The following is a 55509-nucleotide window of genomic DNA, read 5'->3' as shown; positions in this document are numbered from 1 at the left end:
GCCGGTCTGCCAGAAGACCTTCCTGAAGCTGGTCCATCCCGATGACATAGCGCTGTCGGACGCCGCACTGGACGAGCATTTCGAGGGGCGCACCGACAACTACGCGTGCCTGCTGCGGATGCGCCACAAGAATGGCCAGTGGATATGGATCCAGGACCGTGGCCGCGTCTTCGAATGGGACGGGCAGGGCAAACCATTGTGGATGGCCGGCGCGCATGCCGACGTGACCGAGCTGCAGCAGGCCCGACAGGATGCGGCCGAAACACGGCAACGCCTGCAGGCCGTGGTCGATGCCTCCGACGAGGTGGCGGTGATCGCCACCGATATCGATGGCACCATCACCCTGTTCAACACGGGCGCGCAACGCCTGCTGGGCTACAGCGCGGCGGATGTGGTCGGCCAGCGCCGGCTGGATGCCTTCCACGATCCGCAGGAACTGAATGCCTGGCTGCGACCGCTGGCCGATGCCGATGGCCAACTGCCAGATGTGTTCGAGGCAATCAGTGCGCGTGCCGATGGCCAGACCTATTCGCGGCAATGGACGCTGCTGCGCAAGGACGGCCAGCCACGCCAGGTACGCCTCTCGATCAGCCGCATGGACGGTGCCGACGGTGTACGCATCGGCTATGTCGGGATGGCCATCGACATCACCGAGATCCTGCAGGCGAGGGCCGAAGCGCGCTTGTCCGCGGAGAAGTTCGCCGGTGCGTTCACCTCGGCTGCGCTGGGCATGGCGCTGGTGTCACTGGAAGGGCGATGGCTGGACGTCAACGATGCGCTGTGCCGGATCCTCGGCTATCCGCGGGAAGAGCTGCTGCAGGTGGATTTCCAGCGTCTCACCCATCCTGATGACCTGCAGACCGACCTGGCCCTGGTGCAGGACCTGCTGGCCGGTCGTCGCAGCCACTACCACCTGGAAAAGCGCTATCTCGATCGCGATGGCAAGGTCATCTGGGCCCGATTGTCGGTCTCGCTGGTGCGCAACGAGCATGGCGAGCCGTTGCATTTCGTGTCGCAGATCCAGGACATCACCGCCCAGCGCAGCAGCGAGCAGCGGCTGTTCGAGAGCGAACAGCGCAGCCGCATCACCCTGGATGCCGTGGCCGACCTGGTGCTGAGCGTCAGCCTCGATGGCCGTATCGATTACGCCAATGCCGCTGCAGTACGCATGTTGGCCGGCGATGGCGCGTTGTCGCTGGCCGGACACAAGGTGCAGGATGTGCTGGCGCTGACCACCGAATACGCGCCGGGTTCGGTGCTGGACGTGTCGGTACTGCTGGATCCGGACAGCAATGCGGTCGACCTGCATGCCGACCTGCTGCTGCGTCTGGGTGCCGCCACGGTGCCGGTGGACCTGACCCGCGCCTGGTTGCGCGATGACGAGGGCCACGTGCGAGGCGCGGTCTGGGTGCTGCGCGACGATACCCAGCAGCGTGCCCGCCAGCGCGAGGCGCGTCATCTGGCCGAGATCGATCCGCTGACCGAACTGAGCAACCGCCGTGGCTTCGAGGTGCATCTGCAGCAGGCGATCACCCGTGTCGAACGTACCGGCCAGGCCGCGTCGCTGATGTACATCGATCTGGATCGGTTCAAGCCGATCAACGATACCTGGGGCCATCTGGCTGGCGATGCGGTGCTCTGGGCGGTGGCCAGCGTTCTGCGTCACGGGGTGCGCGATTCGGATGTGGTGGCGCGGCTGGGCGGCGATGAGTTCGCGGTGATCCTGTCCGGTTGCACGCCGCGTCGTGCAGCGCGCATTGGCGGCGAGCTGCTGCACACCCTGGCGTCGCTGTCGATTCCGTGGGACCAGGACCGGTTGCGGGTAGGGGCCAGCATCGGCATCGCGCCGCTGGCCGGGGGGATGAGCGTGGACCAGGCGGTGGCCGCGGCCGATGCCCAGTGTTACCGGGCCAAGGCGATGGGCCGCAACAACGTGCAGGTGCAGGGCGAGGCCAGTGAGCTGCCGGGCGATGATTCCGAGGTCGTCGAGGGCTGATCTCAGCCTGTGAGAGGGCGGGCGCAAATACTCCGCGCACCTCCTCTCTTACAGGTGATCCCATGAATGTCTGCAACCCGATGGCGGTGCGTGCCTTCGCCCCGGCCCTGGTCGGCTGGTGCCTGGCCCTGGCGGCCGGGCTCCGGCTGGAGGAGGTGCGTGAGGACCGTCTCGCCCAGGCAATGTTGCCGGTGCTGCAGGCGAGCGTGGTGGCGCTGCTGGCCCTCACCCTGGCGTGCACGGTGGCGGCCAGCCTGGTGCTGTGGCGGCACAGGCGCCGGGATCACCGTCGCGTTGATGCCGGCACTACAGAGGCGCAGCATCCATCAGCAGGAACCGGCATGGCGCGCGCTGGAAGGCACTGATCTGCGGCACCAGCCGCTGGAAATGTTCGCTGGCGCAGTGGATGTCCAGGGCGGCGCGGTCAGGCCATTGCTCGATGAAGATGAAGTGCCCGGGATCCTTCTGGTCCACGAACAGTTCATAGCCGAGGCAGAGCGGCTCGCGCTGCGTGCACGCGACCAGTTCCCGGTACAGCGGAAGCACGGTGTCCACGGCATCGGGATGGATGAAGTCTTCGGCCATGACCTTGAGCATGCAGGCACCTCTGGATGGGGCCCTGCAGGATAGTGCCGGCGGGTGGCCGGCACCCATCCCGTCAACGCAATACTGCGTCCGCACTGACCAGCTGCACATCGTGCATCTGGTTGAGGTAGGCCTCGTAGTAGCCTTTGTGCGAGGCACCGACGATGGTCAGCATGCGGGTGCCCGGGTGCTGGCCGAGCACGTCGCGCATGTTGGCGACCATGCGCAGGTTGCGGGTTTCCCAGTAGCCCACGTAGTTGCGGCCGAAGCCTTCCGGCGAGGGTTCGACGAGCGTCGCGCCGAAATCGCTGTTGAAGGCTAGCATCGCGGCCTCGGGTGCGTTGTAGGCGCGATACATCGCGAGCAATCCATCCGGTTGAGCAAGATTGGCTTCCAGTCGTTCATCGGCCGCCCTGCGCGCTTTGGCGAAGGAATTGTCCCAGGCACCGCGTATGGCGGCAGCGTAGGCCTTCTGCTGCGATTCCGGTGTAGGCGAATCCGCAGTGTGGTCGTCGACCGCCCACAGCCGCTCCAGCCCCAGGCGCGCGGCGAGGACGCCGGCCACCAGGCCGGCCTCGTTGCGGCGTGCCATGCGCGTGTCGAGGAACTGCACCAGCTCCGGTGTCAGGCTGTCCGAGGCACGTCGCTCTTCGCTGGGCAGCCGCAGCCATTGGACGACTGCCGAGCTGCTCTCGCCCGCAGCCAGGAACACTGCGGCCAATCGGCGTCGCTGGGCAGCGGTTGGCGCCTTCGGCCAATCCGCAAGCAGGCGTTCCATCTCCACGTTGGCGCTGGGCACGTCCAGGCCGGTGGCGGCCTGCGCCGGTGCCGGATCGACGCAGTAGTCCGCTACGCTGTCGGCGTATCGGGCCGGATTGCGGCGCATGAAGTCACACTGCAGGCCGGACAGGTTCTCCACTGCGATCGCGGTGGGCCGCCAGGCTTCCAGACGCTGCAGCAGAGGTTCCAGCATCGCCGGCGTGAAGGTCTCCGGCAGGCTGGACAGGTGCGGGCTGCCCAGCACCAGCACTTCGTTCGGGCGCCCTGCGGGCGGTCCCTTCAGCTGGTCCGGGTGGAAGGCCGGTCGATAGGCGGTGTCGTTGGCCAGCGCGCTGCTGCTGCACACGGCCAGGAAGAGAAGGCTGGCAAAGCGAGGGAACATGCGATCTCCATGTCGATGAGCATCCTGCGGGACCTTCATGCTGGTCATATTCTCCTGCCGCGGAATCCCGCATTGGTCATGTAAACCTTTTTGCCTTGAGCTGCATCCTTCTGCTGAGCGATGCTGTACCCAGCGCTCAGGCAATGCAGAACATGACGTCCGACGACTGGACCATCGACAGTCCGCGGCTGCACCTCCGGCCATTCATGCCCGGTGACGCCGACGAGGCATTTGCGGGAATCACCCCCGGGCTGACCCGCTACATGTCCTTCGAGCCGCCGCCGTCGAAGGAGGCGTTTGCTGCTGTCTGGCGAACGTGGCTGCCCACCATCGCCGACGGGACCGACATCACGTTCGTGATCCGCAGGCGCGAGGATGGTGTATTCCTTGGCCTGGCAGGCCTGCATCGAGCCCGTGACGCAGAACCCGAACTGGGCATCTGGATCGCAGAAATGATGCATGGGCACGGCTATGGTCGCGAAGCCGTGGCGGCGGTGTGGTCGGCCGCCTCAGGGCGCCTGCGCTGTGCTGCGTTCCGCTATCCGGTGGCCGAGCAGAACCGGTCCAGCCGTTCCCTCGCTGAGTCCCTCGGGGGACTGCCTGTAGCACGTGAGCAGGGCGTGAAGTACACGGCAATCGTCTACCGCATTCCGGCTGCAATGCACGGAGTTGCGACGGACGTCGCGGAATCCCGCTAAAGCGGCTGACGGCATCGCCGATACTCCCTCTGGATCCCGCTCCAGTCACCCGCCGCAGGACCCCAGGCTGCCCCCGATGGGCGGTCCGCGCAGTGTGTTCCGCCGCTCCCAGATGCCGATCGCACCCGCAGCAGACGTTCTTGGCAGTCGCTCGAGAGGTGCCGTTGGCACCTGTAGTCCCTGGCAACTGATGTTGCCGCCGGGCATCCCGCCCGTCGGGTCACAACCGCTTACCGGACACCGAGGATCAGACAATGCTCATTCCAGGCTTCACGGCAGGCGCGCAGGCGCCGGCCGAGCTGCACACCCGTTGGTCGCCGTGGCGTGCGCTGCTTGGCGCACTGGCGCCGCAGCAACGCACCGGCACAGAGAAGGCGATGACCGACCGCACCGAGCTGGAAGCGCAGGTGGCCGCGCTGCATCGCGTGCAGGCCGTCATCGAGTTCGCGCTCGACGGCACCATCCTGCAGGCCAATGACAATTTCCTGCAGGCGATGGGCTACCGGCTGGAGGAGATCCAGGGCAAGCATCATTCCCTGTTCGTCGACCCCGAGCTGGCGCGCAGCGCCGAATACCGCGACTTCTGGGCGCGCTTGGGGCGCGGCGAATACGACGCCGGACAGTACCGCCGCTTCGGCAAGGGCCAGCGCGAGATCTGGATCCAGGCCTCGTACAACCCGGTACTGGACCGCCTGGGGCGGCCGTACAAGGTGGTCAAGTTCGCGACCGACATCACCGCGCAGAAGCTGCAGGCGGCCGACTCGGCGGGGCAACTGGCCGCGATCACCAAGTCGCAGGCGGTGATCGAGTTCAGCATGGATGGCCGCATCCTGTCGGCCAATGACAATTTCCTGGCCGCCACCGGCTACAGCCTGGACGAAGTGCGCGGGCAGCACCATTCGTTGTTTGTCGAGCCCGAGCATCGCAGCAGCATCGAATATCGCCAGTTCTGGGAGAAACTGGGGCGCGGCGAATATGACGCCGGCCAGTATCGGCGTCTTGGCAAAGGCGGGCGTGAGGTCTGGATCCAGGCGTCCTACAACCCGATCCTGGACCTCAATGGCAAGCCGTTCAAGGTCGTCAAGTACGCCACCGACATCACCGCGCAGGTGCATGAAAACCAGGCCATGCAGCGCGCGGTGGCGCAGACCCGCGAGGTGGTGGCCGCGGCCAAGCAGGGCGATCTGACCCAGCGCGTGGCCACCGCCGACAAGAATGGCTTGATCGCCGAACTGTGCGAAGGCGTGAATTCGCTGGTGGAGGCGATGGCCGCGATCATCGGCCAGATCAAGTTCGCCGCGGACACCATCGCAGTCGGCGCGACTGAAATCGCACAGGGCAACAGCGACCTCTCGCAGCGCACCGAGCAGCAGGCGGCTTCGCTCGAGGAAACTGCGGTGTCGATGAAGGGCCTGGCCGAGACCGTGCAGCGCACCGCCACCAGCGCGCGCCAGGCGAGCCAGCTGGCCGGTGGAGCCGCCGATGTCGCTGCGCGCGGCGGCCGTGTGGTGCATGAGGTGGTCGAAACGATGGCGGTGATCAATGCCTCGTCGCGGCGCATCGTCGACATCATCGGGGTGATCGACGGCATCGCCTTCCAGACCAACATTCTCGCGCTGAACGCAGCGGTGGAGGCGGCGCGTGCCGGTGAACACGGCCGTGGATTTGCCGTGGTTGCCACCGAGATCCGCGAGCTGTCGCAGCGTTCGGCCAGCGCAGCGAAGGAGATCAAGCACCTGATCGATGAGTCGGTTGCCAATGTGGGTGCCGGTACGGCGCAGGTTGAGAGCGCGGGCCGCACCATGGACGAGATCGTGACCAACGTGCGCCGGGTGAGCGACCTGATGACCGAAATCAGCACTGCCTCGCAGCAGCAGAGCGACGACATCCAGCAGATGAACCATGCCGTCGATCTGATCGACCAGGGCACCCAGCAGAACGCGGCCCTGGTCGAGGAGGCGTCGGCGGCGGCGCGCAGCATGGAAGAGCAGTCGGCGCAGCTGCTGCAGACGGTGGCCAGCTTCCGCTTGCAGGGCGGCGCCGGGCATCGGCACGGAGCGGCGGCGCTGCATGCGGTCTAGGCGCGGCGACCGGACTGTTCTTCCTTGGTTTCGGTGTCGCCGCGTACGCAGTTGCGACCGGCATGCTTGGCGCGATACAGGGCCTGGTCGGCGCGTTCGACCAGGCCGCGCGGATCGCCGTCTTCGCCGGGTGCCTGCCAGGCCGCGCCGATGCTGATGGTGACGCTGGAAACGGGGGCGGGCAGGGCTGCGGCTTCGACCGAAGCGCGCAGCCGTTCGCCCAGGCCCAGGGCGTGGGTGGCATCGGGCGAGGGCAGGGCGGCGATGAACTCTTCGCCGCCATAGCGGGCCAGCAGATCGTCGCCCCGTTGCAGGCAGCCATCGAGGATGCCGGCGACGGCACGCAGGCGCCGATCACCTTCCGGATGGCCGTAGGTGTCGTTCAGCCGTTTGAAGTGGTCGATGTCGATCATCAGTACCGCCAGGCCCTGGCCCTGGCGGCGCGCGCGGCGGTGGGCCCGATCCAGCGACTCATCGAAGCTGCGCCGGTTGCCCAGTCCGGTCAGCGGATCGCGCCGCGCCAGCGTTTCCAGTTCATCGCGCTGGCGCTGGATCTCGATCTGGCTCAGCACGCTGCGCAGCGCATAGCCGAGCAGGGAGCCGATGAAGCCGACCGTGGCCAGGGTCGGCTGCAGGCGCGCGACCAGAAGCGCCACCAGCATCAGCAGCAAGGGCAGCATCAGTGGTACGCCGGCATCGACGATGCGCCGCAGGCTGCGGGATACCTCCACTGCCGGGCAGCGACGATGGCTGCCCGCCAGGGTGGCCAGCAGCACGAACAGTCCACTGATCAGCAGGTCGCCCCAATTGCCGTCGGGCACCTGCGGCTGATAGGTATTGATGTAGAAGGCCAGCAGGAAGTAGCCCAGCGCGTAGATCGTCAGCGTCCGGAAAAAATCGCGGCGGTCCGGATCGTCCTCGGCCAGGAAACGGATCAGTGCGAAGCAGAACACCAGGCTGTTCTGCACGCCGCTCATGGTGTTCAGGCACTGCGTCCACAAGGCGGTGTTCAGCGGCGCCATCGCCCGCGCATGCAGGTAGTACAGCAGCCAAAGCAGGGCAATGATCCCGAGGTCCACCGCACGGATGTAGCGGTTCCCGCCGCCGGGGCTTGCAGCGACGTAGGTCAGGGGGATCCGGTAGAACACGTACAGGATCAGTGTTGAGGCGGTCATCTGCGCAGGGGCGAGGCCGGCCACATTGCGGTACAGCAGGGCCAGCAGCGCGAGAGAGAACAGGCCGACGGCCGCGCCGAGCAGTCGCCACTGGCAGGCCGCCTGGCTGACACGTGCACGCCGTACGCAGGCCAGTGCAGCCAGCAGCGGGGCGGTGATCAGCATCAGGTAGGAGCCGACCGGGTCCTGCGGGCCGACAAAGGCAATGACGAGCGCGTGCGTGACGAGAAAAAACAGTGCAGCACGCAACGTCATGCAGTCCCCCACCCCCGGATCCGGCGGGATCACGATAGGCAGATGTACGTGAGGCTGGCAAGAAAAGTGTGCACTACGTCTAGCGGCAACCCTGTCAGCGGTCGCAATTTTGCGTCAGCACAGTGACACCGGAGCGGCTACATGGGCCTGCATCGCCTGAAAAGCAAAAGGCCAGGTCATGGACCTGGCCTTTGATGCTGTGGTGCCGGTGAAAGGACTCGAACCTTCATGGGGTCACCCCCGGCTGATTTTGAGTCAGCTGCGTATACCATTCCGCCACACCGGCAGGCAGCGTGTGAGTGTAACCGAGGAGGGCAGGGCTTTCATAGGGGCAAGGCAGATCGAGGCGTTTCCTGTCGGCATCGGCTCTGCGATGGCTATACTGCGCCGGCTTGAATGCCTCCAGGAGCCATAGCCGATGACAGTGTTGCAGGACCTGAGGGTGCTGGTGGTCGAGAACGACGAGATGAGCGCGGCCTTGCTGCAGATGCAGCTGGTGCATGCCGGCGCGACCGTGGTCGGGTTGGCGGCGAGCGTGGCTGAAGCATTGTGCGTGCTGGAAGACTCGGTCCCCGATGTGGCCCTGCTGGACTATCGCCTGGCCCGCAACGAGACCAGCGAGCCGGTGGCGGCAGCATTGTCGGCGCGAGGCGTACCGTTCGTGCTTGCCACCGGAATGCTGGCTGAGCAGCTGCCCGAGTCTATGCTGTCCGGAGTACTGCTGGTCAAGCCGTATCTGTCGGCGGACCTGACCCGGGCGCTGAGCCGTGCGGTGGGCCGTTCCAGCGCAACGGCGTGAGAACGGCGCTTCAGCCGGCCTCCTCGTACAGGTAACGGATGTCCTCGCGGTCGTCGAGGATGCTGTACTGCCCGGCCAGGTTGTCCGGATCGGGGTTGAGCCACGCATCGAGATGCTCCCTGCGGATCGGTATCACGCCGCGATCGTGACCTGCCGCGGCGACATCGCGTGGCGGGGTGTCGGTGATCGTGGCGAATGAGAGCAGGCGTCCTTCCGGCCCCTCCCATTCCGCCCAAAGGCAGGCCAGAAGCAGGTCGCGGGGCGGGTCGGGGCGAAACTCCAGCACCACATCCTGTTCCTTTTCACTGGCGCCAAGCGCGCGCCCTGCGATCGCGTGGCGTGGTACGTGCTCATAGAACGCCTGCACCACGACAACGCCGTGGCGAAGGCCGAACGCGCCGCGCCAATAGCCTTCCAGGCTGTCGCGTCGTGCGTTGTAGGTGCCGGGGTAGAGCACGTCGTTGCGTGCCGGCTTGTCCGGCAGCCGGCATTGGTAGCGCATCGGCTTGATCACCCGTCGGCCGCTCTCGCTGACCATCACCGGCGCGTAGGTGCCGGGAAAAATGCGGTTGTCGCGCGGCAGTAGTTGTACCCGGTGCAGGTCCTCAAGCCGGGCCTGGGCGCGCTCGATGCGGTTGCCGGCCACGCGCAGGTCGTTGCGTGCCTTCTGGGTGGGGCGGGTGGCGAGCGTCGCGTGGGCGATATCGCGGCGCTCGCGTTGGCGGGCCAGCTCCGCCTCCAGAGCCTGGCGTTCCTGCGCATGCCACTGCTGGATCTTCGCGACGATGTCGCGACCCTGTTCGGTGCGCGCGCCGGCAAAGCCGTCGTCCATGGTCTTGGGGGTTTTCGGCCGCTTCTTGCCGGGATCGTGCGCGTACAGTTCGGCGAACTCCTCCAGCGACAGGATGGCACCGAACTCGCGGACCAGCTTGGCGTAGTCAGCGCGGATCAGGGCGGAATAGCACATGGGAACTCTGCAGGCCTGGGTCGCAGTCGTTGCGACGTGGATGCGGCAGGATAGCCCGACCTACAGGGAGATACCGCATGAATGATTCCGTCAGCTGCCAGTTCCGCGAGGCTGTCCCCACGGTCGAAGACTATTGCCAGCTGCGTGTGCTGGCGGGCCTCAGTGCCAAGAGCCAGGAGGCGGCGGCACGCGCGCTGCCCAATACCCTGTATGGCGTGTGCGCCTACCAGGGCAATGAGCTGGTAGCGATGGGCCGCATCGTCGGCGATGGTGGGTGCCACCTGCAGGTCTGTGATATCGCCGTGCTGCCGCGCCTGCAGGGGCAGGGCCTGGGCAAGGAAGTGATGCGTCGCCTGGATGGCTGGATGCAGGCGAACCTGCCGCCGTCTGCATACGTCAGCCTTCTGGCCGATGGTGAAGCGCACCGGTTGTATGCGCAGTTTGGTTTCGCACCCACCGCACCTGCATCGATCGGGATGTATCGCCGGTTCTGAGGTGTGTTCAGGCTGAGGCCATCCATGCGTGGCATGGATCTACTGGGCCAACCGGCCGCCGGATCCATCCCGGCTCTGCAGTAGATCCACGCCATGCGTGGACAGGGCTTTCCCGGGAATCTCAGGCAAAGAAAAACCCCGGCCGAAGCCAGGGTTTTCAAGAATTGGCGTCCCCACGGGGATTCGAACCCCGGTCGCCACCGTGAAAGGGTGATGTCCTAGGCCTCTAGACGATGGGGACGCACGAAAACTTCAAGTTGTAGATCCTTCGACGGCCTAATGTCGAAGTGGTGGAGCCAAGCGGGATCGAACCGCTGACCTCCTGCATGCCATGCAGGCGCTCTCCCAGCTGAGCTATGGCCCCATGAAACTCCGGATGATCTGCCGGGAGCAGAGTCCGTTTTGAAACTGGCGTCCCCACGGGGATTCGAACCCCGGTCGCCACCGTGAAAGGGTGATGTCCTAGGCCTCTAGACGATGGGGACGCACGAAAAACTTCAAGTTGTAGAACCTTCGACGGCCTAATGTCGAAAGTGGTGGAGCCAAGCGGGATCGAACCGCTGACCTCCTGCATGCCATGCAGGCGCTCTCCCAGCTGAGCTATGGCCCCGTGTTACCGAGCCGCCTATCATACCTGCGTGTTCACGTTTGTGGAAGTCTTTTTTGAACTTTTTTCGTTCCGGTTCAACCGCAGCCACGAGGGCAGGGGAACCGCAACGCCACACCCTGAATGCCGGTAGGCGGTGAACAAAAAACACCCGGTTATCGGCCGGGTCCTCGTTGTTCGTGATGAGTGGCGTCCCCACGGGGATTCGAACCCCGGTCGCCACCGTGAAAGGGTGATGTCCTAGGCCTCTAGACGATGGGGACGCAATTCTCATCAATGTTCTTTAGCGACCTTTCGACGGCCTAATGCCGAAAGATTGGTGGAGCCAAGCGGGATCGAACCGCTGACCTCCTGCATGCCATGCAGGCGCTCTCCCAGCTGAGCTATGGCCCCACGTCGCTGAGGAGCGAAATAATAGCCTTGCCCCAGGGGGTTGGCAAGCATTTGTTGCACTTTTCTTCACGCGTGTTGCGAAGCCGATGTCAGTCGCTTGCGGCGGTGGTGTCGTCGGTCAGAGCGGCCAGGATCGGGCACTGGTCCAGCGCGCCATGGCCGGGGCAGGCGTCGACCAGCTGCGACAGCGCGATGTGCATGCGCTGCAGTTCCGCCATCCGTTGTGCGATGTCCTGCAGGCGGGCCTGCGCGGTGTCACGCACGCTGCCCATGTCCTGCTGGTGGTGATCACTGAGCGCGAGCAGTTCTCCGATTTCCTCCAGGCTGAAGCCCAGTGCCTTGGCGCGGCGGATGAAGCGCAGCCGGCGCAGATCCGGCTCGCCGAAGATGCGGTAACCCCCGGCCGAGCGCGCCGCCGTCGGCAGCAGCTGCTGCCGTTCGTAATAGCGGACCGTATCGATCGGCACGCCCGCCTGACGGGCCAGTTGACCAATGTTCATGGCAGCTTTCCTGCGGATCCTGCCGGCCATTGTGAAGCCTGGAGTCTGGTCGAGAGTCAAGGCTTCAGCTCGGTGCGCGCATTCAGCCCACTTTGCAACTTTCTTCATAGCCCCGCAGATGGGCCTGTTCCTACCCTTCGCCTGAACCGGCCGTTCGATGGCCTGCAACGAACCGAGGAGGTGGTCTGTGGAGGGAGTCAGGAACGAAGCATTCGTAGAGGTTGCGGTGGTCGAATATCCGGGAGGGGATCCCTCCGCCGCCTCTGTGCTGGCCGAAATGGCCCACGTCGCCAACCGCCTGGCGCAACAGCAGCGCCGACCCTTCAAGCGTGTGCTTGTCACCCGCTGGATCGTTCCCGCCAGCCAGACCGGTGTACACCGCATAGCGGGTGCTGAAATGCTCGACGCCGCCATTCCCGCGGTGATCGCGGTTCCCGGCCAGATCAGCCCCGGAGCCTGTCTGCGCGCCGAAGAGGTCCTGCTGGACTGGTTGCGGGCCCATTATGATGGGGGCAGCCTGCTGGCTGCTGCCAGCGACGGGGTCGGTGTACTGGCCCGTGCGGGACTGCTGGCCGGAAGAACGGTCAGCGGCCCCGATCTGGGGCGACATCCAGGGTTGCAGGCGCAGGCGGTGAGCTGGGTGCCCAGTGAGCGGGCGCTGGTCGACGATGGCGATCTGCTGACGGTTGGCGGATCGCAGGCCTGGCGTTTCCTCGGGCTGCGTTTGCTGTACCGGCTGCACGGGCAGGGCGTGGCGAGCGCGGTCGCGCAACAACTCGGGATCGTCGTGCCCGCAGGAATCCAGCAGGATCTTGAGCGTTTCAGTGCCAACTTCGCCCACGGTGACCGCGATGTACTGAAGGCCCAGCGCTGGCTGCATACCACTGCGGCACGAGGAGCCACTCTGGCCGCAATCTGCGAGGTTTCCGGATTGGAACCGCGCACCCTGCAGCGGCGCTTCCTCCGGGCGACCGGTCTGCGGCCGATCGAATACTGCCAACGGCTGCGCATTGCCAAGGCGCAGACCCTGCTGCAGCAGGGCGCAGGCATCGAGGAGGTGGCCTGGGGGGTGGGCTACGCTGATCAGAGCGCGTTCCGGCGTCTGTTCCTCCGCATCGTGGGCATGACACCGGCCAACTATCGCCGCCACGTCAACTGCAAGCGGCGGGAGCGACCGTTGATGCCGTCGGTGGCCGGAAGTCTGCGCGGCCTGCAGGCGTCCCCCGGAATGCAGTTGGGGCGGAGTGCGGCCTGACAATGGGTGGCGGGCGAGCGCTTGCAACCTGGGCGTGACGCTTTGACCATGCAGGCAGTGGAACTTGAACAGGTGGGCTGATGTCGAGTGTTGGACCGGTACCGATGCCGGTGGTGTTGATCCTGATGTGCACGTTGCTGGCCATGATCGTTGCCCGTCTTTGGCCGCGCAGGGCAGTGGGAATGCCGCTGCCGTCGGCAGCAGGCATGGTGCTGGACATGCTGCTGATCGGCCTGCTGTGTGGTCGTGTCAGTTTTGTTGTGCTGAATTTCGCGCTCTATCGTTCGGAGCCCTGGAGCATTCTGCAGGTCACCGATGGTGGCTATCACCTGATGGTGGTGCTGGTGGCCGGGCTGTCGTGGGGATTATGGCGTCTGCGGTCGTGGCGTCAGTTGCGTGCACCGGTGCTGACGAGCGCACTGGTAGGTGCGTTGTTCTGGGTCGCTGGTGGCCAGTTGCTGTCGGCATGGCAGGAGCGGCAGATGCCGTTGCCGGCGCTGCAGGTGGAGGACCTTCAAGGCGATCGTATCGATCTGCAGCAGTTCCGCGGCAAGCCGCTGGTGCTGAATCTGTGGGCCACATGGTGCGGGCCCTGCCGGCGTGAGATGCCGGTGCTGGCGACGGCACAACAGGCACATGATGACGTGCAGTTCGTATTCCTCAACCAGGGTGAAACCCTGGATGAGGTCCAGGGTTTCCTGGCCGGCCAACGACTGATGCTGGGCAACGTGCTGCTGGATGATGACGCTGCTGCTTCCACCGTGCTCGGCGTTCAGGCATATCCCTCCACGCTCTTTTTCGACGCCGATGGGCGCCTGCGTGAACTGCACCTGGGCGAACTGACTGCGGCCGGCCTTGAACACAAACTGCGCCGGCTGCGGTAGCCTGCGCGGGCATCTCACTACGGAGTTCCCATGTTGTCGATTTCCCTGCGCACCGCCCCGGCGGTGCTCCTGCTGCCGGTCATGCTGGCATTGGCCGCCTGCAGCCAGGCACAGACGCCGCCGGGCAAGGCCGCTACGGCGTCGGCGACGACTGCTCCGGCATCTGCCGCCAAGGGCGACCGTCCAGCGGTGCTGAAGGGCATCGAGAAGCACGGCTTCGAGGTCGTTGCCGAGTTCGATGCGCCGGACGGCCTGCGCGGTTTTGCTGGCGTGGTGGGAGGGCAGCAGCCTGCAGCGGCCTATGTCACGGCCGATGGCAAGCACGTACTGGTGGGCAGCCTGTTCGATGCCGAAGGTAATGATGTGGCTGCCGAAGCGGTCGAGAAGCTGGTTGCCGCACCGATGTCGGCCAAAATGTGGACCAAGCTTGAAGCCAGCGCCTGGGTACGTGATGGCAAGGCCGACGCGCCCCGCGTGGTCTATACCTTCAGCGATGCCAACTGCCCGTATTGCCACAAGTTCTGGGAGGCGGCCCGTCCGTGGGTCGACGCCGGCAAGGTACAGTTGCGCCACATCATGGTGGGTGTGATCCGCGAGGACAGTCCGGCCAAGGCCGCAGCCATCCTCTCCGCACGTGATCCGAGCGCGGCGCTGCTGGAGAACGAACACCAGTTCGACCGTGGCGGCATCAAAGCGCTGCCGAACATCAGCCGCGAGATCGCCGGCAAGCTCGACGCCAACCAGGTGTTGATGCTGGAAATGGGGTTCCAGGGCACCCCGGGCATCCTGTTCCAGGATGCACAGGGCCAGGTGCAGCGCCGGGCCGGATTGCCGCAGGGCGGCGACCTGCAGACGGTGCTTGGTCCGCGCTGATCCACGCCTGCATGATGATGTAGACCACAGGCCCGCATGGTGACATGCGGGCCTGTTGCGTTCCTGCCCCAGGCGAACACAACCGCTTGCGCATTGTCTGTTCGTCGTCACGTCTGAATCGTGACTGAGATCAAGCATCGTGCCTTGATTCCAATCAAGGCCAAAAGCGACAAACGGACTAGCCTTTGACGCATGGAATACAGCGTCAATGCGCGATGGATGCCGCGCTCGCCACGCCCTGATCAGCGTCGGCCGGCACAGCCATTCACGACACTCTCACTCTGTGCTTGTTACCCAGACCGCTGCGGTCGCCACCTCTCTGGCAGCGCGGCCTTGATGGAGTCGACATGGGTGCAGGCGGGGCAGTGTCATCGTCCTGTTGCCTGCCGTGCGCAGGCTGGCCGATGTCGTCGACGCAGTACCCGCATTTCCAGCAACGGCAACGCGAAGCCAGGGCGGCGCATGCATGCGCTCCGGAACCGTGATGCGAGTGTTCGTCAGGGGAGGATGCAATGCGTTTGGCCGTACTGAGTCTGGCATGCCTGGGGGCACTGGCGATCACGCCGGCGTACGCTCAACAGGGTGATGCAGAGGATGCGCAGGCATTGCGGCGCGAGATGGCCGCCATGCGCCAGGCGCTGGAACGCATGCAGCAACGGCTGGACCGGCTTGAGCAGCGCGATGCTGCGCCTGTGCAGGCAACAGCCGCGCCTGCAATGGCGCCGATGGCCTCTGCCGCCCCTTCCGACGTGATCCATCGCACCCAGGTGCCGGGTGTGGCGCAGCCGGTACTGCCGCAGCGCGATTCGGTCGCTGATCCGTCCACTGCGGCATCGCGACCGGACAGTGCGGCGGGCCCGACCGACCCGGATCTGAAGGGGTTCTTTGCCATACCCGGCACTGATACGGTGATCCGCATCGGCGGTTACGCCAAGCTGGATGCCATCGCCGATTCGCGCGCGGCCGGCGACGAGGATCAGTTCATTCCCTCGTCGATGCCGGTGGGCGGCAGCCACCGCGATGTCTCCAACTTCAACATCCACGCCAAGCAGACCCGCTTCAGCTTCGAGGCGCGGCGTCCAACCACGCACGGCAACCTGCGCTTCTATCTGGAGAACGACTTCTTCGGCAGCAGCGATGGCTACGAGTTCCGCCTGCGGCATGCTTATGGACAGCTCGGCAATACCTATGCCGGCTATGGCTACTCCAGCTTCATGGACCCGGACAGCCTGCCCGACACGCTGGACTTCGCCGGGCCGGGCGGCGCCGGCTATCTGCTGGTGGCCGGCATCCACCACAGCTTCACGATGGGCAAGGGCAACACGCTGACCGTGGCGGCCGAAGACCCTAAGACTGAACTTGCCGGTGCCAGTGATGAGCGGGCTGCGGTGAACCGTCTGCCGGACGTAACCGTGACCGCGCGCATGGAGCGCGACTGGGGCCACCTGCAGGTGGGCGCGGTGGCGCGCAGCCTGGCCTATGACGGCGATGGCGAGCGCGACCGGCGAATGGCCGGCGGCCTGCAGCTGAGTGGCTCGGCCTCGGTGGGCGAGCGCGACCTGCTGCTGTTCGGTGCGCTGGGAGGACGCGGCCTCAGCCGCTATACCGCCGACCTGACCGGCTCCGGGCTGGACGCGGTGGTCGGTGCCGATGGCCGCCTCGACGCGTTGGACCTGCACGGCGGCTTCGTCGGCTATACCCACTACTGGTCCGAGTTGTGGCGATCGAACCTGATCTTCGGCCAGCTGACCCTGGAGCGGAACGCCGCACTGGCGGCCGATGCCTTCCGGCAGAGCCGGTACGGCGTATTCAACCTGATCTGGAGCCCCGCGCCGTCGTGGACGATGGGCATGGAGCTGTTGTACGGCCGCCTGGAACAGCAGGGCGGCGCACGCGGCGACACGGTCCGGGTGCAGGGCAGCCTGCAATACAACTTCATCAAATAGGCGCCAGCGGTCGTACGCCAGCGCAACCGTCCCCACGCCCGGTGCTGCCGGGCTCATGCCAGTACCGGAGATCGTCATGGCAGAAGCAAAGAAAATCGGGGTGGTCGGAGCCACCTTCCTCGTCGCCGGCAACATGATGGGCTCAGGCGTGTTCCTGCTGCCGTCGAGCCTGGCCAAGATCGGTACCGCCTCGATCTGGGGCTGGTTGATCACCACCGCCGGTGCGCTGTTGCTGGCCTTCGTGTTCGCCAAGCTGGGCAAGCTGGCACCCAAGGCGGGCGGCCCGTACGCCTATGCGCGCGACTGGTTCGGGCCGTACATGGGCTTCCAGACCAATACCATCTACTGGTTCGCCAACTGGATCGGCAACGTCGCCATTCCGATCGCCGCAGTGGGCTATTTCAGCTACTTCTTCCCGATCCTGTCCGAGCCGCTGGTGCGCTGCATCGCGGTGCTGATCCTGGTGTGGGCGCTGAGTTTCGCCAACGTGATCGGTCCGGCGTTCGTCAGCCGGGTGCAGACCGTCACCACCAGTTTTGCGCTGGTGCCGATCCTGGGCATCGCCATCTTCGGCTGGTTCTTCTTCGATGCCGACATTTTCAAGGGCGCCTACAACGTGTCCGGCGAATCGAACTTCGGCGCGATCTCCAGCGCCGCGGCGCTGACGCTGTGGGCCTTCATTGGTGTCGAGTCGGCCTCGGTCACCGCTGGTGTGGTCGAGAACCCGGAAAAGAACGTGGCCCGCGCCACCCTGGCGGGTGTGTTCCTGGCCGCCATCGCCTACATCGCCAGTTCCTCGGTGATCATGGGCATGGTGCCCAATGGCGAACTGCAGACCTCCGATGCGCCGTTCGCGCTGGCCGCGGCCAAGGCCGTCGGTGGCTGGGGCGGTGCGCTGGTCAGCCTGTGTGCCTTCATCGGCGCTGCAGGTTCGCTGGGCGGCTGGATCCTGCTGACCGCACAGAGCGCCAAGGCGGCCTCCGATGACGGCCTGTTCCCGAGCATCTTCAGCAAGACCAACAAGGACGACGTACCGGTCAAGGGCGTGCTGATCGTGGCCGTGCTGATGACCTTGGCGGTGCTGGTCACCTCCACCTCGGAAACCGCGTCGGCACAGTTCGACGTGATCACATCGGCGGCGGTAGTGCTGACCCTGCTGCCCTACATCTACTCGTGCGTGGCCTGCTACTTCGTGGTCGAGCGCTCGCACACCCTGGTCCACACCGGTGCGTTCTGGACCCTGACCAGCCTGACCGTCGTTTATTGCCTGTGGGCGATCTACGGCTCGTCGGGAACCATCGTGCAGTACGCGTTCCTGTTCGTGCTGTTCATCACCGTGTTCTATCCCTTCTTCAGCGAGGAGCGCCGCCAGCAGCGGCAGCGCGCCCGCGAGGCCTCGGCGATCAGCGCCGGCGCCCAGCGTTCCTGAGTTAGACAAGGAGAATCAACGTGTACTTCAAGTCCCTGGACTACCCGGTCATTGTCATCGACAACGACTACGAGTCGCCGCGCATCGGCGGCATCCTGATCCGCGCCCTGGTGGAAGAGCTGCGCAGCAACGACCAGCGCGTGCTGTGCGGCCTGAACCTGGATGATGCCCGTGCCGGTGCCCGCACCTACGTGGCGGCGTCGGCGGTGCTGATCTCGATCGATGGCAGCGAAGAGGTGGATGGCGAGTTCCAGCGCCTGACCGCCTTCCTGCGCGAGCAGAGCGCGCGCCGCGCCAACCTGCCGGTGTTCCTGTACGGCGAGCGCCGCACCATCGAGAAGGTGCCGAGCAAGCTGCTCAAGTACATTCACGGCTTCATCTTCCTGTTCGAAGACACCAAGAGCTTCATCTCGCGGCAGGTGATGCGCGCGGCCGAAGACTACATGAAGAACCTGCTGCCGCCGTTCTTCAAGGCGCTGATCCATCACGCGGCCGAGTCGAACTATTCCTGGCATACGCCTGGCCATGCGGGCGGCGTGGCGTTCACCAAATCGCCGGTCGGCCGCGCGTTCCATCAGTTCTATGGCGAGAACACGCTGCGCAGCGATCTGTCGATCTCGGTGCCGGAACTGGGTTCGCTGCTTGACCATACTGGTCCGATCAAGGACGCCGAGAACGAGGCCGCACGCAACTTCGGTGCCGACCATACCTTCTTCGTCACCAACGGCACTTCCACCGCCAACAAGATCGTCTGGCACGGCACAGTGGCCCGCGGCGACGTGGTGTTCGTCGACCGCAACTGCCACAAGTCGCTGCTGCACGCGCTGATCATGACCGGCGCGGTGCCGGTGTACTTCACCCCCAGCCGCAACGCGCATGGCATCATCGGCCCGATCAGCCTGGACCAGTTCACGCCCGAGTCGCTGCAGCAGCGTATCGCCGCCAACCCGCTGGCCAGCAAGGCCTACAAGGCCGGCTCCAAGCCGCGCATCGCAGTGGTGACCAACTCCACCTACGATGGCCTGTGCTACAACGCCGAGAAGATCGCCGACGAGATCGGCAGCGCGGTGGACTTCCTGCATTTCGACGAAGCCTGGTACGCCTACGCTGCGTTCCATCCGTTCTACGAGAACCACTACGGCATGGCCAAGGGCAAGCCGCGCGAGCAGGATGCGATCATCTTCACCACGCATTCCACGCACAAGCTGCTGGCCGCGTTCTCGCAGGCCTCGATGATCCACGTGCGCAACTCGGCGCAGCGCAACCTGGATGCCGAGCGCTTCAACGAGTCGTTCATGATGCACACCTCGACCAGCCCGCATTACGGAGTGATCGCGGCCTGTGATGTGGCCTCGAAGATGATGGAAGGCGACGCCGGCCGTTCGCTGGTGCAGGAAATGCATGACGAGGCGATCGCGTTCCGCCGCGCGATGCTGCATGTCCGCGATGATCTCGGCCGCGACGACTGGTGGTTCAGCGTGTGGCAACCGACCCAGGTCGAGCGCAGTCTGGACAAGGGCGATACGCCGGCACCGATGGTGGCCAAGCGCGAGGAGTGGTACCTGCAGCCGGATGCGCACTGGCACGGCTTCGAGAACCTGGTGGATGACTATGTTCTGATCGACCCGATCAAGGTGACCCTGCTGACCCCGGGCCTGGCGATGGACGGCAGCATGGGCAAGCTGGGCATTCCGGCGGCGGTGCTGAGCAAGTTCCTGTGGGGCCGCGGCATCACCGTGGAGAAGACCAACCTGTACTCGGTGCTGTTCCTGTTCTCGATGGGCATCACCAAGGGCAAGTGGAGCACCCTGGTCACCGAACTGATGGCGTTCAAGGAACTGTACGACCGCAACGCGCCGCTCAGCCAGGCACTGCCGACGCTGGCCGCCGACTACCCGAATGCCTACGCCGGTTGGGGCCTGCGTGACCTGTGCGACGCGCTGCATGCGTTCAACCAGGAATTCGCGGTGGCCAAGGTGATGCGCGAGATGTACGTGGATCTGCCGACGCCGGTGATGACCCCGGCCGATGCCTACAACCACCTGGTGAAGGGCGAGATCGAGCGGGTCGACATCGAGCAGGTCAGTGGTCGCATCGCCGCGACCATGCTGGTGCCGTACCCGCCGGGCATTCCGACCATCATGCCGGGCGAGCGCTTTGGCGACAGCGATGAGCCGATCATCCAGTCGCTGCGCATCGCCCGTGAGCAGAATGCCCGCTTCCCGGGCTTCGAGTCGGACGTGCACGGGCTCATCATCGAGAACGCCGGCGATGTGACCTCGTACAAGGTGGAGGTACTGAAGGCCTGACCGGCGACGGTCGGCCCTTCGGCGAACGATGGATACCGCGCGCGAGCAACGCATCCTGAAGTTCTCGATCGGGGTCACCATCGCGGTCAGCGTGGTCGGCTTCAGCGGTGGCCTGCTGGTGGGATCGCAGGCCATCCTGTTCGACGGTGTGTACAGCCTGGTCGACGTTGCCCTGACCCTGGTGTCGTTGTCGGTGCTGCGGCTGGTGGCGCGGGAACAGAGCCCGCGCTTCCAGTACGGCTACTGGCACCTGGAGCCGATGGTCGAGGCGCTGGGCGGTGTGATCCTGTCGCTGGCCTGCGTGTATGCGCTGGCCAACGCGGTGATTGGTTTGACCACGGGCGGACACGAGGTGAGATTCGGGCCCGCGCTGTGGTGGGCGGCGCTGCTGAGTGCCAGCAACCTGGCGATGGCGGCGTTCGTCGCCCAGCGGGCGCGGCGCCTGCGCTCGGCGCTGTTGTGGCTGGATGTACGGGGCTGGCTGCTGGGTGGGTTGATGAGCCTGGCGGTAGTGCTGGCCTTCGTACTGGCCCTGGTCCTGCATGGCGGTGAGTGGCACCACTGGGTGCCGTATCTGGATTCGATCGTGCTGGCATTGATCAGCCTGGCGGTACTGCCGGTACCGGCGCGCAGTGCGTGGAAGGCCATGCGCGAAGTACTGCAGGTGGCGCCGGATGATCTGGACCGGCGCGTGCAGCAGGTCATGCAGGCATTCGTGGCCGAGCGTGGCTATGCCGGTTTCACCAGCCACGTGGCGAAGATGGGGCGGATGCGCTTCATCGAAATCCATGTGCTGGCCGATCCGGCTACGCCCTTGGGCTCGGTGGGCGAGGTCGATGCGATGCGTGACGAGATCGCGGTCAGGCTGGATGCGCGCGGCAGCACGTTCTGGCTGACCATCGATTTCACCGCAGACCCGGCGTGGACCTGACCACGCTTCTGTAGAGTCGAGATTGCTCGACTGCTTTTCGTCAGCGGAAGTCGAGCAGGCTCGATTCCACGGGATCGCGTGATCGTTGCGCGTGGCAGACCGGTCTGTTGCACCGGATCCATTTGACCTCAACCGGGGTTGAGGTCACAGACTGCCGGCAACCCCCACGAGGCGCGCGGCATGAATCTGCTGACCACACCGGACCTCAGCCATGGCCTGCTGGAGCTGTTCAATCCACCGGGCCTCTACGATCCTTCGGCCAACGGCTACTCACACGTGGCGGTGGTGCGCCTGCCGGCACGGGTGATCCACGTGGCCGGGCAGGGCGGTGAAGATGCCCAGGGTCGTCTCTCACCCAGCTTCGAAGAACAGGTCGGGCAGGCGCTGGACAACCTGCAGACCGCGCTGCGCTCGGCGCAGGCAGGCCTGGCCGACGTGGTACGGCTGCGTATCTTGGTGGTCGATCACGACGAGGACCGGCTGGGCATCATCGCCCATCAGGTGCGGCGGCGCTGGCCGAACCGCGCGGCGCCCACCTGCACGCTGATCCCGGTGCCGCGACTGGCGCTGGACGGCATGCTGTTCGAGATCGAGGCGGAGGCCTACGCCGCCTAGCGCAGGTAGTACTCCACCGGCACCACCAGTTCCTGTGGTGCCTTCAGTTCACCGGGAATGGGCGGCAGCGGCTGCGCGCGACGGAAGGTCTGCAGCGCAGCGTCATCGAGCATCGGCTGGCCACTGGACTGTTCCAGCCGCAGTGCCAGCAGGCGGCCTTCGCGGTCGATGCTGGCCCTGACCCAGGCAGTGCCCTGCTGCCGGCGCGAGCGCGCGGCGGCAGGGTAATAGCGGTAACGCTCCAGCCGCGCCATCAGGCGGGCTTCCCACTGGTCGCTGGCGGCGCCGGCCTGGAAGTCCGCCGGTGGCGCGTCTGGAGCGGGCGGAGCGGCCGTGATCGATGCCGGTGCGGGACTGGCATCGGTCGCGGCCGCCGGCGGGGCGACCGGCAGCGGCTTTCGACCCGTACCGCCCGTTTCGCTGGCGGCCAACTCGCCCTCGCGCGCGGCGGTGGGTTTCGGTGGCGGGGGCGACTTTGTCGGTTGCGATGCGCGCGCCTGCTGCGCCTGGCTGGGGGTGTCGGCCTGGCGCTCCTCTACGGGCTGTGGCGGCGTGGCCGGTGCCAGCAGGCGCAGGCTGATGCGCACGTCCTGCTCCGGCGGCGGCAGCATCGGCGGCACAGCGACCCAGTGCACCAACAGCAGCAGGGGCAGCAGGTGCAGGACGACAGTGATCGCGATCGCCCGCCAGTGTTGGCCACGCTCACTCATCGTCCAGCACCCACAGCAGATCAGCATCCGTCGCATCGACGGTTTCACCCGGCGAAGCCAATGCGATCACCAGCGCAGGCGTAGCTGGTGACAGGTAGCCCGGTACCCCGGTACCGCGCAGTACATGCCAGCGCCCCGCTACCAGCAGCGCCGGCGCGGGCGCATCGAGCAGCACCTGTGCCATGCGTGTGTCGCGGGCCTGTTGCACGGCCAGCATCCCTTCCAGCATCGGTGCTGCGTCTGCGTGCTGGGCCAGCACCACCGCCGACAGGCGCTGGCGGGCAGCGGCCACCGGGAACCGCACGCCCTCGGTGGACGCGAGCAGCGCGTTGACCTCGGCACGCGACAGGTTGCCGCCGAACAGCGGCGTGCCTGCATCGGCAGCATCCTGTACCAGCCCGCCATACGCGGCCCACGGCCAACGTGTATCCCATTCCAGCAGTTCCTGCAGGCGTGCACCTTCGGCCTGGTTGCCCTTGGCCAGCCAGCGCTGCACCCGCTGCAGGCGTGGCTGGCGCTCGCTGGCGATCATTTCCAGCACCAGCGAACCCTGCGGGCGCCGCCGCTGCAGCGCCTGCAGCAGCCAGCGCTGGGCGGCGTGGTCTCCGGCGAGGTCATGGCGCTCACCCAGCAGCAGCCTCCGGGCGTCCGCCGCACGCGCCACGAACGCGGCTTCGTCCAGGTGCTGGCCGTTGGCCAGGTCGATCACTGAGCCAGGCATCGGCTGCGCGCTGGCCACGGTCGCCAGCGCGAGCAGGCATACGGGCAGCCAGCGACGGCTAGAACGCCACATTGACGCCCATCGAGACGGTACGGCCACGGCCGTTGCCGCGGTCCAGGATCGGGCTGAAGATGCTGTCGATCGAGGCATTGTTGTCATAGGCCTTGTTCTGCAGGTTTTCGATGTTCAGCCACAGCGTGGTGTTGGCCTGGGGCTTGAAGCTGGCGTAGAAGTCGAGCAGCACGCCGGTGCCGCCGGTCTTGCGGGTCTGGAAGAAGTCGTAGCCTTCCTCGGTCGGCCCGGAGTACTCGGCGCGCAGGCCGGCCTGCACGCGCTGCTGCCACCAGCGGCCGCCCACGTCCAGCGTCCAGTAGCGGTCGGGCAGGGCGGTGATGTCTTCCAGGTTGACGAACTCGATGGCCGGCGCACTGGTGTGCGAGCGGGTCCAGCTCAGCGTGGCGTGGTAGTGCTCGCTGGCGTAATGCGCTTCCAGTTCGATACCGCGCATGCGCACCACGCCGGGGTGGTTCATCCAGCGCGTGGTGGTGCTGAAGTCGTCCACGTCCAGCGCATCGGTCCAGGCAGTGAGTTGCGGATCGCTGTCGATCGGCACCACGAACGGTTCCACTTCCGGCGGATGCACGATCAGCAGGTACTGCGGCTTGATGTAGTCGCGGATGCGGTTGTCGAAGCGGGTGATCCGCAGCTGTGCCAGGTCACCGTCGACCAGCAGCGAGTCGGTGCTGAGGTTGGCACCAAACTGCAGGTTGCGCGAGCGCTCGCGGCGCAGGAACGGGTTGGCGCCCACGCCATCGGCATCGCTCATGCCTTCCAGCGGGATCTTCTCGAAGAACATCTCCTGCACCCGCGGCGGGCGGGAAGTACGCGAGGCTTCTGCGAACAGCTGCAGCCAGTCGGTGGCCTGCCACGATACCGCCAGGCTGGGGCTGAGTGCGCGCTCGGTGCGACGCACGTCGATGCCGCCGCCATTGATCTCCGCGCACTGGCCGGGCACATCCGAGCACACCGGGATGTGGCCACGGATGCCGAAGCGGTCCTGGCGCAGGCCGGCGGTCAGCGCGTAGATGTCGTACTGCAGCTCCAGCGTGCTGAACACGCTGTCCAGCTGGCTGCGACCTTGCGGGTTGGCACCGCGCAGGACGGGGGTGTCGGCCACATAGATGTCCGACTGGTGCTTGATGCCGGTGTTCCAGCGCGCCTGCAGTGCCCCGATGTCGAAGCGGCTGGTGTTGTCCACGGTCCAGCTGCTCAGGCTGCTGTGGGTGCGGCGACCGATGTAGCTGGAATCCTCCACTGGCGGATAGAACAGCCGGGTCTTGTTGCCGGCGAAGGTTGCACGCAGGTCGATCCACGGCGAATAGGGTGTGTAGTGGTAGCTGGCGCGCTGGTTGCGCGCGGAAATCTGCCACGGATAGTTGTGGTAGAAGTTGTTTTCGTAACGCATGTGGCTCAGGTCCAGCCGGTGCTGGTCGCTGGGCTGCAGGCGTGCTTTCAACAGCCAGCTGCTGGGCTGCTGGCTGCCCGGGTCGGCGTTGTTCTTCTGCCTACGCGCGGTCGCGTATTCGCTGCTGCGGCTGCTGCTGGCAGCGGCCAGCAGGCCGAACTGGCGGTCGCCACCCTCTTCACTGTGGCGCCAGGCACCGGCGAAGGTACGGCCGCTGCCGTAGCCGTTGTTGCCGTGGCGATAGCCTGCACGCAGGCCCCAGTCACGGCCCTCACCGAGCAGATCGTCGATATCCAGCGTGCGGAAGTTGGCACTGCCGGCCAGCGTACCCGCACCATCACCACCGGCGACCGCACCGCGTTGCACGTCCACGCCGGCCAGCAGGAAAGGATCGACATAGGCGAACGGACCACCCGAGCCATGCCCGGCATTGTTGCGAAATGTCTGGGTGACACCGTCGATCATGGTGTTGACCCGGCCAGCACCGGTCATGCCGCGGATGTTGACCTGCAGGCCCGGCTGGCTGCGCGAATGGAAGCTGTGGGTGCCAGGCATCGAGCGCAGCAGGCTGTTGCCTTCCTGGCGTTCGGCCATCGCCACGCGCTCGCTGCCGACCGAGGGCGCAAAGCCATCGCGGGTGGCCGGTACATATTGGCTGGCGCCGGCACCCGGTGCCTGGCCGTGTGCGGTAGTACCCTGCACCCGCAGCGGGCCGGTGCGGCGGCTGCCATCGGCGCGTTCGGCCGGCGCCGGTTCCAGGGCGGCACGACGCGCATCCACGAAGCGCGGGCGCAGGCCGCTGCCTGCCAGCAGGCGCGTCAGGGCCTGCGCATCGTCGAAGTCACCGCGCAGCGCAGGCGCCGAATGACCTGGGGGCAGCGCCGCGCCGATCACCAGATCGACACCGGTCAGCCGGCTGTAGGCGTCCAGCGCGGCCGCCAGTGGCTGGGCGGGCAGATCGTAGCTTCGAGTGGCGGCCTGCGCGTGGGCGCTGTTTGGCAGCAGGGGAACGGTGCTGGCGCAGGCCAGCGACAGGGCGAGGACAAGGGGGCGGGGGCACAGCATCGGGGGCTCCAGGGGCTGACGCAGAGCGTCGTCATCCTGGGTAGACGCAGCCGCAGGCCGGATGTCAGGGTCCATCACGCCGTTCCCTGCGTGGCGGCAGCCACACCTGTACGCCGTCGCCGAGGCGCAGCACGCGCACCTGCAACTGAGTGGCCAACTGGTCGCGGTTGCTGGCTGCGCCGTCGGCACTGCCAAGCAGGGTGACCGGCTGCTGGCGCAGCTGCTCGCCGATGACCCATGTGTGCCCGCCGTGCCAGCGGTCCAGGCCCTGCGTGACGTCGGCCAGCGGGGCCGAGACCCAGTGCAGGCGCCGTTCGCGCCAGGCCAGTGTTCCCGGGGCGGTGGTTGTTGCATCGGCTGTTGACTGCCCATCGAAGCGCAGCTGCTCGCCGTCGTTGGCCAGCATGCTGGCGTTGCCGCTGTCCACGCGCACGCGATGCTCGGTAACGGTGACCACGCTGCTGTTGCCCTGCACGGCAAGATCGAATGCGGTCCCCAGTGCAGTGACGGTGCCCTGCGGAGTGTGTACCTGGAAGGGCCGGTCGGCATCGGCGGCGACCTGGAACCAGGCCTGGCCACGCTGCAACTGGAGCTGGCGGCGCTGCCCATCGATGCGCACCTTCACTTCGCTGCCGGGTGACAGCAGGACATGCGAACCATCCGGAAGGGTCTCATCGCGGATCTCGCCAGCGGCCGTACGCAGTACCTGCGCCACCGGCGGCGAGGCATGGCGGCTGTAGAGACCCAGCGCACACAGCAACAGAACCGCAATGCCGGCTTCGCGCAGGCGACGGCGTTGCCTGCGCTGCTGTTGCCGCTGCAGGCTGGGCAGCGTCGCGCCTGCCTGCCACAGGTGCTGCAGATACTGGTACTGCGCGGCATGTCGGGGGTCGGCCTGGCACCACTGGTCGAACGCGTTCTCGTCGCGGGTGCCATCGTGTCCATCCAGCCACCAGCGTGCGGCTTCGCGCGCGATCGCGTCCTGGCTCATGCGCCGGGCACCTGCTGCAGGGCGACGAGGGCGCGCAGCAGATGGCCGTGCGCGGTCTGCCGGCTGATGCCCAGCTGACGGCCGATCTCGGCCAGGGCCATCTGTTCCACACGCGCCAGCAGGAACACCTGGCGCGAGCGCGGTGGCAGCGCGGCGATGATCGCATCGAGATGACGCAGCTGTTCGGCGTCGAGCAGTCGCTGCTCGGGCAGTGGTGCAGGATCGGCGATGGCCTGCAACTGCGTGTCATCCAGTACCTCTTCGCGACGGCGCTGGCGCTGCCGGTAGTGATCCGCGATCAGGTTGTGGGCGACGCGGTACAGATAGGCGCGGCCGTTGCTCAGCAGGCCGCTGGCGGCGACTTTGACGACACGCAGCCAGGTTTCCTGGACGACGTCATCGGCGTCGCTGCGTTGCGGGAGTTTGCGGCGGACATGGGCGTGCAGCGGCCGGTAATGGGCCGCGCACAGCTGCGCGACATCCGTCGGTTCGACAGGCGTGGACACGGGGCGGGCGACAACTGGGAAAGGGAACAGCCCGCGGCGGCAAGGGCAGCGGCTGCACCTTACAGCAAAAGAGAATCATTTGCATCCATGGCGCGAGGCACGGCACGCATGGGCCACCGCGGCGTCAGCGCGGGCGATAGTCGCAGTGGATCTGCAGGGCTTCGGTGGCGTTGTGATGCAGCTCGAAGCCGCACTGCTGCAGGCTGCGCTTCACCTGCACGACGGCTTCGGAATGACGGGCAACGCGACGATCCTGCCAGCGCGGTGGGGTGAACACGCCCAGGGGCAGCAGCCGCAGCCGCTTGCCGTGCAGTACCAGTGAGACATCGACATGACGGCCATCGATGTCGTGGCCGTTGGCACCGAAAATGGCATCGATCTCATCGCGGCGTTGCGGGTAGCAGGTGCGGAATGCTGCGATGCCGAGCCGTCGTACCGCGCGGCGGAAGCCGCCGAGACGGCTGTGGCCGGGTTCGAAGCCACGGGTGAGCAGCAGGCGCAACCCGGCAGGCAGCATCGCCTGCGCGTCGAGCAGGCGTTGCAGTACCTCTTCTTCCAGTTGGATGCGGGTGGAGGGCCAGCGCGGAGCGATGAGCAGTCCGTGGTGGTTGCCGCGTTGCAGGGTCAACATGCGTGAAGCTTCGCACGCGGGCGAACAGCCGCGGTAGTGCCGGCCGCTGGCCGGCAGATCCGGATGCCGGCCAGCGGCCGGCACTACCATCGGGTCAGATGTCGCGGTACTGGATCTGCGAAGCCAGTACCCGCAGGCCATCGGCATTGCTGGACAGGATGCGCTCTTCGCCGACACCTTTCTGCCGTTTCAGCTGGAAGCCCTGATCGGCAGGCAGCTGTGCGGCAATGGCGTCCATGCGTTGCAGGGCATCGGGGCCGCTGCAGTCGAAGTGGCCCCAGTGGGCGCCATCGCGGTGGATCTGCAATCGGTAGTTCATTGCGGTGTCTCCGGCAGGTCCTGCAGCCAATGGTCGAACATCGCGGTTGCGGCCGCTGCCAGCGGTGCGCCATAGCGACGCGCCTGTGCGCGCAGGTCGTTGGGATCGATGCCGGCCTGGGCCAGCTCCAGCGTGTGGCCGATCAGCCAGCGCTCGAACTGGCGGGCGTCCAGTTCCGGGTGGCATTGCAGGGCCAGTGCGTGGCTGCCGATGGCGAAGGCCTGGTGACGGCAGGCCGGCGTGCTGGCCAGGCGGCGTGCACCGGCCGGAAGTTCGAACGCCTCACCATGCCAATGCAGTACCGGAATGCCCTGCAGGGACTGCAGCGGAGAACGCTGGCCTTCATCGGTCAGCAGCAGTGGCGCAAAGCCGATTTCCTTGCCACCACTGGGAGCGACACTTGCACCGAGTGCGCGCGCCATCAGCTGTGCACCCAGGCAGATGCCGAGGGTAGGCCGCTGCCGCTGCAGCCGGCGCTGCAGCAGGGCAATGCTGTCGTTGACGAAGGGGTAGGTCCCTGTGTCATTGGCACTGATGGGACCGCCCAGCACGACCAGCAGGTCGGCGGTTTCGGCGTCATCGAGCGCATCGACGCCGGCCTGCAGCAGCTGCAGCTGCCAGCCTTGCGCCAACAGCAGTGGCTGCAGGGTGCCGAGGTCTTCAAAGCCAACGTGCTGCAGGACAACCGCGTGCTTCATGCCGGGGCTCCGCTGTTCGGCCAGTAGAAGCTGTCCGGGGTGGCGCGGGCGCCGAAAATGGCCTGGCCGACGCGGACCACGGTGGCACCTTCCTCGATGGCCACTTCGAAATCACCGGACATGCCCATCGACAGCTGCGACAGGTCCAGGTCGGGCGGGGCGGTGCGTTGCAGCTGGTCGCGCAGTTCGCGCAGGCGCACGAAGCAGGCGCGCACGCGCTCGACGTCGGGGGTGAAGATGGCCAGGGTCATCAGGCCGCGCACGCGCAGGCGATCGAAGGCTGGCAGCTGTTGCACGAAGGCCTCGACCGCGTCGGGTTCCAGTCCGTACTTGCTGGGTTCGGCCGAGGTGTTGACCTGCACGAACACATCCAGGGTGCGCTCTTCCAGTTGCAGGCGCTGCTGCAGGGCCTCGGCTACGCGCAGGCTGTCCAGCGCCTGGAACTCGCTGGCAAAGCGTGCCACGTAGCGCGCCTTGTTGGTCTGCAGATGGCCGATCACCGACCAGTGCACGCCCAGGTCGGCCATCGCTTCGGCCTTGCGTTGTGCCTCCTGCACCTTGTTCTCGCCAAGTTCGTGGCAGCCTGCGGCCACCGCCATGCGGATGCGGGCTTCATCGACGGTCTTGCTGACCGGCAGCAGGCGCACGCTGGCCGGGTCCCGGCCGACGCGGGCGCAGGCATCGGCGATGCGTTGGCGCACCGTGACCAGGTTGGCGGCGATCTGTTCAACGGACTGGGCGACGGGCCAGTCGGCGGCGGCAAGGGGCATGCGGGCACCTCCAATGCAGGGCGGCCAGGGTGGGATACACTGGCACAGGACAAGAGATATTTTGGCATAGGACAAAATGAAAATCACCGGGCACAGTGCCGAGTCGATCTTCGACAGCATCCGTGAGGGCATCGGCGAGGGCCGCTTGCCGGCCGGCAGCGTGCTGCCGCCGGTGCGTGAACTGGCCGAGCAGCTGGGCGTGAACCGCAACACCGTGGCCGCTGCCTACAAGCGCCTGGATGCGGCGGGCCTGGCCAGCACGGCGGGCCGCCGCGGCACGGTGGTGCGTGGCCTGCCGCCGCCGCTGGCGCGCGAGGGCAGTACGCCCGGGCTGGCGCTGCAGGACCTGGCCGGTGGCAATCCGGATCCGCGCCTGCTGCCGAACCTGCGCCTGGCCCCCGCCGCACCGCGGCTGTATGGCGTGGGCACGGTCGACCCGAGGTTGCAGGCGCTGGCGCGCGCCTCGCTGGATGCGGACTGCCCGGCGGGTTATGCGCTGGAGCTGACCCATGGCGCGGTCGATGGCATTGAACGCCTGCTGGCGGCCTGGCTGCTGCCGGGGGATCGCATCGCGGTGGAGGATCCGTGCTTCCTCGGCAGCCTCAATGTGCTCAATGCCGTGGGCCACGCGCCGTTGCCGGTGGCGGTGGACGCGCATGGCATGCAGGTCGAATCACTTCGGCAGGCGCTGGAGGCCGGTGCACGCGCGGTGCTGCTGACCCCGCGTGCGCACAACCCGACCGGGGCCAGCCTGGATGCGAAGCGGGCACGGGCGTTGCGCCAGCTGCTGGCGGCCTACCCGCAGGTGGCGGTGCTGGTCGACGATCATTACGCGCTGCTTTCGCAGCAGGCCTACCACTCGGTACTGCCGCTGGATGGCCGGCGCTGGGCGCTGTTGCGTTCGTTGTCCAAACCGCTCGGCCCCGACCTGCGCCTGGCCTGGTTGGCCTGCGATGAAGAAACCGCGATGCGGTTGCGGCTGCGATTGGCGTCCGGCACCGGCTGGGTCAGTCATCTGCTGCAGGATGCGGCGACGTCGGTGCTGGCGTCGGCAACGCAGCGGGCGAAGATCGCCTCGGCAGGTGAGCGTTACCAGCAGCGCCTGCAGTCGCTGCAGGAGTTGCTGCGCGCGCGTGGCATGCCGACGCCGCTGCCAATGGAGGGATTGAACCTGTGGCTGCCGTTGTCGGCTGACAGCCATCCTCAGGTGCTGGCACTGGCTTCGCGCGGATGGCATGTGCGGGCGGGCGAAGTGTTCGCGGTGGCGGCGCCGGGACATGGCCTGCGCATCACCTGTGCGGCGCTGGGGACGACGCAGCTGCGGCAGCTGGCCGATGACCTGGCGGCCGTGTGCGGGGTGTAGCGTCGAGCATGGCTCGACGCTACAGAAGCCGATCAGGGCGCGGCGTTGGCGCCAGGGCGCACGTAGTAGGACTGGCCGCTGTCATCGACGAACATCAGCTCCGGCTTGCCCTGCCAGGAGGTGAGCATGGCGCCGGTGTTGTTCTGGTGCTTGACCATCAGGCTGGCGCCGCGATCCGGGTTGGCGACGACCTTGAATACTTCGGTAGTGCCGGTGGCATCGTCGAGGGTGAGCAGGGCTTCGCCGCCGCGGTCGCTGGTGCCATAACCACCACGCTCGGAACCGTCGGGGCCAAGCAGGATCAGGCCAGACAGGGCGGTGGCGCGCGGCCCCTGGGTGCGGCCCTGGCTGAGCGGGTCGGGGACCGGTGCGCCGAGGATCACCCGCGGCTGGCCGCTTGCATCGTGGATGACCAGGCCGCGTGCTTCGATGATGCGCTGTGGCGATTGGCTGCGATGCAGGTTCCAGGCGGTCCAGCCGGAAACAAGCAGGGCGAGGGTGGAGACCACCAGTGTGGTCAGCAGCAGCGCACGGGGCATCGGGTGGTCCTTCCTTGGATGTGCCGACGATAGCGGATGCAAAAGGGGATGGGTAGAGTCGACTGTCAGTCGACTGCTGTTCGATCAGATCACGGAGATTCCCGCGCTGGCGCGCGCAAGTCGGCTGACAGTCGACTCTACCTCTACCTGCTCGACATCACCCAGTGGCCGTTACGCGGTGATTCCCGGCGTCAGTGGAAATCGCGGCTGTGGCTGCGCAGTCCCTGCAGCAGCTCATCCAGGCAGTGCATGCGCTGCACGATGACATGCTGCACACCATCGACGCGTTCCAGGCGGCCATCGATCTGCATCAGCTGGGTATCGACCAGCACCCGGTGCTGGCGATCGGCCAGGTGCCGCCAGACCACGGCGTTGACCATGCCAGTCTCATCTTCGAGCGTGAGGAAGGTGACGCCGCTGGCGGTCTGCGGGCGCTGGCGCATGCGTACCAGGCCGGCGATACGCACGCGACGGCCATGACCGTGGTCCACCAGCTGTGCGGCATCCAGACAGCCACGGCTGCGCAGCTGCGCACGCAGGAACGAGATCGGGTGGCGGCCAAGGGTGGTGCCGGTGCTGCGGTAATCGGCCTGCATGTCCTCCCATGCGCTGGGCAGCGGCAATGGCACGCGGGCTTCGGCGGTGGCGCGGGCCTGGTCGAACAGCGGCAGCCGGTTTTCCACGCCGGAGATATCCCAGCGTGCACGATGGCGATGGCCACTGAGCCCACGCAGCGCACCGGCATCGGCCAGCAGGCCCTGCTGGCGGCGATCCAGGGCGGTGCGCTGGCACAGGTCGCCCACATCGTCGAACGGGCGCCGCGCACGTTCGCGCATGATGGCCTGCACGGCGGGTTCATTGCAGCCATCGACCAGGCGCAGGCCGAGCCGGATCGCGGCCGCGCCCCTGCTGAAATCCAGGGTGCAGTCCCAGTCGCTGTGGCGCACGTCCACCGGCAGCACGCGGATGCCGTGCCGGCGCGCGTCCTGCAGCAGCTGGTCGGGGCTGTAGAAGCCCAGCGGCTGGCTGTTGATCAGGCTGGCGGTGAACGCGGCGGGGTGATGGCATTTCAGCCAGCAGCTGTTATAGGTCAGCAGGGCGAAGCTGGCGGCGTGGCTTTCCGGGAAACCGTAATCACCGAAGCCCTTGATCTGATCGAACAGATGCTCGCCGTACTCGCGGCTGAAGCCGTTATTGAGCATGCCGGCCAGCAGCTTCTCGCGATGCGGCTCCAGGCCGCCACGGCGCTTCCACGCCGCCATCGAGCGGCGCAGGGCATCGGCCTGGCCCGGCGTGTAGCCGGCCGCTTCCACTGCCAGCTGCATCACCTGTTCCTGGAACAGCGGCACGCCCAGCGTGCGTGCGAATACGCGTTCCAGCTGCGGTGGGTAGAGCGGGTTGTCCGGGTCGTTCAACGCGTCCGGTCCCTGTTCGCGCAGGATCCGGCGCCGCTCCAGATAGGGGTGCACCATGTCGCCCTGGATCGGGCCAGGGCGCACGATCGCCACCTCGATCACCAGGTCATAGAACGTGCGTGGCTGCATGCGCGGCAGCATCGCCATCTGGGCGCGCGATTCGATCTGGAACACGCCGATGGTGTCGGCGGCGCAGATCATGTCGAAGGTCTTTGCATCCTTGGGCGGGATCGCATCCATGCGTCCTTCATGCAGGCCGTGCTGCTTCAACATCGCCAGGCATTTGCGGATGGCGGTGAGCATGCCCAGCGCCAGGCAGTCGACCTTCATCAGGCCGGTGGCATCCAGATCGTCCTTGTCCCACTGGATGACGGTGCGGTCGGCCATCGCCGCGTTTTCCACCGGCACCAGGGTCGACAGCGGATGCTCGGAGATGACGAAACCGCCCGGATGCTGAGACAGGTGGCGTGGGAAGTCGATCAGCTCGGCGGTCAATGCCAGCAGCCGCCGCATCAAGGGCGTGTCCGGGTCGAAGCCGCGCTCGCGCAGGGTTTCCGGCAGCGGGATGCTGCCTCCCCAGTGGTCCATCGCCGCGCCGAGTTCGTTGACCTGGTCCATCGGCAGGCCGAGCGCACGGGCCACGTCGCGGATCGCGCTGCGGCCACGGTAGCTGATTGCTACTGCGGTCAGTGCGGCGCGCTCGCGGCCATAGCGCTTGAACACGTACTGCAACACTTCCTCGCGGCGCTCGTGCTCGAAGTCGATGTCGATGTCCGGCGGCTCATTGCGCTCGGCGGAGATGAAGCGTTCAAACAACAGATTGCTGCGCGCAGGATCGATCTCGGTCACGCCCAGCACAAAGCACACCGTCGAATTGGCCGCCGAGCCACGCCCTTGGCAGAGGATGTCCTGGCTGCGGGCGAAGCGCACGATGTCATGCACGGTAAGGAAGTAGGAGGCGTAGTTTTTCTCCCGGATCAACGCCAGCTCATGTTCGATCTGCTTGCGCTGTGCGTCCTTGATCCCTTCTGGCCAACGCCAGGGAATCTTTTCTTCGACCAGCTCGCGCAGCCAGCTGTCCGGGTCATGCCCCTCCGGCACCAGCTCGCGCGGATAGGTGTACTGCAGCTGCTCCAGCGTGAAGTGGCAGCGTTCGGCGATGCGCAGGGTCTCGGCCAGCAGTTCGGCGGGATACAGCTGGGCCAGCGCGGTGCGCGGGCGCAGGTGGCGCTCGCCGTTGGGAAACAGGCGCCAGCCGGCCTCGGCCACGCTGCAACGATGGCGGATCGCGGTCAGCGTGTCCTGCAGGGCGCGGCGGCGTCGCACGTGCATGTGCACATCGCCACTGGCGACCAGCGGCAGGCGGTGACGTTCGCCGAAGGCCTGCAGCTGCTGCAGGCGGCGTGCGTCGTCGTGTTCGTGGTGCAGTTCCACCGCCAGCCACAGGCGATCGCCGAAGCCGGCGCGCAGCAGTTCCAGATCGGTGGCCGCCGGTTGCCGGTCCAGCCATAGGCACAGCAGGCCGTCGGGCAGGCCGAGCAGGTCCTCGCGCAGGCAACGGTACTCGCCCTTGGCCGCGCGCCGCCGGCAGGTAGTGATCAACTGGCAGAGCCCGGCATAGGCGGCCTGGTCGGTGCACAGCAGGGCCAGCTTGGGTCCGTCCTCGACCTGGAATTCGGCGCCGACGATCAGCGCCACGCCATGCGCCTTCGCCGCCTGCCAGGCACGCACGATGCCGGCCAGCGAGCATTCGTCGGTGATCGCCAACGCGCGGTAGCCCTGGCCGGCGGCGCGCGCGAACAGCTCTTCGGCGATCGAAGCGCCGCGCTGGAAACTGAAGGCCGACAGGCAGTGCAGTTCGGCGTAGCCGGGCAGTTCGCTGTGCATGGCGGCTCAGCCGAACCAGCCGTGCAGCATCCACGGCGCATGCGGATCGTTGCGCTCACGGAAAGCCCAGCCGCGCTGGCCGTGTGCGGTTTCCACCACGTAGTAGTCGCGGCGCGCGTCGGCCTGGTCCCACCAGCCCGATTCGATCCGCTCCGGCCCGGTGACGATGCGCAGCCGCGGATCACGCAGCGGTTGCGGGGTGTCCAGCAACCAGCCAGGGCGCAGCGGCCAGTACGACGGAGGCTTGGCCGCGGGCTGGCTGCCGCTGGCGCGTTCGGGGCGATGATCGGCCTGCACCGCCAGCGGCTGCACGGCGTCATCGCCCAGCCGCGCGCGCAGGCGCTCGCGCAGCTGGTTCCAGGGCATCGCCTGTGCCGGGCGGGTATCGAACAGGTCGCGCGCGGCGGGCACGAACGGTGGCAGCTGTTCGGCCTGCAGGCGCAGTGCGCGGCTGCCGGCCGGCAGGGCGAACGCTTCCATGCGGTTGCGCGCGATCTCGAACAGCAACGCGGGATCGCGTTCCGGTGCCAGCAGGCCGATGGTCAGCACGCTGGCCGGCAGCAGGTCGTGCTCGAAATGCAGGTCGAAGCGCTGCACGCCGCCATCGCGCGAACACAGGAACGCGGCCAGGTCCAGCAGCAGGCGACGCAGCGGGAACAACAGGGCCTGGCTGGATTCGATCTCGTACTCGAATTCGATGCGTGCATCGAAACGGTCCGGTGGCTGGTAGTAGCGCAGTGGCGCGGTGGGTAGCCCACGCAGTGCATCCAGCTGCTGCAGGACCTCGGGGGCAAAGCGCCGGGCCAGGCTGTCGCGCGGCAGCTCGAGCACTGCGCCCAGCGTGCGCAGGCCGGAGCGGCCGAGCACCGTCACCGCTTCGTTGGGCAGGCCGCAGCGCGGCAGGGGTAGCTGCGCCAGTGCCGCTGGCAGTTGCTGTGCATCGATGCCGAGGCCGTCGTGGACGTTGGCCAGCACGCGCGCGGCCTGTGGGGTAGGTGCGGCCACCAGACGGTGACGGAAGCCGAGTTCGTGCAGTTCGTTGCGCAGCCGCTGCTGGATCGTCAGCCAGTCACCGAACAGGGCGCGGCTGGCGCCGATCTCCAGCACCAGTGCATGCGGGAAATCGAGGCTGACCTGCGAGCTGTAGGCGTAGGCCCAGCTGGCCAGCAGCTGCCGGGTGTGCTGTTCGGCGTTGGGATCGTAATCGTGCAGGTGCATGTCCTGCACCAGCACCTGTGCAGCCGACAGCAGCATGCCCGGGCGCAGCCCCGCTGCGCGTGCCGATGGGCTGACCGCACGCAGTACGCGACGCTGTGCCGGCCCCTGCAGCAGCACCAGTGGGCGCTGCGGATCCGGCTGCAGGCGCAGCACGCTGTCCAGCGCCAGCTGCGGCAACAACAGGCAGGCCCAGTGCATGGCGCGGCCTCAGTGGGCGATGGCCAGCGGCAACGGCTGCGCCGGCGGCAGGCCGCCTCGGCACTTCAGCACCCGCACCTGGCCGTGGTCGAGCTGCAGGCGCAGGCTGGCCGGAGAGGGATTGCGCGCCGCCTGCGCCTCGCGGAACACGAAGCCCAGGCACTGGCCGCTGTCGGCGGCCACCTGCAGCCGGCGCAGGGCGCGATCGTCGGCCTGGTGCGGCCAGCACAGCACCGCCGCGCAGGCGGCAGAGCGCAGGCACTGCTCGGTGGCCCAGAGCGCCTGTTTCGGCGCTGCGTGGATGATCTGCAGCTGGGCCAGGTCCAGCCCGGCTGCCGCCCAGGCCGGGGCATGCGGGCGATAGGGCGGGGCGACCAGCACGATCGGGCGGTCGCGCAGGCTCAGCTTGGCCAGCGCCGGCCAGACCAGCGCCAGCTCACCCACCCCGGGCGCCGCCTGCAGTACCTCGCACAGCCCGCTGGTGGGCCAGCCACCGCCGGGCAGGCGTGCGTCCAGTGCCGGGTGGCCGCTGGCCAGGTGGTCGCTGGCCGGCCCCTGGCGGGCCGGGCCGCGCCACAGCTGGCGCCCGTCCAGCAGCCGGTCGAGGGCGACGACGGCACCCATCAGCCGGCCCTCCAGGGGAGGCGCCGGGCGGGCTGGAAACGGCAGGAACGGGCGGAAACAGCGGGCATGGCGCGAGTATCGACGGGCCGGTATCAGGGGCTGAGACCAGACATGCTACTCGCCTTGTGAGTAGAATTACTAATGAAATCGGAGGGTCCGGTTTCAGGTTGCTGAAGGGGTAAAGGAGTGCCGACCAAGGTCGGCACCCACAGGCCCTGGTTACGGGCGCACCGGCAGCGCCACCGGGCGCAGCGGCGCGGCATCGCCGCCGCGGATCTTCAGCGGGCCGCCGATGAAGGCGAACTCGTAGACCTTGTCGCGGGCCAGTTCGTCCAGCGCCACCAGCTCGATGATCGGCGCGCCCTGCTGGGCCAGCAGGTAGGTGTGCAGCGGCACGTAGTCGTCGGACACCTCCGAGGGGAAGGTCTCGAAGCTGAGGTTGTCGGCACCGACGATCATCGCGCCGCTGTCCTCGACCAGGAAGCGCGCCGCGTCCAGGCCCATGCCCGGCGGGTTGGCCATGTAGGCCCTGGGCTGCTCGAACAGGCGCATGCGGCCGGTGCGGATCAGCACCACGTCGCCCTGCTGCAGTTTCACCTTCTGGCGTGCCAGCGCATCCTTCAGGTCCTGGCGGGTGACGCGGTAGCTGTCAGGCAGCATGTCCACGCCCTTGGCAGCGGCCACGTCGATCAGCACGCCACGCGCGATCAGCGGCGGGAACTTCTCGATGCCGGTGACATTCCAGCCACGGTCGCCGAGGTGCTTGTCGGCCTCGAAGCCGTTCCAGATCTTCCCGTGGATGCCGAAGTGGTTCAGCGCATCGATGTGGGTGCCGGTGTGGCTGTACATCGAGAATGCGGTGCCGGTGTAGCTGCGGGTGAGGTTCATGGTCTCGCCCACGCCCATCGGGTCGTCCATCACCGTGCCGCGCGGGGTGTGGGTCATCCAGAACTGGTAGTGCGGGTCGCCGGCATCCTGCCAGCTGGGCATGCCGACGTAGTATTCGGTGGCCAGGTCATAGGCTTTGCCGCCGCTGACCCGTGACAGGATCGCCGCACGCGAGGCTTCGGTGATCAGGTTGAGGCGGCCGATCTCGTCCTTCGGCCCCCAGGGGCTGGTGCCGACCTGCTGGCCGGAGGGTACGCGTTCGTGTGCGGACACGGTGGTGGACGCGGCGGTGCCGGCCAGCAGCAGGGCCAGCGCGGTGCCCAGGGTATGTGGGGTCATGGGGAATCTCCTTGCAGGGTGGGGGAGGGTGCGGCTCAGGCCGCGACCAGGGGCGCCAGGGCCTGGCGCAGGTGTGGCAGCGGCAGGGTCTGCAGGCGCAGGCCGTTGCCGCCGATCACGGTGGGTATGGAACGGATGCCGAGGGCAGCGGCTTCGGCACGATCGGCCTGCACGCGCTGGCGTACTGCGTCGCTGCGCATGTGGTCAGCGAAGGCGCCACGTGGATGGCCCAGCGATTCGGCGATATCCAGCAGTACTTCGGCGTCGCCGATGTTGCGGTGCTGGTGCAGGTGCGCCCATTGCACGGCATCAAACATCGCGCCATGGGCGTCGTTGCCACCGAGCATGCCGGCGGCCTGGCAGGCCAGTGCGCCGAGCCAGCCGGACGGATACTCGAAGTCCTGTGCGCGCATGCCTTCGATATCGATGCGCGCGGTGTCTTCATGCGCGGCGCAGTCGGTCCAGTGGCGCAGGATGATCGCCTTGGCGCGCTCCATCGAGCCGAACACCTCGACCATCTGCGCGCGCGAGTCCTGCAGCACGAAGCTGCGGTGGCGCACCTGGATGCCGAGTTCGGCCGAGACCTGCTGCAGGCGCGGGGCCAGCACGAAGCACCAGCCGCAGACCACGTCGTGGAAGAAATCGACCACCGGCGCGGCGGTGGCGGGGGAAGGAACGGAAGACATCTGCCTGCCATCGGTGAGAGGGGAGGCGGCAGATTAGGCAGCGCGGCGTGGCCGAAACAGCACGCCGCGGGCAGCTCAGTTTTCGCTGGCGGTTACGAATCCAGGCCGGCGCAGCCGGGCAGCTCGGCGTGCAGGAAATCGATGAAGGCACGCACCTTGGGCTGCAGGTGGCGCGAGGTCGGGTAGACCGCATGCACGAAGCGCGGCGGATAGCGGTGGTCGGGCAGCACCTGCTGCAGTTCGCCACGGGCCAGTGCGGGTGCCGCCAGGAACGAGGGCAGGGCGCCGATGCCCATGCCGGCCACCAGCAGGTCGCGCAGCAGCAGGCTGTTGTTGACGGTGAGGCGCGCTGGCAGGGTGATCGTCACCTGGCCATCGGGGCCGAGCAGCGGCCAGCTGCCCGGTGAGTCGGACAGGCTGTAGGCCAGCACGCTGTGCGCCTGCAGATCGTCCACCGCCTGCGGTGCCGGATGCTGCCGCAGATAGGACGGGGCCGCGCACAGCACCTGCTGCAGCGAGGCCAGCCGGCGTGCCACCAGGCGTGAATCATCCAGCTCGGCACGCAGCCGCAGCGACACATCGAAACCTTCGCCGACCGCGTCGAGCAGGCGGTCTTCCATCACCAGGTCCAGCGACAACTGTGGATGCTGCTGCAGGAAGCGCGGCAGCAGCGGCGACAGCGTGCTCAGCGCGAACGACTGCGGCGCATTGACGCGCAGGCGTCCGGCTACGTCGCCGCGCTGTTCGGCGATGCCACGTTCCAATGCGTCCAGCTCGTCGAGCAGGCGGCAGCATTCACGGTAATAGGCGTGGCCGGTCTCGGTCAGGCTCATGCGCCGCGTGGTCCGCTGCAGCAGTACCACGCCCAGATGCGCTTCCAGCGTGCGCAACTGCTTGCTCAGCCCGGCCGGCGACATGCCCAGGTCTTCGGCAGCGCGGGCCAGCCCGCCGCGTTCGACGATGCGGCGGAAGGCACGCATCAGGTTGAAGGAATCCATGCCGGCCCCGGGTGCGATGAGGGCGCCATTGTAGAGCCGCGCCATGCGTGGATGTGGGAAACGCGGCGCCGACCAAGGTCGGCGTCTACCCGGTGCGCGCGGGTTGCGCCGTTTGTTCAAGCCAGCACCCCATACGCGGCGCCAGCATGCAGGCCCCTCACTTTCCGGGTTGCCCATGAAGCACTGGATGCTCCGCCTGTATGCTCCGCTGTTCCTGCTGGGCTTCGTTGCCACTGCCGTCGTCTGGGTCGGCCATTGCCACGGTGATCCGTTGTGGCTGCTGGCCTTGCTGGCGGCCGCCATCGCGGTCTCGTTCGTCGCCGAGCGGGCCTGGCCGTACGATCCCGCGTTCAACCACGACCACGGCGACAGCCTGCGTGACACCCTGCATGCACTGGTCAATGAAAGCCTGAACCTGCTGTCAATCGCGGCGGTGCCGCTGCTGGCGGCAATCATTCCGTGGCAGTTGTGGCCGGTGCAGTGGCCATTCGCGCTGCAGGTGCTGCTGGCCATCGTCTGCGCTGATCTCGGCATCACCCTGGTGCACTACGCCAGCCATCGCATCGGCTGGTTGTGGCGGCTGCATGCGGTGCACCACAGCGTCACCCGCATGTACGGCTTCAACGGGCTGATGAAACACCCGCTGCATCAGGCGGCCGAAGCGGTGGGCGGCGTGCTGCCGCTGCTGCTGTTGGGCCTGCCGATGCCGGTGGCTGCGGTGCTGGCTTTCGCCATTGCCATCCAGCTGCTGCTGCAGCACTCCAACGTGGACATGCGTCCCGGCGTGCTCGGCCGGGTGATGGCCTGGGCGCCGCTGCACCGCTTCCACCACATGCGTTACGGCACCGCTGGCGACGTCAACTTCGGCCTGTTCCTGACCGTCTGGGATCACCTGCTGGGGACCGCTTTCAATGCGCCGGGTTATCGGCTGCAGCAACGCGACCTTGGCATCGGCAGCCAGCCGGACTATCCGCGCGATTATCCCGGGCAGCTGCTGGCGCCGTTCCGCGAACTGCCGCATGGCGAGGTGCCGGAGTTGCCGGAAGGCCTGCGCAGGCGCGAATGATTGAACATGTCAGGCCGCGTGCAGCTGCAGGCCCTGCAGCTGCGCGGCACCGATGCCGAACATGCGGCGCAGGCTGCGCGAGAGATGGGCCAGATCGGCGAATCCAGCGGCATGCGCACTGTCGGTCAGGTTGTGACCGCTCAGATGATGCATCAGCGCGCGGCGCAACCGTTGCCACAGCACCCAGCCGCGCAGGGTCACCGCCAGCTCGGACTGGAAACGCCGGTGCAGCTGGCTGGTCGAGAGGTGCGCGGCTTCGGCAATGTCGGCAGCCGGCACCGGGCCGGGCAGGTGCTGGGCAATACGGGCCAACGCCGCCTGCACGCGGCGGTCCAGCGGCTGTGGGCGGCTCAACCGTGGCAGCCAGTCGTGCAGTTCCATCGCAGTGCCGGGCAGCGAGTGCAGGTGCTGCTGGATCTGTTCGAGGTCGGCATGCGCCGGCTCAAGGAACACCGTACAGCCCGCTTCCGGTGCCGACAGGATTGCGTGCGGCTGGAAGGACGGCAGCCACAGCCGTTGGCCCTGCTGCCATACGCCATCGATCTCGACCTGCCAGGGCGCGCCGTCGCTCAGCAACAGTTGATGGGCGTAGTGCGCGTGGGAGGCGCTGCCACCGGCATGGCCCTGCAGCACGGCCACGTGAGCATCCAGCAGCAACGTGCCATTCCAGGGCAGGGCGGGGGAGGACATGGAGGGATTGTAGATCCACGCCATGCGTGGATGAATCTCCATCGAAATCAAATATTTCGACAATGAAACGAAGAGCATCCACGCATGGCGTGGATCTACTGCAGGTTGCGAGAAATTGTCGAAGGCGGGGTGGGTCCGTTGGCGGGGGCATGAGCGCCATGGATGGCGCGACCGAGCCTCCAGGGACGGATTCACGGCGTCCCCCGCCAACGGACCCACCCCGCCTACCCACAGGAGCCCCGCTGTTGCTTTGGCCGTTGCCTCTGCGGGTGCCGGGCGCAGCCCGGCCGTCCCCTCACCGGCCGTGCGGATCCGGCCGGTGATGCACGTACTCGACCACCGTGCCATCGGGATGCACCGCGTTGAACGCCGCCCCGGTGGGTACCACCTGCAACGGGAAGATGATCTCGGCGCCAGCCGCGACCAGTTTGTCGTGATAGGGCCGAACGTCATCGACCAGCAGTGTCCCCGTGGTCGAAGTGAACGGCGCCAGCGCCGTCTCGCTGCCCTCGATCAACAGGAACGCACCGACCATCGCCAGACGCAGCCCGGCCTCCGGAAACGGGAACCCCGCATCGGCCACCACACCCTGCAGCTGCTCGTAGAACGCCACGCTGCGCTCCAACTCCCCCGGGGCCACGAACACCCGGATCAACACGCGCGGCGCGCGCTGGCTGGAGGTGTCACAGCGGTCGCGCCAGAGATGGTCGAAGTCGCGATGGACGGTCATGGGCTCGGTTCGTGGCCAGGGACCCTCATTATCGGCAGCCTCGCGCGGCGCGCTGATGACCGCCGGTGATGGCCTGATAACCGCTGGCCGGGTTGCCCCTGTGACTTAGGTCCTGTTGACAGGTGTGAACGCCCTCGCACAATCTTCACAGGATTGGGTCGCCCTGCGCGGCCCGGGCAGGCAGGTTGTCACGCCGGGAGGAGGGTCCCGCGCGCAGACCGGCTCGTCCATCGGCCTGCGGGACGTTGCCTGGCAACCCCTGCGCGGCATGAACGCTGCACCCTTCGGCGGCACTTTCCCTGGACCGATTGCCTTGGCAACGGAATTACGCCTGCCGATGAAAACGTTTACAAAGCCGCTTGCACTGTCCCTGGCCCTGTCTGCCGCACTGGCCGCCCCGGCCTGGGCCGACCCTGCCGCGTTCACTGTGCTGACCCTGGAACAGGCCCCGACCGCCGAGGCGATGCCGGCCCTGGCCGCCCAGCTGAAGACCCTGCAGGTGGACGCGGTGAGCGTGCGCCAGGTGCAGCGCGGCATCGGCCAGGTCGATCCGCTGCAGGTGCTGGCCGATGGCCTGGGCTACGCGTACCGCTTCATTGCTGCCGGCAAGGATGATGGCCAGACCCAGCGCGGCCAGGCCGTGCTGACCCGGCTGCCGATCGCTGCTGAATCCGGCCCCGACCAGCCGGGCCTGAACTACCTGCGCCTGGACGACGGCCGCCACACCGTGGCGGTCTATACCGATGCCGGTGCAGGTGCGGCGCAGCTGCCGGCGCTGGTCACCCGTTCGCGGCTGGGTGCACCGGCGGTGCTGCTCGGCGCGGTGGCCGGTGAATCGGCCAAGGCCGCAGGCTTCGATCCGGCGCGTGTCGCGCTGGAAGCCGATGCCAGCTATTTCAGCGATGGCTTCCAGGCCGCCAGCAGTGCGCCGTTCAAGGTGGAAGGCAGTACCCTGCGCGCCACCCTGCTGACCCTGGCCTACGCCGACGACACGCATGGCGACAGGCCGTGGATGGACACCACCCTCAACGCCGACGCGCGCGCTGCGCTGCTGCTGAAGGCGATGACCGAGGATGAGAAGTTCCAGATGCTGCACAGCTACTTCGGGCTGGGCAAGGACGGTGGCCCGCTGCCGGAAGGCGCAGTCGGTTCGGCCGGTTTCGTGCCGGGCGTGGCGCGGCTGGGCATTCCGTCGCAGCAGTCGGCCGATGCCGGCGTTGGCGTGACCAATCCGGGTGGCATCCGCCCGGGCGATTTCGCCACGGCGATGCCGTCGGGCCCGTCCACCGCATCGAGCTGGAACCGTGAAGTCGCCTTCGCCGGTGGCGCCACGATGGGCCGCGAGGCATGGCAGCAGCGCTTCAACATCCTGCTGTCGGGCAGCGTCAACCTGCAGCGCGACCCGCGCAACGGCCGCAACTTCGAATATGCCGGTGAAGATCCGCTGCTGGCCGGCTCGATGGTTGGCGCGCTGATCCAGGGCGTGCAGAGCCAGCACGTGATCTCCTCGATGAAGCACTTCGCGCTGAACGACATGGAGACCCGCCGCAACTTCCACGACGTGCGCATCGGCGAACAGGCCATGCACGAGTCGGACCTGCTGGCCTTCGAGATCGCGCTGGAAGCCGGTCGCCCGGGCGTGGCGATGTGCTCGTACAACAAGATCAACGGCACCTACGGCTGCGAGAACGGCTACCTGATGAACCAGGTGCTGAAGCAGGAATGGAAGTTCCCCGGTTTCGTGATGTCCGACTGGGGTGGCGTGCACAGTGGCTCGAAGGCGGCGCTGGCTGGCCTCGATCAGCAGTCGGCCGGTGAAGTGTTCGACGCGGCAGTGTTCTTCGACGAACCGCTGCGCCTGGCCGTGCACGGCGGCGTAGTGCCGCAGGCGCGCCTGAACGACATGGTGGCGCGCATCCTGCGCACGATGTTCCTGCATGGCAACTTCGACAACCCGCCGCAGCACCAGAAGGTGGATGCCGAGGCCGGTTTCGCCGTCGCCCAGCGTACGGTGGAAGAAGGCAGCGTGCTGCTGCGCAATGAGGGCAACCTGCTACCGCTGGCCGACAGCGTGAAGCGCATCGTCATCATCGGCGGCCATGCCGACAAGGGCGTGATCGGTGGCGGTGGTTCGTCGATGGTGGGCGTGACCGCAAAGGGCACCAATGCGGTGCCGGGCGTGATGCCGACCACCTGGCCGGGCCCGGTGATCTTCCACCCGTCCTCGCCGCTGGAATCGCTGCGCGCCGCGCGCCCGGACGCGACCATCGAGTATGTGGACGGGACCAATGCCGCCGCTGCGGCCAAGGCCGCCGCGCAGGCTGACGTGGCCATCGTGTTCGCCACCCAGTGGGCCGCCGAATCGGTGGACCTGCCGGACATGCAGCTGCCGGACAACCAGGATGCCCTGATCTCGGCAGTGGCCAAGGCCAACCCGAAGACCGTGCTGGTGCTGGAAACCAATGGCCCGGTGCGCACGCCGTGGCTGGCGCAGGTGCCGGCGATGCTGCAGGCCTGGTACCCGGGCATCCGCGGTGGCGAAGGCATCGCCGCGCTGCTGACCGGCCAGGTCAATCCGTCGGGCCGCCTGCCGGTGACCTGGGTGACGGACGAATCGCAGCTGCCACGCCCGCACATCGACGGCCTCGGCTTCAAGCCGGCCAAGCCGTTTGGTGATGTGTTCGATTTCGATATCGAAGGCGCCAACGTCGGCTACAAGTGGATGGCGGCCAAGGGCCTGACCCCGACCTTCGCCTTCGGCCACGGGCTGTCCTACACCTCGTTCACCTATGAAAATCTGAAGGTGAGCGTGGAGGGCTCGCGCCTGGTCGCCAGCGTCGACATCCGCAACACCGGCAAGCGTGCCGGTGCCGACGTGGCCCAGCTGTACCTGAAGCTTCCGGCTGGCAGCACCACGCCGATCCGCCTGATCGGCTATGACAAGGTGAACCTGCAGCCGGGCGAACAGCGCCGCATCCGCATCGAAGCCGAGCCGAAGACCCTGGCCCACTACGATGCACAGGCGCGCCAGTGGAAGATCGACGGTGGCACCTACCAGGTCCAGCTGTCGCGCAATGCGGCCGAACCGCTGCAGAGCGTGGACGTGCAGCTGGTGGAGCAGGTGCTGCGCTGATGCCTGAAGACACGGCCCGCACAGGGCCGTGTCTGAAAAAGGGGACGGAGGGGATTAAGTCGTTTATGCACAAACGACTTAATCCCCTCCGTCCCCTTTTTTCATTTGCCAAACCACCCGCGCAGGAAATCGATCAGCTGCCGCACCTTCGGTGAGGGCTGCGTGCTGTGCGGGTAGACCGCGTATACGCTCTGCTGCGGGAAGCGGTGCTGGCGCAGCACCGGGCGCAGCCGGTCCTGGGCCAGGTCGTCCTCGATCAGCCAGCGTGGCAGCACGGTGACCCCGGCGCCGGCCACGGCGAAGGCACGCAGGCTGCTGGCACCATCTACGCGCACCACCGCATTGCCCGGGTTGGTGGCAAACAGGGCGTCGCTGCCATCCGGCGCCACCACCGGCACGTCGGCCAGGCGCGGGTAGCCGAGGCGGGGCAGGGTGCCCAGCTGCACGGGGTCGTCGGCAGCATCGGCAGAGGGCAGGCGTGCCAGCAGGGACGGAGCCGCCACGGGGCACAGTGGATGGCGTTCCAGTTCGCTGGCGTGCAGGCCCGAATCCGGCAGACGGCCAAGACGGATCGCCAGGTCGAAGCGCTCGGGAATCAGGTCCGCCGGCGCGGGAGACGTGGACAGGTGCAGCTGCAGCGCCGGGTGCCGCGCACGGAACGCCTCCAGCGCAGGAATCAAGCGTAGCTGGGCGTACTCCGGCGTGGTGGTCAGGCGCAGCACGCCCTGAAGCTGGTGCTGGTCGCGGCGCGCGGCATCGATCGCTGCCTGTGCGGCGTCCAACGCCTGCACGCAGTGCTGCAGGAACTGTTCGCCGGCCTCGGTCAGGGCCAGGTGGCGGGTACTGCGCAACAGCAGGGTCACGCCCAGCTCCTGCTCCAGCCGCTTCAGGTTGAAGCTGACCACCGCGCGGCTGAGGCCGAGCCGATCAGCTGCTGCGGTGAGGCTGCCGGCCTCGACCACGGCGCGGAAGATATCGAAGCGATCGAGGCTGACCATGGCAATTCATTGTCAAAGTGGATTTGACAGTGTTGCAGTTGCTGTCGTGTTTTTCCAACAAGGCCCGCACGGCATGCTGGCCGCTTCCCTGCTGGAGCGCCGCCGATGCCGTCCCCCCGCCTGCGCCATGAGGCGATCTTCCTGCTGGCGTTCGCCCTGGATCTGGTCAACATGTTCATCGCCACGGTGGCCTATCCGGCACTGGCAGCGGAACTGCACGCTGATGTCGGTACCCTGGCCTGGGTGGGCACCGCCTACATGCTGGGCCTGAGCGTGGTGATTCCGCTGGCGCCCTGGTTGGCCGCGCGCTGTGGTGAGCGTCGCCTGCTGCTGGTGGCGTTGCTGTTGTTCGCGGTTGCCGCTGTGCTGGCCGGCGCCGCACCGGGTATCGGCTGGCTGCTGGGCTGGCGCCTGCTGCAGGGGCTGGCCGGTGGCCTGCTGATTCCGGTGGCACAGGCGGCAGCGTACCGACAATGCACGTCCGACCAGCGTGGCGCGCTGACCCGCCGCATCCTGCTGGTGGCGCTGCTGGTGCCGGCACTGGCGCCCGCGCTCGGTGGGCTGCTGGTGCAGTGGTTGTCCTGGCGCGGTGTGCTCTGGGCCAGCCTGCCGCCGGCCGTGGTGGCGATCGGGCTGGTGCTGGCCTGGATGCCGGCCGATGGCGCGCGCAGTGCGCCGCGCCTGCAGGCCTATGCGCTGTCTACCGCGATGCTGGCGCTGGGCGCGTTGCTGCTGGCGCTGACCTGGCTGGGTGAACCCGGCCATCGGGCCGCCGGTGCCGTAATGCTGTTGATCGCAATGCTGTTGGCGGCGGCACACCTGCGGCATGCACGGCAGCAGACGCAGCCCCTGCTGCGCTGGTCGCTGCTGTCCCATCGGGGCCTGCGCCTGGCGATGCTGGTCTATCTGGCAGTGCCCGGTGTGTTCATCGGCAGTCAGCTGGTCAGTACCCTGCAGCTGCACCAGGTCGGTTACAGCGCGGCACGCATCGGCGCGTTGATGCTGCCCTGGGCGCTGGCCTCGGCCATTGCGATCACGGCCAGCAAGCGCCTGCTGGCGCGCTTCGGCCCGGCCACGGTACTGCGTATGGGAATGATCCTGCAGGCCAGCGGCCTGCTGTTGATGGCGATGCTGCCGCAGCCGGCCTTCGCGTTGGCCGGGCTGCTGTTCGCGCTGATGGGCGCCGGTGGCAGCCTGTGCAGCAGTACCGCGCAGACGCTGGCTTTCCACGGCGTGGAGGGTGAAGCGCTGGGCGATGCCAGTGCCCTTTGGAACCTCAACCGTCAGCTCAGTTTCTGCCTTGGTACTGCCGCCATTGCGCTGTTGCTGGCGCTGGCCATGCAGTGGCTGCCAGCACGCGCCACCAGCGTGGCTCTGGGTCTGGCCGCCGCAATGACGCTGTTGCCGATGGCGCTGTTGCGCCACTCGCACTCTGTTTCCCTTTCGCAACCTGAGAATGCCTGATGGATATCACCGCAGAACATGAAGTCCACCACCTGCACGACAAGCTGCAGGCCTGGTTCCGTGCCGATGTCGGCGCCGATGCGCTGGACGATCTGATGGCGCATTTCTGCGCGGACTTCAGCATGGTCGGCATCGCGGGTCGCAGACTGGACCGGAATGCCGTGCAGGCACTGTTCGCGGGTGGTCATGGCGCGCGTCCAGGGCTGCAGATTTCCATCGAAGCCGTGCAGGCGGTGGATGCGCTGTCACCGCTGGCGGTGCTGCGCTATCGCGAAGGGCATTCGCTCGATGGCGGCCGGCCCACATGGCGAGAGTCGCTGGCGGTGCTGCGCCAGGAGCAGGGGCGTTGGCGTTGGCTTGCGTTGCACGAAGTGCCGATGGCCTGACCGGCAGTGCCGGCCGCTGGCCGGCAACCGCGTAACGCGCCCCAGGATCATGAAGTTGCCGACCAGCGGCCGGCACTACCGGTCGTTGGCGAGCGCGGCGGCACCGCGGGCACATGTGCCATCAGTCCTGCCTGCATCCGCCGCAGAATGCAAAGCCCGCCCACACCTCACGGCTCAAGGCAGGAGTAGGCTTGAGGCTTTCCTGCCGGGAGGGGTTGTCCATGCGTGTGCGTGCCGTCGCTGTAGCCATTGCCCTTTGCCTGTCCAGCACCGTGCTGGCCGCCGATACCCCGCCGATGACCCCGGACATCAGCGGCAAGCCCTTCGTTGCCCCCGATGTCGGTCGTGACTACGACAAGCGCGTGGTGATGGTGCCGATGCGTGATGGCACCAGGCTGTATACGGTGATCGTGGTGCCCAAGGGCGCCCGCAATGCCCCGATCCTGCTGACCCGCACGCCCTACGATGCCGCTGGCCGCGCCAGCCGCAGTGATTCGCCGCGCATGCGCGACCTGCTGCCGCAGGGCGACGAGGTGTTCGTCGACGGCGGTTACATCCGCGTGTTCCAGGACATCCGTGGCAAGTACGGCTCTGAAGGCGATTACGTGATGACCCGGCCGTTGCGCGGGCCGTTGAACAACACCAAAGTCGACCACTCCACCGACGCCTGGGACACCATCGACTGGCTGGTGAAGAACGTGCCGGAGAGCAATGGCAAGGTCGGCATGCTCGGCTCGTCGTACGAGGGCTTCACCGTGGTGATGGCGCTGACCGACCCGCATCCGGCGCTGAAGGTGGCCGCACCGCAGAGCCCGATGGTCGATGGCTGGATGGGCGACGACTGGCTCAACTACGGTGCGTTCCGCCAGGTCAACTTCAACTATTTCGCGATGCAGACCGAGAAGCGCGGCAAGGGTACGCCGCTGCCCAGCCTCGGCTATGACGACTACAGCACTTTCCTGCGGATCGGTTCGGCTGGCGATTACGCGCGCTTCACCGGCGTGGACCAGCTGACCTGGTGGAAGAAGCTGGTCGAGCACCCGGCCTATGACGGCTTCTGGCAGGGTCAGGCGCTGGACGCGGTGATGGCGAAAACACCGTTGAAGGTGCCGACCATGTGGCTGCAGGGCCTGTGGGACCAGGAGGACATGTGGGGCGCCAACCACGCCTACCAGGCAATGGAAGGGCGCGACAGCGGCAACAACCGCAATTACCTGGTGATGGGGCCGTGGCGGCACAGCCAGGTGAACTACAGCGGCAGCGAATTGGGCGCGCTGAAGTTCGATGGCGATACCGCGCTGCAGTTCCGCCGTGATGTACTCAAGCCGTTCTTCGACCAGTATTTGGTGGACGGTGCGCCGAAGGCGGACACGCCGCCGGTGCTGGTCTACAACACTGGCGAAAACCACTGGGATCGCCTGAAGGGTTGGCCGCGCAGCTGCGACAAGGGCTGTGCTGCCAGCAGCAAGCCGTTGTACCTGCGGGCCGGCGGCAAGCTGGCATTCCAGGCGCCGGCGGCGGGCGAGGGCGACTTCGAGGAGTACGTGTCCGACCCGGCCAAGCCGGTGCCGTTCGTGCCGCGTCCGGTCCGCTTCGGTGACCGCGACATGTGGACCACCTGGCTGGTCAAGGACCAGCGCTTTGTCGATGGTCGCCCGGACGTGCTGACCTTCATCACCGAACCGCTGACCGCGCCGCTGCGCATCGGCGGCGCGCCGGTAGTGCACCTGCAGGCCTCGACCAGTGGCACCGACAGTGACTGGGTGGTGAAGCTGATCGACGTGTATCCGGACCAGGAAGCGTCGACGCCGGAGATGGGTGGCTACGAGCTGCCTGTGTCGCTGGCGATCTTCCGTGGCCGCTACCGCGAAAGCTTCAGCGATCCGAAGCCGCTGGCGGCGAACCAGGTGCTGCCGTACCGCTTCGGCCTGCCCAATGCCAACCACACGTTCCAGAAGGGCCACCGGGTGATGGTGCAGGTGCAGTCCAGCCTGTTCCCGCTGTACGACCGCAACCCGCAGACCTACGTGCCGAACATCTACCTGGCCAAGCCAGGCGATTACCAGAAGGCCACGCAGCGGGTCTGGCACAGCGCGGCGCAGGCGAGCTACATCGATCTGCCGGTGTATTGAGGCGGAGAGGATGACGCCGGGCATAGCCCGGCAGCACGTGTAGTGCCGGCCGCTGGCCGGCATCCGCGATGGCGCAGGAGCGTGTCGACCAAGGTCGACACCTACCAAGGCTGGGCCATGGCACGTCGATTCAGGCGGCTGCGGTAGTGCCGGCCGCTGGCCGGCATCCGTGATGGCGCGGGAGCGTGTCGACCAAGGTCGACACCTACCAGAGCATCAGCCTTCACCCCACCTTCGAGGGCCCCGTGCGCCAGCGGCTGGGGACCAGGCCGAAACGCTTGCGGAATGCCGCGGCGAAGTTGCTGGGATGACGGTAGCCGCTGGCGGCGGCGGCCTGCTCGACCGTCCAGCCGTCCTCGCGCAGGCCCTGTTCGGCGTGGCGCATGCGCTGCTCGTGCAGGTAGTCGAACACCGAGCAGCCGTACTGCTGGGCGAAATGACGGCGCAGCGAGCTGGGGCTCATGCAGGCCAGCTGGGCCAGCTCGACCAGGCTGTGGGCGTGACTGGGGTCGTCATGCAGGTAGGTACGCACGCGCTCCAGGCGCTCGCGCTGGCCGGCCCGCAGCGTTCGTACAGGGTCGGTCTGCAGATCCTCGGCCTTCAGGCCAACGGCCAGCAGCTGCAGAGCAACGCCCTCGCGCCACAAGGCGTCGATGCCATCTTCCCATGGGCTGTCGAACAACTGGCCGAGTACCGGCAGCAGGGTATGCGGAATGGCCCAGTGGCGGCATTCCAGGTGGCTGTTGAGCGCGGTCTCCAGCTGCGGCAGATGGAACAGATCCGGATCGATCTGGCCGGGCACCATGACGCTGACGCCGCGCATGCGCGTTTCGCCGGGATGCGCACCGGTCATCTCGACCTGCTCGCGGTGGTGCGCGGTCATCGCCGTGCCGGCGCGCAGGGTGAAACCACCGCGTCGCGGAATGCGCACATCGACCTGGCCCTGCAGCATCACGCGGATGGCCAGGCCGGGACTCTGCTGGGCGGTCGCTACATAAGGAAAGCGATTATGGACGTCGGAGGCGATCAGGCTCATGCCGCCGCGCAGGAACTGCTCGTTGACCTCGCCATGGCCGGCCCACTGGTCGTCGCGCAGGTGTTCCGGGTCAGCGCGGTAATCGAAGCCATGACGGTGGCCGAAGCGGCGGTAATCGGCAAAAGTGAAGTATCGGGACATCGCTCGGCACGTACTTTGGAGGTGGACGCTGGCATGACCTCGCCCACGCGCTCTGCAACGCAGATGCGGATCCGGTCGTTACCCGCGCAGGCATGCTGGGACGCAGTGGCGTGGGCACTCTGGATGGCTGGGGAAACGCCAGGTTGAATGGAGTGTGTCGAAGAAACTGGAAACGTTTCCCATTGTCGCCTCGATTCGCGCGCTTTTGATTCCAATAGGGTCAAAACGATTGACGATTACGGCCAAAGTGAAAATGCCGCCGAGCATACGCCGGCGTTTTGCATGCATATCCGTACGCAATTCCATACATCAACTTGAGTTGAGGTTTCATGGCTGGAACGATCGCCCGTAGACGCGGTGTCAGCCAGGCCATCACATGCACGCGCGTAGGGTGGGGCGGTTGGCTGCTGCAGGCCACTTCGATACCCCCACTGATGGAGAACACAGATGATTGACTACCAACTCACCGGCAAGACCGCGATCGTGACCGGCGGCGTGTCCGGCATTGGTCTGGCCGTGGCGCAGACCCTGGCGGCGTCCGGCGCGCGGATCTCGGTCTGGGACCTGAAGCAGGATGCGGTGGATGCCACCGTGGCGCAGTTGCGCAATGCCGGTGCACAGGCGATTGGCATCGCGCTGGACGTCACCGACGACGCAGCGGTGGAGGCGGCGGTGCAGCGCACGATCAAGGAACTCGACGGCCTGCATGTGGCGGTCAACAACGCCGGTATCGGCGGGCCGGCCGCCAGCAGCGGTGACTATCCGATTGATGGCTGGCAGCGGGTCATCGACGTCAACCTGACCAGCGTGTTCCTGTGCCAGCGTGCGCAGATCCGGGCAATGCGAGCCGCTGGAAGCGGCGGCAGCATCATCAACATGGCCTCGATCCTGGGCCAGGTGGGGTATGCCGGTTCCACCGCTTATGCGGCGGCAAAGCACGGCGTGGTCGGGCTGACCCAGACCGCCGCGTGGGAACATGCCGCCGACGGCATTCGTGTCAACGCGGTCGGCCCGGGCTTCATCAGCACACCGCTGCTGGAGAAGATGGACCCGAAGGTGCGCGCCACGCTGGAAGGCCGTCACGCCTTGAAGCGGCTGGGTACGGCCGAGGAAGTGGCGGCGCTGGTGGCCTGGCTGGCCAGCGACGATGCCTCGTTCGCGACCGGCGCGTACTACGCCATCGATGGTGGCTACCTGGCGCAGTGAGCGAATGCGGTCAGTAGATCCACGCCATGCGTGGAGGAATGCGTGCGGTGAAGAAGGCGTGCCATCGCCTTCACCGCCGTCCCACGATCGCCGCGCGACGCTCCGGGAAAATTCCGGAGCTTTCCCATGGAACTTACCCAGGATGTCTCGATCCTGCTGCGCGTTGCCGCAGCGATGCTGTTCGGCGGCGTGCTCGGCGTCGAGCGCGAGATGGGCAAGCACGCCGCTGGCCTGCGTACGCACATGCTGATCGCAGGGGCCGCCGCGTTGATCGTCGGCCTTGGCGACTCGGTGGCCGAGCATTTCCAGCAGGAGCGCTACCGCGACCTGCTGCAGGTTGATCCGGTACGCCTGATCGAAGCGGTGGTGGCCTGTGTCGGCTTCGTTGCCGCTGGCACCATCCTGCGTGGGTCACGCGAGGACCAGGTCAGCGGCCTGACCACGGCCAGCTCGTTGATCATGGCGGCGGCCATCGGGATTGCGGTGGGGATCAGCAAGTACGTGATTGCCATCGGCGTGAGCGTGCTGTGCGTGCTGGTGCTGGCAGTGATGCGGCGGCTGGAGAAACGGATCTCGTAGGGAATCTCGAATTGCCGGCCAGCGGCCGGCACTACCATGCGGACTAAATGGTCGGACCAATATGGCATCTAGCCCTATGGTCTAATAGGTTCCTCGCCGGAGTGGCGGTTAAATCCGCTGCAAGTGGTCTGATCGAAATCATTATTGGTACGACCAATAATCGACAGCCACGGCGATCCACCGCCTGCGGTGGGGCACCTTCCGCATCCAGTCGAGAGTCTTCATGCAGCCCTGGCAACACCTGTACGACCCCGCCGGCAACCTGTGGTTGTCGAGCCTGATCGCGCTGCTGCCGATCGCGTTCTTCTTCGTTGCCCTGGCCGTGCTGCGCATGAAGGGCTGGCTGGCCGGCACGATCACCGTGGCCATCGCGCTTGGCGTGGCCCTGCTGTTCTACCGCATGCCGCTGAGCCAGGCGCTGGGTGCGGCCGGCTTCGGCTTCGTCTACGGCCTTTGGCCTATTGCCTGGATCATCATCGGCGCGGTGTTCCTCTACAAGGTCTCGGTCAAGACCGGTCAGTTCGACATCATCCGCGCTTCGATCCTGTCGGTGACCGAAGACCAGCGCCTGCAGATGCTGATGGTCGGCTTCGCCTTCGGTGCCTTCCTGGAAGGCGCGGCCGGTTTCGGCGCACCAGTGGCGATCACCGCGGCGCTGCTGGTCGGGCTGGGCTTCAAGCCGCTGTATGCCGCCGGCCTGTGCCTGATCGTCAACACTGCGCCGGTGGCGTTCGGTGCAATGGGCATTCCGATCATCGTGGCCGGGCAGGTCACCGGCCTGGATGCCTTCGAGATCGGCCAGATGGCCGGCCGCCAGCTGCCGTTCCTGACCGTCATCGTGCTGTTCTGGATCATGGCGATCATGGATGGCTGGCGTGGCATCAAGGAAACCTGGCCGGCGGTGCTGGTGGCCGGTGGCTCCTTCGCCATCGCGCAGTACCTGACCTCCAACTTCATCGGTCCGGAACTGCCGGACATCACCGCCTCGCTGGCGTCGCTGGTCTGCCTGACCCTGTTCCTGCGCCGCTGGAAGCCGGTACGGATCTTCCGCTTCGATACCGAAACCAGCGCCGAGGCGGCCGCACAGGCACTGGAGGCGCCGCGCTACAGCATCGGCCAGATCGCCAAGGCGTGGTCGCCGTTCCTGATCCTCACCGCGATGGTCACGCTGTGGAGCATCAAGCCGTTCAAGTCGCTGTTCGCGGCAGGCGGCCCGCTGGAAGGCTGGGTGCTGAAGCTCCCGGTGCCGGGCCTCGACCAGAGGGTGCAGAAGATGCCACCGATCGTGGACGCGCCGCTCAGCTATGAGGCGGTCTACAAGTTCGACTGGTTCTCGGCCACCGGCACCTCGATCATCCTCGCGGCGGTGATCGCGATCATCGCGCTGCGCATGCCGGCCCGGTCGGCGCTGCAGACCTTCGGTGAAACCGTGCGTGAGCTGCGCATGCCGATCTATTCGATCGGCATGGTGCTGGCCTTCGCCTTCATCGCCAACTATTCGGGCCTGTCGGCAACGCTGGCGCTGGCACTGGCGCACACCGGCGACGCCTTTCCGTTCTTCTCGCCGTTCCTGGGCTGGCTGGGCGTGTTCCTGACCGGCTCGGACACCTCGTCCAACGCGCTGTTCTCGGCGCTGCAGGCGACCACCGCGCAGCAGATCGGCGTGTCCGACGTGCTGCTGGTGGCGGCCAACACCACCGGCGGCGTCACCGGCAAGATGATCTCGCCGCAGTCGATCGCCATTGCCTGCGCGGCGGTTGGCCTGGCCGGCAAGGAATCGGACCTGTTCCGTTTCACGGTCAAGCACAGCCTGGTCTTCACCACCATGGTCGGCCTGATCACCCTGGCCCAGGCCTACTGGCTGACCTGGATGATCCCCTGAGCCATGCACGGCTGGCCGACCACCCGCTGCGCGCTTCGGGCCACAATGGCGCCATGAGCACGCAACGTATCTCGGACAAGG

General features: G+C 66.9%; 49 protein-coding genes and 7 tRNA genes (2 of these 56 only partly in view). 24 read left to right on the top strand and 32 right to left on the bottom strand.

Annotation, left to right across the window (positions count from 1 at the left end):
- Positions 1–1996, top strand: partial view of a PAS domain S-box protein gene (locus AC5P5R_RS16120; protein WP_100438687.1) — the 3' portion only. 194 nt of this gene lie to the left of the window's left edge; the window shows 1996 of its 2190 coding nt (coding positions 195–2190); its start codon lies off the left edge, out of view; its stop codon occupies positions 1994–1996.
- Positions 1997–2058: 62 nt separating this feature from the next.
- Complete coding sequence (locus AC5P5R_RS16115; protein WP_012480609.1) at positions 2059–2361, top strand: hypothetical protein; 303 nt, start codon at positions 2059–2061, stop codon at positions 2359–2361.
- On the opposite strand, the gene AC5P5R_RS16110 is transcribed toward AC5P5R_RS16115, so the two are convergent.
- Together AC5P5R_RS16110 and AC5P5R_RS16105 are read right to left on the bottom strand one after the other, a co-directional pair.
- On the bottom strand, positions 2303–2593 hold the full coding sequence (locus tag AC5P5R_RS16110) for a putative quinol monooxygenase (RefSeq protein ID WP_100438686.1): 291 nt from the start codon (positions 2591–2593) through the stop codon (positions 2303–2305). The genes AC5P5R_RS16115 and AC5P5R_RS16110 overlap by 59 nt on opposite strands.
- Positions 2594–2654: 61 nt before the next feature.
- Positions 2655–3743 (bottom strand): DUF5694 domain-containing protein, encoded by a 1089-nt coding sequence (locus AC5P5R_RS16105; RefSeq protein WP_087803652.1) that lies wholly within the window; start codon positions 3741–3743, stop codon positions 2655–2657.
- A 152-nt stretch (positions 3744–3895) separates the two neighbouring features.
- Here AC5P5R_RS16105 and AC5P5R_RS16100 point away from each other — a divergent pair, with 152 nt between their 5' ends.
- Together AC5P5R_RS16100 and AC5P5R_RS16095 are read left to right on the top strand one after the other, a co-directional pair.
- Positions 3896–4441, top strand: a complete 546-nt coding sequence (locus AC5P5R_RS16100) for a GNAT family N-acetyltransferase (protein ID WP_172476261.1) — start codon at positions 3896–3898, stop codon at positions 4439–4441.
- Positions 4442–4695: 254 nt separating this feature from the next.
- A complete protein-coding gene (locus tag AC5P5R_RS16095; protein WP_329751246.1) occupies positions 4696–6522 on the top strand; it encodes a methyl-accepting chemotaxis protein in 1827 nt (608 codons plus the stop codon).
- Here AC5P5R_RS16095 and AC5P5R_RS16090 read toward each other — a convergent pair.
- Both AC5P5R_RS16090 and AC5P5R_RS16085 read right to left on the bottom strand, forming a co-directional pair.
- Entirely contained in the window at positions 6519–7952 is a 1434-nt protein-coding gene (locus AC5P5R_RS16090) for a GGDEF domain-containing protein (RefSeq protein ID WP_100438684.1), read from the bottom strand. The two genes, AC5P5R_RS16095 and AC5P5R_RS16090, sit on opposite strands and share 4 nt — an antisense overlap.
- 200 nt (positions 7953–8152) lie before the next feature.
- Positions 8153–8238, bottom strand: a tRNA-Leu gene (locus tag AC5P5R_RS16085).
- Positions 8239–8370: 132 nt separating this feature from the next.
- On the opposite strand from AC5P5R_RS16085, the gene AC5P5R_RS16080 reads away from it, so the two are divergent.
- On the top strand, positions 8371–8751 hold the full coding sequence (locus tag AC5P5R_RS16080) for a response regulator (RefSeq protein WP_099480105.1): 381 nt from the start codon (positions 8371–8373) through the stop codon (positions 8749–8751).
- Between the two features lie 10 nt (positions 8752–8761).
- Here AC5P5R_RS16080 and AC5P5R_RS16075 read toward each other — a convergent pair whose 3' ends face one another.
- Positions 8762–9718 carry an SOS response-associated peptidase family protein gene (locus tag AC5P5R_RS16075; protein WP_111723012.1) on the bottom strand — a complete coding sequence of 319 codons (957 nt, stop codon included), beginning with the start codon at positions 9716–9718 and terminating at the stop codon, positions 8762–8764.
- Between the two features lie 77 nt (positions 9719–9795).
- Between AC5P5R_RS16075 and AC5P5R_RS16070 the strand changes: the two genes are divergently transcribed.
- Positions 9796–10212, top strand: coding sequence for a GNAT family N-acetyltransferase (locus AC5P5R_RS16070; RefSeq protein WP_005410074.1), 417 nt, complete (start codon positions 9796–9798; stop codon positions 10210–10212).
- A 165-nt stretch (positions 10213–10377) separates the two neighbouring features.
- Here AC5P5R_RS16070 and AC5P5R_RS16065 read toward each other — a convergent pair.
- The 7 genes from AC5P5R_RS16065 to AC5P5R_RS16035 form a co-directional block, all read right to left on the bottom strand.
- Positions 10378–10453: transfer RNA gene (locus AC5P5R_RS16065), tRNA-Glu, on the bottom strand.
- 47 nt (positions 10454–10500) lie between these two features.
- Positions 10501–10576: transfer RNA gene (locus AC5P5R_RS16060), tRNA-Ala, on the bottom strand.
- Between the two features lie 45 nt (positions 10577–10621).
- Positions 10622–10697, bottom strand: a tRNA-Glu gene (locus tag AC5P5R_RS16055).
- A 49-nt stretch (positions 10698–10746) separates the two neighbouring features.
- Positions 10747–10822, bottom strand: a tRNA-Ala gene (locus tag AC5P5R_RS16050).
- A 184-nt stretch (positions 10823–11006) separates the two neighbouring features.
- Positions 11007–11082: transfer RNA gene (locus tag AC5P5R_RS16045), tRNA-Glu, on the bottom strand.
- Between the two features lie 54 nt (positions 11083–11136).
- Positions 11137–11212 (bottom strand) — tRNA-Ala (locus AC5P5R_RS16040).
- An 89-nt stretch (positions 11213–11301) separates the two neighbouring features.
- The gene (locus AC5P5R_RS16035; RefSeq protein ID WP_100438627.1) at positions 11302–11712 is read right to left on the bottom strand and encodes a heavy metal-responsive transcriptional regulator; all 411 of its coding nucleotides are present in this window, start codon (positions 11710–11712) and stop codon (positions 11302–11304) included.
- A 187-nt stretch (positions 11713–11899) separates the two neighbouring features.
- Here AC5P5R_RS16035 and AC5P5R_RS16030 point away from each other — a divergent pair, with 187 nt between their 5' ends.
- From AC5P5R_RS16030 to AC5P5R_RS15995, 8 genes are all read left to right on the top strand, one after another.
- Positions 11900–12967, top strand: coding sequence for a GlxA family transcriptional regulator (locus tag AC5P5R_RS16030; protein WP_005410072.1), 1068 nt, complete (start codon positions 11900–11902; stop codon positions 12965–12967).
- An 80-nt stretch (positions 12968–13047) separates the two neighbouring features.
- Positions 13048–13851, top strand: a complete 804-nt coding sequence (locus AC5P5R_RS16025) for a TlpA disulfide reductase family protein (protein ID WP_100438626.1) — start codon at positions 13048–13050, stop codon at positions 13849–13851.
- Positions 13852–13881: 30 nt separating this feature from the next.
- The gene (gene dsbG / locus AC5P5R_RS16020) at positions 13882–14724 is read left to right on the top strand and encodes a thiol:disulfide interchange protein DsbG (protein ID WP_100438625.1); all 843 of its coding nucleotides are present in this window, start codon (positions 13882–13884) and stop codon (positions 14722–14724) included.
- Between the two features lie 512 nt (positions 14725–15236).
- A complete protein-coding gene (locus AC5P5R_RS16015; protein WP_100438624.1) occupies positions 15237–16670 on the top strand; it encodes a DcaP family trimeric outer membrane transporter in 1434 nt (477 codons plus the stop codon).
- Positions 16671–16746: 76 nt separating this feature from the next.
- Positions 16747–18099, top strand: coding sequence for an arginine/agmatine antiporter (gene adiC, locus AC5P5R_RS16010; RefSeq protein WP_005410068.1), 1353 nt, complete (start codon positions 16747–16749; stop codon positions 18097–18099).
- A gap of 20 nt (positions 18100–18119) precedes the next feature.
- The gene (locus AC5P5R_RS16005; RefSeq protein WP_065184149.1) at positions 18120–20408 is read left to right on the top strand and encodes an Orn/Lys/Arg family decarboxylase; all 2289 of its coding nucleotides are present in this window, start codon (positions 18120–18122) and stop codon (positions 20406–20408) included.
- A gap of 28 nt (positions 20409–20436) precedes the next feature.
- A complete protein-coding gene (locus tag AC5P5R_RS16000) occupies positions 20437–21339 on the top strand; it encodes a cation diffusion facilitator family transporter (protein ID WP_065184148.1) in 903 nt (300 codons plus the stop codon).
- Between the two features lie 180 nt (positions 21340–21519).
- Positions 21520–21954, top strand: coding sequence for a RidA family protein (locus AC5P5R_RS15995; RefSeq protein ID WP_005413799.1), 435 nt, complete (start codon positions 21520–21522; stop codon positions 21952–21954).
- Here AC5P5R_RS15995 and AC5P5R_RS15990 read toward each other — a convergent pair.
- The 9 genes from AC5P5R_RS15990 to AC5P5R_RS15950 all read right to left on the bottom strand — a co-directional run bounded on the left by AC5P5R_RS15990 (position 21951) and on the right by AC5P5R_RS15950 (position 29830).
- Positions 21951–22664 (bottom strand): energy transducer TonB family protein, encoded by a 714-nt coding sequence (locus AC5P5R_RS15990; protein WP_044570450.1) that lies wholly within the window; start codon positions 22662–22664, stop codon positions 21951–21953. The two genes, AC5P5R_RS15995 and AC5P5R_RS15990, sit on opposite strands and share 4 nt — an antisense overlap.
- Positions 22657–23457, bottom strand: coding sequence for a ChaN family lipoprotein (locus AC5P5R_RS15985; protein WP_076739893.1), 801 nt, complete (start codon positions 23455–23457; stop codon positions 22657–22659). The genes AC5P5R_RS15990 and AC5P5R_RS15985 overlap by 8 nt, the downstream gene beginning before the upstream one ends.
- Positions 23444–25915, bottom strand: a complete 2472-nt coding sequence (locus tag AC5P5R_RS15980; RefSeq protein WP_065184152.1) for a TonB-dependent receptor — start codon at positions 25913–25915, stop codon at positions 23444–23446. The genes AC5P5R_RS15985 and AC5P5R_RS15980 overlap by 14 nt, the downstream gene beginning before the upstream one ends.
- Before the next feature lie 64 nt (positions 25916–25979).
- Positions 25980–26906, bottom strand: coding sequence for a FecR family protein (locus tag AC5P5R_RS15975; RefSeq protein ID WP_062607278.1), 927 nt, complete (start codon positions 26904–26906; stop codon positions 25980–25982).
- Entirely contained in the window at positions 26903–27412 is a 510-nt protein-coding gene (locus AC5P5R_RS15970; protein WP_049460409.1) for an RNA polymerase sigma factor, read from the bottom strand. The genes AC5P5R_RS15975 and AC5P5R_RS15970 overlap by 4 nt, the downstream gene beginning before the upstream one ends.
- Positions 27413–27536: 124 nt before the next feature.
- Positions 27537–28043 (bottom strand): hypothetical protein, encoded by a 507-nt coding sequence (locus AC5P5R_RS15965; RefSeq protein ID WP_024956788.1) that lies wholly within the window; start codon positions 28041–28043, stop codon positions 27537–27539.
- A 94-nt stretch (positions 28044–28137) separates the two neighbouring features.
- Positions 28138–28362: a hypothetical protein gene (locus tag AC5P5R_RS15960; RefSeq protein WP_005410058.1), complete on the bottom strand. Its 225-nt coding sequence runs from the start codon at positions 28360–28362 to the stop codon at positions 28138–28140.
- Positions 28359–29060, bottom strand: a complete 702-nt coding sequence (locus AC5P5R_RS15955) for a glutamine amidotransferase (RefSeq protein ID WP_005410057.1) — start codon at positions 29058–29060, stop codon at positions 28359–28361. Before AC5P5R_RS15955 ends, AC5P5R_RS15960 begins: the two co-directional genes overlap by 4 nt.
- Entirely contained in the window at positions 29057–29830 is a 774-nt protein-coding gene (locus tag AC5P5R_RS15950; RefSeq protein ID WP_005413791.1) for a YggS family pyridoxal phosphate-dependent enzyme, read from the bottom strand. Before AC5P5R_RS15950 ends, AC5P5R_RS15955 begins: the two co-directional genes overlap by 4 nt.
- A gap of 76 nt (positions 29831–29906) precedes the next feature.
- Here AC5P5R_RS15950 and ptsJ point away from each other — a divergent pair, with 76 nt between their 5' ends.
- Positions 29907–31193, top strand: a complete 1287-nt coding sequence (ptsJ, locus tag AC5P5R_RS15945) for a MocR-like B6 salvage transcription factor PtsJ (protein ID WP_005413790.1) — start codon at positions 29907–29909, stop codon at positions 31191–31193.
- 32 nt (positions 31194–31225) lie between these two features.
- Here ptsJ and AC5P5R_RS15940 read toward each other — a convergent pair whose 3' ends face one another.
- The 7 genes from AC5P5R_RS15940 to AC5P5R_RS15910 all read right to left on the bottom strand — a co-directional run bounded on the left by AC5P5R_RS15940 (position 31226) and on the right by AC5P5R_RS15910 (position 40030).
- A complete protein-coding gene (locus AC5P5R_RS15940) occupies positions 31226–31732 on the bottom strand; it encodes a hypothetical protein (protein ID WP_005410054.1) in 507 nt (168 codons plus the stop codon).
- A 191-nt stretch (positions 31733–31923) separates the two neighbouring features.
- A complete protein-coding gene (locus AC5P5R_RS15935; protein ID WP_100438623.1) occupies positions 31924–35034 on the bottom strand; it encodes an error-prone DNA polymerase in 3111 nt (1036 codons plus the stop codon).
- A gap of 6 nt (positions 35035–35040) precedes the next feature.
- Complete coding sequence (locus AC5P5R_RS15930; RefSeq protein WP_100438622.1) at positions 35041–36450, bottom strand: Y-family DNA polymerase; 1410 nt, start codon at positions 36448–36450, stop codon at positions 35041–35043.
- A gap of 9 nt (positions 36451–36459) precedes the next feature.
- Complete coding sequence (gene imuA, locus AC5P5R_RS15925; protein WP_005413787.1) at positions 36460–37074, bottom strand: translesion DNA synthesis-associated protein ImuA; 615 nt, start codon at positions 37072–37074, stop codon at positions 36460–36462.
- Positions 37075–37293: 219 nt separating this feature from the next.
- Positions 37294–38301, bottom strand: a complete 1008-nt coding sequence (locus tag AC5P5R_RS15920; protein ID WP_100438621.1) for a cyclase family protein — start codon at positions 38299–38301, stop codon at positions 37294–37296.
- A gap of 35 nt (positions 38302–38336) precedes the next feature.
- Entirely contained in the window at positions 38337–38987 is a 651-nt protein-coding gene (locus AC5P5R_RS15915; protein WP_012480588.1) for a DsbA family oxidoreductase, read from the bottom strand.
- Between the two features lie 92 nt (positions 38988–39079).
- A complete protein-coding gene (locus tag AC5P5R_RS15910) occupies positions 39080–40030 on the bottom strand; it encodes a LysR family transcriptional regulator (RefSeq protein ID WP_205601595.1) in 951 nt (316 codons plus the stop codon).
- Between the two features lie 142 nt (positions 40031–40172).
- On the opposite strand from AC5P5R_RS15910, the gene AC5P5R_RS15905 reads away from it, so the two are divergent.
- Complete coding sequence (locus AC5P5R_RS15905; protein WP_224119230.1) at positions 40173–41051, top strand: sterol desaturase family protein; 879 nt, start codon at positions 40173–40175, stop codon at positions 41049–41051.
- Between the two features lie 9 nt (positions 41052–41060).
- Here the strand turns inward: AC5P5R_RS15905 and AC5P5R_RS15900 are convergent, their stop codons facing one another.
- Both AC5P5R_RS15900 and AC5P5R_RS15895 read right to left on the bottom strand, forming a co-directional pair.
- Complete coding sequence (locus AC5P5R_RS15900) at positions 41061–41765, bottom strand: AraC family transcriptional regulator (RefSeq protein WP_076740143.1); 705 nt, start codon at positions 41763–41765, stop codon at positions 41061–41063.
- Positions 41766–42036: 271 nt separating this feature from the next.
- Complete coding sequence (locus AC5P5R_RS15895) at positions 42037–42471, bottom strand: VOC family protein (RefSeq protein ID WP_005410044.1); 435 nt, start codon at positions 42469–42471, stop codon at positions 42037–42039.
- A gap of 337 nt (positions 42472–42808) precedes the next feature.
- Here AC5P5R_RS15895 and AC5P5R_RS15890 point away from each other — a divergent pair, with 337 nt between their 5' ends.
- On the top strand, positions 42809–45604 hold the full coding sequence (locus tag AC5P5R_RS15890) for a beta-glucosidase family protein (RefSeq protein ID WP_099562638.1): 2796 nt from the start codon (positions 42809–42811) through the stop codon (positions 45602–45604).
- A 101-nt stretch (positions 45605–45705) separates the two neighbouring features.
- Here the strand turns inward: AC5P5R_RS15890 and AC5P5R_RS15885 are convergent, their stop codons facing one another.
- Positions 45706–46602: a LysR family transcriptional regulator gene (locus AC5P5R_RS15885; RefSeq protein WP_005410042.1), complete on the bottom strand. Its 897-nt coding sequence runs from the start codon at positions 46600–46602 to the stop codon at positions 45706–45708.
- A gap of 105 nt (positions 46603–46707) precedes the next feature.
- Between AC5P5R_RS15885 and AC5P5R_RS15880 the strand changes: the two genes are divergently transcribed.
- The 3 genes from AC5P5R_RS15880 to AC5P5R_RS15870 all read left to right on the top strand — a co-directional run bounded on the left by AC5P5R_RS15880 (position 46708) and on the right by AC5P5R_RS15870 (position 50584).
- Positions 46708–48066, top strand: a complete 1359-nt coding sequence (locus AC5P5R_RS15880; protein WP_100438619.1) for an MFS transporter — start codon at positions 46708–46710, stop codon at positions 48064–48066.
- On the top strand, positions 48066–48452 hold the full coding sequence (locus AC5P5R_RS15875; protein ID WP_012480582.1) for a DUF4440 domain-containing protein: 387 nt from the start codon (positions 48066–48068) through the stop codon (positions 48450–48452). Before AC5P5R_RS15880 ends, AC5P5R_RS15875 begins: the two co-directional genes overlap by 1 nt.
- Positions 48453–48673: 221 nt before the next feature.
- Positions 48674–50584, top strand: coding sequence for a CocE/NonD family hydrolase (locus tag AC5P5R_RS15870; protein ID WP_065183513.1), 1911 nt, complete (start codon positions 48674–48676; stop codon positions 50582–50584).
- A gap of 223 nt (positions 50585–50807) precedes the next feature.
- Here the strand turns inward: AC5P5R_RS15870 and AC5P5R_RS15865 are convergent, their stop codons facing one another.
- Positions 50808–51761: a helix-turn-helix transcriptional regulator gene (locus tag AC5P5R_RS15865; protein WP_062607259.1), complete on the bottom strand. Its 954-nt coding sequence runs from the start codon at positions 51759–51761 to the stop codon at positions 50808–50810.
- Between the two features lie 447 nt (positions 51762–52208).
- Here AC5P5R_RS15865 and AC5P5R_RS15860 point away from each other — a divergent pair, with 447 nt between their 5' ends.
- The 4 genes from AC5P5R_RS15860 to lldR form a co-directional block, all read left to right on the top strand.
- The gene (locus tag AC5P5R_RS15860) at positions 52209–52967 is read left to right on the top strand and encodes an SDR family NAD(P)-dependent oxidoreductase (RefSeq protein ID WP_012480580.1); all 759 of its coding nucleotides are present in this window, start codon (positions 52209–52211) and stop codon (positions 52965–52967) included.
- A 126-nt stretch (positions 52968–53093) separates the two neighbouring features.
- Complete coding sequence (locus tag AC5P5R_RS15855) at positions 53094–53546, top strand: MgtC/SapB family protein (protein WP_005413774.1); 453 nt, start codon at positions 53094–53096, stop codon at positions 53544–53546.
- Between the two features lie 223 nt (positions 53547–53769).
- On the top strand, positions 53770–55428 hold the full coding sequence (gene lldP, locus AC5P5R_RS15850; RefSeq protein WP_012480579.1) for an L-lactate permease: 1659 nt from the start codon (positions 53770–53772) through the stop codon (positions 55426–55428).
- Between the two features lie 53 nt (positions 55429–55481).
- Positions 55482–55509: the 5' portion of a transcriptional regulator LldR gene (gene lldR, locus AC5P5R_RS15845; RefSeq protein WP_012480578.1), read on the top strand. 737 nt of this gene lie beyond the right edge of the window; the window shows 28 of its 765 coding nt (coding positions 1–28); its start codon is at positions 55482–55484; its stop codon lies beyond the right edge, outside the window.

It is taken from the genome of Stenotrophomonas sp. YJH_SMC_19, assembly GCF_059367915.1.
The sequence above is the reverse complement of the archived record's forward strand: the minus strand, read 5'-3'. Positions and strand labels throughout refer to the sequence as shown.

What these genes read in the sequence shown, in the direction of transcription:
- AC5P5R_RS15870 (WP_065183513.1), top strand. Translation starts at nt 48,674, where the DNA reads ATGCGTGTGCGTGCCGTCGCTGTAGCCATTGCCCTTTGCCTGTCCAGC.
- AC5P5R_RS16115 (WP_012480609.1), top strand. Translation starts at nt 2,059, where the DNA reads ATGAATGTCTGCAACCCGATGGCGGTGCGTGCCTTCGCCCCGGCCCTG.
- AC5P5R_RS16075 (WP_111723012.1), bottom strand. Translation starts at nt 9,718, where the DNA reads ATGTGCTATTCCGCCCTGATCCGCGCTGACTACGCCAAGCTGGTCCGC.
- AC5P5R_RS15905 (WP_224119230.1), top strand. Translation starts at nt 40,173, where the DNA reads ATGCTCCGCCTGTATGCTCCGCTGTTCCTGCTGGGCTTCGTTGCCACT.
- AC5P5R_RS16025 (WP_100438626.1), top strand. Translation starts at nt 13,048, where the DNA reads ATGTCGAGTGTTGGACCGGTACCGATGCCGGTGGTGTTGATCCTGATG.
- AC5P5R_RS15875 (WP_012480582.1), top strand. Translation starts at nt 48,066, where the DNA reads ATGGATATCACCGCAGAACATGAAGTCCACCACCTGCACGACAAGCTG.
- AC5P5R_RS16070 (WP_005410074.1), top strand. Translation starts at nt 9,796, where the DNA reads ATGAATGATTCCGTCAGCTGCCAGTTCCGCGAGGCTGTCCCCACGGTC.
- AC5P5R_RS15860 (WP_012480580.1), top strand. Translation starts at nt 52,209, where the DNA reads ATGATTGACTACCAACTCACCGGCAAGACCGCGATCGTGACCGGCGGC.
- AC5P5R_RS15995 (WP_005413799.1), top strand. Translation starts at nt 21,520, where the DNA reads ATGAATCTGCTGACCACACCGGACCTCAGCCATGGCCTGCTGGAGCTG.
- AC5P5R_RS15920 (WP_100438621.1), bottom strand. Translation starts at nt 38,301, where the DNA reads ATGACCCCACATACCCTGGGCACCGCGCTGGCCCTGCTGCTGGCCGGC.
- AC5P5R_RS15955 (WP_005410057.1), bottom strand. Translation starts at nt 29,060, where the DNA reads ATGAAGCACGCGGTTGTCCTGCAGCACGTTGGCTTTGAAGACCTCGGC.
- AC5P5R_RS15865 (WP_062607259.1), bottom strand. Translation starts at nt 51,761, where the DNA reads ATGTCCCGATACTTCACTTTTGCCGATTACCGCCGCTTCGGCCACCGT.
- AC5P5R_RS15950 (WP_005413791.1), bottom strand. Translation starts at nt 29,830, where the DNA reads ATGCCCCTTGCCGCCGCCGACTGGCCCGTCGCCCAGTCCGTTGAACAG.
- AC5P5R_RS15980 (WP_065184152.1), bottom strand. Translation starts at nt 25,915, where the DNA reads ATGCTGTGCCCCCGCCCCCTTGTCCTCGCCCTGTCGCTGGCCTGCGCC.
- AC5P5R_RS16105 (WP_087803652.1), bottom strand. Translation starts at nt 3,743, where the DNA reads ATGTTCCCTCGCTTTGCCAGCCTTCTCTTCCTGGCCGTGTGCAGCAGC.
- AC5P5R_RS16015 (WP_100438624.1), top strand. Translation starts at nt 15,237, where the DNA reads ATGCGTTTGGCCGTACTGAGTCTGGCATGCCTGGGGGCACTGGCGATC.
- AC5P5R_RS15885 (WP_005410042.1), bottom strand. Translation starts at nt 46,602, where the DNA reads ATGGTCAGCCTCGATCGCTTCGATATCTTCCGCGCCGTGGTCGAGGCC.
- AC5P5R_RS15900 (WP_076740143.1), bottom strand. Translation starts at nt 41,765, where the DNA reads ATGGCGTGGATCTACAATCCCTCCATGTCCTCCCCCGCCCTGCCCTGG.
- imuA (WP_005413787.1), bottom strand. Translation starts at nt 37,074, where the DNA reads ATGGGTGCCGTCGTCGCCCTCGACCGGCTGCTGGACGGGCGCCAGCTG.
- AC5P5R_RS16035 (WP_100438627.1), bottom strand. Translation starts at nt 11,712, where the DNA reads ATGAACATTGGTCAACTGGCCCGTCAGGCGGGCGTGCCGATCGATACG.
- AC5P5R_RS15910 (WP_205601595.1), bottom strand. Translation starts at nt 40,030, where the DNA reads ATGGCGCGGCTCTACAATGGCGCCCTCATCGCACCCGGGGCCGGCATG.
- dsbG (WP_100438625.1), top strand. Translation starts at nt 13,882, where the DNA reads ATGTTGTCGATTTCCCTGCGCACCGCCCCGGCGGTGCTCCTGCTGCCG.
- AC5P5R_RS16095 (WP_329751246.1), top strand. Translation starts at nt 4,696, where the DNA reads ATGCTCATTCCAGGCTTCACGGCAGGCGCGCAGGCGCCGGCCGAGCTG.
- AC5P5R_RS16110 (WP_100438686.1), bottom strand. Translation starts at nt 2,593, where the DNA reads ATGCTCAAGGTCATGGCCGAAGACTTCATCCATCCCGATGCCGTGGAC.
- AC5P5R_RS16000 (WP_065184148.1), top strand. Translation starts at nt 20,437, where the DNA reads ATGGATACCGCGCGCGAGCAACGCATCCTGAAGTTCTCGATCGGGGTC.
- AC5P5R_RS15890 (WP_099562638.1), top strand. Translation starts at nt 42,809, where the DNA reads ATGAAAACGTTTACAAAGCCGCTTGCACTGTCCCTGGCCCTGTCTGCC.
- AC5P5R_RS15975 (WP_062607278.1), bottom strand. Translation starts at nt 26,906, where the DNA reads ATGAGCCAGGACGCGATCGCGCGCGAAGCCGCACGCTGGTGGCTGGAT.
- ptsJ (WP_005413790.1), top strand. Translation starts at nt 29,907, where the DNA reads ATGAAAATCACCGGGCACAGTGCCGAGTCGATCTTCGACAGCATCCGT.
- AC5P5R_RS15895 (WP_005410044.1), bottom strand. Translation starts at nt 42,471, where the DNA reads ATGACCGTCCATCGCGACTTCGACCATCTCTGGCGCGACCGCTGTGAC.
- adiC (WP_005410068.1), top strand. Translation starts at nt 16,747, where the DNA reads ATGGCAGAAGCAAAGAAAATCGGGGTGGTCGGAGCCACCTTCCTCGTC.
- AC5P5R_RS15880 (WP_100438619.1), top strand. Translation starts at nt 46,708, where the DNA reads ATGCCGTCCCCCCGCCTGCGCCATGAGGCGATCTTCCTGCTGGCGTTC.
- AC5P5R_RS15930 (WP_100438622.1), bottom strand. Translation starts at nt 36,450, where the DNA reads ATGCACTGGGCCTGCCTGTTGTTGCCGCAGCTGGCGCTGGACAGCGTG.
- AC5P5R_RS16090 (WP_100438684.1), bottom strand. Translation starts at nt 7,952, where the DNA reads ATGACGTTGCGTGCTGCACTGTTTTTTCTCGTCACGCACGCGCTCGTC.
- AC5P5R_RS15960 (WP_005410058.1), bottom strand. Translation starts at nt 28,362, where the DNA reads ATGAACTACCGATTGCAGATCCACCGCGATGGCGCCCACTGGGGCCAC.
- AC5P5R_RS15940 (WP_005410054.1), bottom strand. Translation starts at nt 31,732, where the DNA reads ATGCCCCGTGCGCTGCTGCTGACCACACTGGTGGTCTCCACCCTCGCC.
- lldP (WP_012480579.1), top strand. Translation starts at nt 53,770, where the DNA reads ATGCAGCCCTGGCAACACCTGTACGACCCCGCCGGCAACCTGTGGTTG.
- AC5P5R_RS15855 (WP_005413774.1), top strand. Translation starts at nt 53,094, where the DNA reads ATGGAACTTACCCAGGATGTCTCGATCCTGCTGCGCGTTGCCGCAGCG.
- AC5P5R_RS15990 (WP_044570450.1), bottom strand. Translation starts at nt 22,664, where the DNA reads ATGAGTGAGCGTGGCCAACACTGGCGGGCGATCGCGATCACTGTCGTC.
- AC5P5R_RS16100 (WP_172476261.1), top strand. Translation starts at nt 3,896, where the DNA reads ATGACGTCCGACGACTGGACCATCGACAGTCCGCGGCTGCACCTCCGG.
- AC5P5R_RS15915 (WP_012480588.1), bottom strand. Translation starts at nt 38,987, where the DNA reads ATGTCTTCCGTTCCTTCCCCCGCCACCGCCGCGCCGGTGGTCGATTTC.
- AC5P5R_RS16080 (WP_099480105.1), top strand. Translation starts at nt 8,371, where the DNA reads ATGACAGTGTTGCAGGACCTGAGGGTGCTGGTGGTCGAGAACGACGAG.
- AC5P5R_RS15965 (WP_024956788.1), bottom strand. Translation starts at nt 28,043, where the DNA reads ATGTTGACCCTGCAACGCGGCAACCACCACGGACTGCTCATCGCTCCG.
- AC5P5R_RS15935 (WP_100438623.1), bottom strand. Translation starts at nt 35,034, where the DNA reads ATGCACAGCGAACTGCCCGGCTACGCCGAACTGCACTGCCTGTCGGCC.
- AC5P5R_RS15985 (WP_076739893.1), bottom strand. Translation starts at nt 23,457, where the DNA reads ATGTGGCGTTCTAGCCGTCGCTGGCTGCCCGTATGCCTGCTCGCGCTG.